General features: G+C 36.9%; 44 protein-coding genes and 1 pseudogene. 38 read left to right on the top strand and 7 right to left on the bottom strand.

The window, feature by feature from the left end; translation table 11 throughout:
- The first annotated feature begins 131 nt into the window (after positions 1–131).
- On the top strand, positions 132–3,206 hold the full coding sequence (locus MWH30_RS07380) for a 3'-5' exonuclease (RefSeq protein ID WP_248663423.1): 3,075 nt from the start codon (positions 132–134) through the stop codon (positions 3,204–3,206).
- A gap of 62 nt (positions 3,207–3,268) precedes the next feature.
- Here the strand turns inward: MWH30_RS07380 and MWH30_RS07375 are convergent, their stop codons facing one another.
- Complete coding sequence (locus MWH30_RS07375; RefSeq protein WP_248663422.1) at positions 3,269–3,640, bottom strand: helix-turn-helix domain-containing protein; 372 nt, start codon at positions 3,638–3,640, stop codon at positions 3,269–3,271.
- Between the two features lie 209 nt (positions 3,641–3,849).
- On the opposite strand from MWH30_RS07375, the gene MWH30_RS07370 reads away from it, so the two are divergent.
- The 3 genes from MWH30_RS07370 (at position 3,850) to MWH30_RS07360 (ending at position 6,666) form a co-directional block, all read left to right on the top strand.
- Positions 3,850–4,800 (top strand): hypothetical protein, encoded by a 951-nt coding sequence (locus MWH30_RS07370; RefSeq protein ID WP_248663421.1) that lies wholly within the window; start codon positions 3,850–3,852, stop codon positions 4,798–4,800.
- 182 nt (positions 4,801–4,982) lie between these two features.
- A complete protein-coding gene (locus tag MWH30_RS07365) occupies positions 4,983–6,128 on the top strand; it encodes a helix-turn-helix domain-containing protein (protein WP_248663420.1) in 1,146 nt (381 codons plus the stop codon).
- Entirely contained in the window at positions 6,109–6,666 is a 558-nt protein-coding gene (locus MWH30_RS07360; RefSeq protein WP_248663419.1) for a PIN domain-containing protein, read from the top strand. The genes MWH30_RS07365 and MWH30_RS07360 overlap by 20 nt, the downstream gene beginning before the upstream one ends.
- A 110-nt stretch (positions 6,667–6,776) precedes the next feature.
- Here MWH30_RS07360 and MWH30_RS07355 read toward each other — a convergent pair whose 3' ends face one another.
- Complete coding sequence (locus MWH30_RS07355) at positions 6,777–7,286, bottom strand: hypothetical protein (protein ID WP_248663418.1); 510 nt, start codon at positions 7,284–7,286, stop codon at positions 6,777–6,779.
- 884 nt (positions 7,287–8,170) lie between these two features.
- On the opposite strand from MWH30_RS07355, the gene MWH30_RS07350 reads away from it, so the two are divergent.
- The 5 genes from MWH30_RS07350 (at position 8,171) to MWH30_RS07330 (ending at position 13,103) form a co-directional block, all read left to right on the top strand.
- On the top strand, positions 8,171–9,880 hold the full coding sequence (locus MWH30_RS07350; protein ID WP_248663417.1) for an AAA family ATPase: 1,710 nt from the start codon (positions 8,171–8,173) through the stop codon (positions 9,878–9,880).
- A 35-nt stretch (positions 9,881–9,915) separates the two neighbouring features.
- On the top strand, positions 9,916–10,647 hold the full coding sequence (locus tag MWH30_RS07345) for a Fic family protein (protein ID WP_248663416.1): 732 nt from the start codon (positions 9,916–9,918) through the stop codon (positions 10,645–10,647).
- Positions 10,648–10,803: 156 nt separating this feature from the next.
- A complete protein-coding gene (locus MWH30_RS07340; RefSeq protein ID WP_248663415.1) occupies positions 10,804–11,094 on the top strand; it encodes a hypothetical protein in 291 nt (96 codons plus the stop codon).
- A 13-nt stretch (positions 11,095–11,107) separates the two neighbouring features.
- The gene (locus MWH30_RS07335; RefSeq protein WP_248663414.1) at positions 11,108–12,064 is read left to right on the top strand and encodes an SPFH domain-containing protein; all 957 of its coding nucleotides are present in this window, start codon (positions 11,108–11,110) and stop codon (positions 12,062–12,064) included.
- A 94-nt stretch (positions 12,065–12,158) separates the two neighbouring features.
- Entirely contained in the window at positions 12,159–13,103 is a 945-nt protein-coding gene (locus tag MWH30_RS07330; protein ID WP_248663413.1) for an aldo/keto reductase, read from the top strand.
- A 42-nt stretch (positions 13,104–13,145) separates the two neighbouring features.
- Here MWH30_RS07330 and MWH30_RS07325 read toward each other — a convergent pair whose 3' ends face one another.
- Both MWH30_RS07325 and MWH30_RS07320 read right to left on the bottom strand, forming a co-directional pair.
- Positions 13,146–13,424, bottom strand: a complete 279-nt coding sequence (locus MWH30_RS07325) for a hypothetical protein (RefSeq protein ID WP_248663412.1) — start codon at positions 13,422–13,424, stop codon at positions 13,146–13,148.
- The gene (locus MWH30_RS07320; RefSeq protein ID WP_248663411.1) at positions 13,417–13,830 is read right to left on the bottom strand and encodes a helix-turn-helix domain-containing protein; all 414 of its coding nucleotides are present in this window, start codon (positions 13,828–13,830) and stop codon (positions 13,417–13,419) included. Before MWH30_RS07320 ends, MWH30_RS07325 begins: the two co-directional genes overlap by 8 nt.
- Before the next feature lie 188 nt (positions 13,831–14,018).
- Here MWH30_RS07320 and MWH30_RS07315 point away from each other — a divergent pair, with 188 nt between their 5' ends.
- Positions 14,019–14,417, top strand: a complete 399-nt coding sequence (locus MWH30_RS07315; RefSeq protein WP_248663410.1) for a helix-turn-helix domain-containing protein — start codon at positions 14,019–14,021, stop codon at positions 14,415–14,417.
- Positions 14,418–14,606: 189 nt separating this feature from the next.
- On the opposite strand, the gene MWH30_RS07310 is transcribed toward MWH30_RS07315, so the two are convergent.
- Entirely contained in the window at positions 14,607–16,871 is a 2,265-nt protein-coding gene (locus MWH30_RS07310; RefSeq protein WP_248663409.1) for a PQQ-dependent sugar dehydrogenase, read from the bottom strand.
- Between the two features lie 237 nt (positions 16,872–17,108).
- Here MWH30_RS07310 and MWH30_RS07305 point away from each other — a divergent pair, with 237 nt between their 5' ends.
- From MWH30_RS07305 to MWH30_RS07265, 9 genes are all read left to right on the top strand, one after another.
- On the top strand, positions 17,109–17,402 hold the full coding sequence (locus MWH30_RS07305) for a type II toxin-antitoxin system Phd/YefM family antitoxin (protein WP_248663408.1): 294 nt from the start codon (positions 17,109–17,111) through the stop codon (positions 17,400–17,402).
- Between the two features lie 20 nt (positions 17,403–17,422).
- Positions 17,423–17,728, top strand: coding sequence for a type II toxin-antitoxin system RelE/ParE family toxin (locus MWH30_RS07300; protein ID WP_248663407.1), 306 nt, complete (start codon positions 17,423–17,425; stop codon positions 17,726–17,728).
- Positions 17,729–17,845: 117 nt separating this feature from the next.
- The gene (locus MWH30_RS07295) at positions 17,846–18,106 is read left to right on the top strand and encodes a stage V sporulation protein S (protein WP_248663406.1); all 261 of its coding nucleotides are present in this window, start codon (positions 17,846–17,848) and stop codon (positions 18,104–18,106) included.
- 159 nt (positions 18,107–18,265) lie between these two features.
- Positions 18,266–20,503, top strand: coding sequence for a type I DNA topoisomerase (topA, locus tag MWH30_RS07290; protein WP_248663405.1), 2,238 nt, complete (start codon positions 18,266–18,268; stop codon positions 20,501–20,503).
- Positions 20,504–20,612: 109 nt separating this feature from the next.
- Complete coding sequence (locus tag MWH30_RS07285; protein WP_248663404.1) at positions 20,613–21,071, top strand: demethoxyubiquinone hydroxylase family protein; 459 nt, start codon at positions 20,613–20,615, stop codon at positions 21,069–21,071.
- 86 nt (positions 21,072–21,157) lie between these two features.
- Positions 21,158–22,042 carry a glucodextranase DOMON-like domain-containing protein gene (locus tag MWH30_RS07280; RefSeq protein WP_248663403.1) on the top strand — a complete coding sequence of 295 codons (885 nt, stop codon included), beginning with the start codon at positions 21,158–21,160 and terminating at the stop codon, positions 22,040–22,042.
- 91 nt (positions 22,043–22,133) lie between these two features.
- The gene (locus MWH30_RS07275; protein WP_248663402.1) at positions 22,134–22,454 is read left to right on the top strand and encodes a carbohydrate-binding protein; all 321 of its coding nucleotides are present in this window, start codon (positions 22,134–22,136) and stop codon (positions 22,452–22,454) included.
- A 64-nt stretch (positions 22,455–22,518) separates the two neighbouring features.
- Entirely contained in the window at positions 22,519–22,875 is a 357-nt protein-coding gene (locus MWH30_RS07270; RefSeq protein ID WP_248663401.1) for a carbohydrate-binding protein, read from the top strand.
- Between the two features lie 127 nt (positions 22,876–23,002).
- Complete coding sequence (locus tag MWH30_RS07265; protein WP_248663400.1) at positions 23,003–24,967, top strand: amylo-alpha-1,6-glucosidase; 1,965 nt, start codon at positions 23,003–23,005, stop codon at positions 24,965–24,967.
- Between the two features lie 62 nt (positions 24,968–25,029).
- Here MWH30_RS07265 and MWH30_RS07260 read toward each other — a convergent pair whose 3' ends face one another.
- Together MWH30_RS07260 and MWH30_RS07255 are read right to left on the bottom strand one after the other, a co-directional pair.
- Entirely contained in the window at positions 25,030–25,800 is a 771-nt protein-coding gene (locus MWH30_RS07260; protein WP_248663399.1) for a DUF4912 domain-containing protein, read from the bottom strand.
- Positions 25,801–25,841: 41 nt separating this feature from the next.
- On the bottom strand, positions 25,842–27,449 hold the full coding sequence (locus MWH30_RS07255; protein ID WP_248663398.1) for a glycoside hydrolase family 57 protein: 1,608 nt from the start codon (positions 27,447–27,449) through the stop codon (positions 25,842–25,844).
- A 169-nt stretch (positions 27,450–27,618) separates the two neighbouring features.
- Here MWH30_RS07255 and MWH30_RS07250 point away from each other — a divergent pair, with 169 nt between their 5' ends.
- The 19 genes and pseudogenes from MWH30_RS07250 to MWH30_RS07160 all read left to right on the top strand — a co-directional run.
- Positions 27,619–28,818, top strand: coding sequence for a glycosyltransferase family 4 protein (locus tag MWH30_RS07250; protein WP_248663397.1), 1,200 nt, complete (start codon positions 27,619–27,621; stop codon positions 28,816–28,818).
- Positions 28,819–29,324: 506 nt separating this feature from the next.
- Positions 29,325–31,787 (top strand): sugar phosphate nucleotidyltransferase, encoded by a 2,463-nt coding sequence (locus tag MWH30_RS07245; protein WP_248663396.1) that lies wholly within the window; start codon positions 29,325–29,327, stop codon positions 31,785–31,787.
- 171 nt (positions 31,788–31,958) lie between these two features.
- Positions 31,959–32,882: a PTS sugar transporter subunit IIC gene (locus MWH30_RS07240; protein WP_248663395.1), complete on the top strand. Its 924-nt coding sequence runs from the start codon at positions 31,959–31,961 to the stop codon at positions 32,880–32,882.
- 15 nt (positions 32,883–32,897) lie between these two features.
- Positions 32,898–33,635 (top strand): phosphatase, encoded by a 738-nt coding sequence (locus MWH30_RS07235; RefSeq protein ID WP_372494148.1) that lies wholly within the window; start codon positions 32,898–32,900, stop codon positions 33,633–33,635.
- 129 nt (positions 33,636–33,764) lie between these two features.
- Entirely contained in the window at positions 33,765–34,589 is an 825-nt protein-coding gene (locus tag MWH30_RS07230) for a tetratricopeptide repeat protein (RefSeq protein ID WP_248663393.1), read from the top strand.
- 131 nt (positions 34,590–34,720) lie between these two features.
- Complete coding sequence (locus MWH30_RS07225) at positions 34,721–35,470, top strand: PHP domain-containing protein (RefSeq protein WP_248663392.1); 750 nt, start codon at positions 34,721–34,723, stop codon at positions 35,468–35,470.
- 79 nt (positions 35,471–35,549) lie between these two features.
- The gene (gene rapZ / locus MWH30_RS07220) at positions 35,550–36,419 is read left to right on the top strand and encodes an RNase adapter RapZ (protein ID WP_308221606.1); all 870 of its coding nucleotides are present in this window, start codon (positions 35,550–35,552) and stop codon (positions 36,417–36,419) included.
- An 86-nt stretch (positions 36,420–36,505) separates the two neighbouring features.
- The gene (gene mgfK / locus MWH30_RS07215; RefSeq protein WP_248663391.1) at positions 36,506–37,858 is read left to right on the top strand and encodes a gluconeogenesis morphogenetic factor MgfK; all 1,353 of its coding nucleotides are present in this window, start codon (positions 36,506–36,508) and stop codon (positions 37,856–37,858) included.
- A 2-nt stretch (positions 37,859–37,860) separates the two neighbouring features.
- Positions 37,861–38,817 carry a DNA-binding protein WhiA gene (gene whiA, locus MWH30_RS07210; protein WP_248663390.1) on the top strand — a complete coding sequence of 319 codons (957 nt, stop codon included), beginning with the start codon at positions 37,861–37,863 and terminating at the stop codon, positions 38,815–38,817.
- Positions 38,818–38,822: 5 nt separating this feature from the next.
- On the top strand, positions 38,823–40,205 hold the full coding sequence (gene rpoN, locus MWH30_RS07205) for an RNA polymerase factor sigma-54 (protein ID WP_248663389.1): 1,383 nt from the start codon (positions 38,823–38,825) through the stop codon (positions 40,203–40,205).
- A 233-nt stretch (positions 40,206–40,438) separates the two neighbouring features.
- Positions 40,439–41,467, top strand: coding sequence for a sugar-binding transcriptional regulator (locus MWH30_RS07200; protein WP_248663388.1), 1,029 nt, complete (start codon positions 40,439–40,441; stop codon positions 41,465–41,467).
- A gap of 80 nt (positions 41,468–41,547) precedes the next feature.
- Complete coding sequence (gap, locus tag MWH30_RS07195; protein ID WP_248663387.1) at positions 41,548–42,543, top strand: type I glyceraldehyde-3-phosphate dehydrogenase; 996 nt, start codon at positions 41,548–41,550, stop codon at positions 42,541–42,543.
- 80 nt (positions 42,544–42,623) lie between these two features.
- On the top strand, positions 42,624–43,811 hold the full coding sequence (locus MWH30_RS07190) for a phosphoglycerate kinase (RefSeq protein WP_248663386.1): 1,188 nt from the start codon (positions 42,624–42,626) through the stop codon (positions 43,809–43,811).
- Positions 43,812–43,840: 29 nt separating this feature from the next.
- Positions 43,841–44,590: a triose-phosphate isomerase gene (gene tpiA / locus MWH30_RS07185; protein ID WP_248663385.1), complete on the top strand. Its 750-nt coding sequence runs from the start codon at positions 43,841–43,843 to the stop codon at positions 44,588–44,590.
- A 27-nt stretch (positions 44,591–44,617) separates the two neighbouring features.
- Positions 44,618–46,147: a 2,3-bisphosphoglycerate-independent phosphoglycerate mutase gene (gene gpmI, locus MWH30_RS07180; RefSeq protein WP_248663425.1), complete on the top strand. Its 1,530-nt coding sequence runs from the start codon at positions 44,618–44,620 to the stop codon at positions 46,145–46,147.
- A 21-nt stretch (positions 46,148–46,168) separates the two neighbouring features.
- Positions 46,169–47,452 (top strand): phosphopyruvate hydratase, encoded by a 1,284-nt coding sequence (eno, locus tag MWH30_RS07175; protein ID WP_282706239.1) that lies wholly within the window; start codon positions 46,169–46,171, stop codon positions 47,450–47,452.
- A gap of 94 nt (positions 47,453–47,546) precedes the next feature.
- The gene (gene secG, locus MWH30_RS07170; RefSeq protein WP_248663384.1) at positions 47,547–47,771 is read left to right on the top strand and encodes a preprotein translocase subunit SecG; all 225 of its coding nucleotides are present in this window, start codon (positions 47,547–47,549) and stop codon (positions 47,769–47,771) included.
- An 80-nt stretch (positions 47,772–47,851) separates the two neighbouring features.
- Positions 47,852–49,834 (top strand): sodium-translocating pyrophosphatase, encoded by a 1,983-nt coding sequence (locus MWH30_RS07165; RefSeq protein ID WP_372494147.1) that lies wholly within the window; start codon positions 47,852–47,854, stop codon positions 49,832–49,834.
- A gap of 263 nt (positions 49,835–50,097) precedes the next feature.
- A pseudogene (locus tag MWH30_RS07160) lies at positions 50,098–50,295 on the top strand (IS1634 family transposase N-terminal domain-related protein); the annotation flags it as partial.
- Positions 50,296–50,373: the final 78 nt, after the last annotated feature.

Below are 50,373 nucleotides of genomic sequence, written 5' to 3'. Positions count from 1 at the left end.
ATTAGAGAAAGCCTGGTCAAATGCATTTTTATTTTTGAAATTTACATATTTTTCTTCACAACATTAGTCAGAGATCCATTAAAAGCAAGATTAATCCTCTGCTCAATAAGACTTTTAAGACTTTTTATGAAGTGCTATTAAATATTTTGCCTAGGGCTGAAGCAAAGCCTTACTATAAATTGGAGAATAAGATTACATTTCAGGAGTTTGAAGAGGAATTCTTTAATCAGAAGATCAGGAAAGAGCAGATTCAGAGTAAGATTTCACCAGAGACTGCTTGGCATGTGATTAGAAGCTATATCAAGGGACGTAGATATGATGATTACTTGACGCCTGAAGAGTATCAAGGGATCGCCAGAAAGGATAAGACTGTAGATAGTAAGATTTATCAATTGGTTTATGATCGAGTTTGGTCTGTTTATAAGGACTTTCTGAAAGAAGAAGGGAAGTGGGATCAGCAGGATTTAGTTAGAGATGTTCTCTCTTATATCAATCGAGATGGAGTTGTTCTTGATCAGGAATATCTATCAATCTTCTGCGATGAAGCTCAAGATTTCACCAAAATCGAATTGAAGTTTATTCTACAGCTATCGGCTTTTTCTAAGTATAATTTAAGAGAAGTAGAGTCCTTCATTCAGGTATTACCATTTGCCTTTGCTGGTGATCCTTTGCAGACAATTACCCCTACTGGTTTTAGGTGGGATCGCTTTAAAGAAATGTTATATAATGAATTGAAGAATAACTTTAATTTAAAGAATCCGAATAAGTTTACCCAGGATAGCAAGTTTACTCTGCATTATAATTATCGCTCTGCTCCTGAAATAGTTAACTTTTCTAATCGTGTGCAGTTTTTCAGGAAAGAGAAGTTTGGAGAGCAGGTTAAACCACAGGAAGCATGGTTTGAAGGAAAAGGGGATTTACCAAAGCTATTTTTGTTTACAGTAGGAGAAGGAATTTCTGAAGAAGAGTTTATTGAATATGCTGATAATACGGTGATCATTACGCCTTTTTCAGTAGGGGGTCTCGATAAAATAGCAGAAAAAGTGGAAGGCGATCCGTTATTAGGTCGGATAGCCAAAAAGAATGAACATACTCTAACTGATGATGGTGTAATTGGGATGTTTACTTCCTTGACAGCTAAAGGATTAGAATTTGATAAGGTGATAATTTACAAATTTGGTGATTATCTAGGAAAGGACTTATTGAATAGTGTAGAGGAGACCCAGTCTACTACAGGGATTGAGATTGAATACTTTATTAATCGTTTGTATGTAGCATTGACTAGAGCCAAAAAGCAATTGATTATTGTAGATAGTACTGTTGGTCGAGAGTACTTATGGGATTATTTTGAAAATGAAGCTCTAGAGGAGATGAATTCGGAAGAATTTGCTGAATGGTTCAGTGGAGAGGAGTTTGCTTTATTGAAGGATGAGTCTCCGGAGGTAATGGAAGAGAAGCATTTGTTAAAGGTTGCTCATCAATTAAAGAAGAAGGGAATCTTAAATGAAGATCCTATTCTATTGAGGAATGCACAGCAACTGTATGAGACTGAAGGTGAAGCCCAGGAAGCTGAGGTTTGTGCTGCCTGGTATCATAAGTTTAAGTATAACTATCTGAAGGCCGGAAAACTCTTTCAGAGGCTGTCAGGCGAGAATGAAAGGGCTCTAGAGTGTTTCTGGCAAGGAGAGCATTGGACGGAAATAAAGAAATGGTATGATAGTAATCCGGGTAGACTGGATAAGAGATATAAAAAGATTGCGGAGTTTATGTTGCTTGACCAAGAGCAAGAGTCGATTGATAAGATTGATTTAGGCAAGGAATTATTGATAGATAGCTATGACGAATTAGAAGAGGAAGTTAGAAATTCTAAGCAATTTGAACAGGTTAAGCAGGATTTCTTCCGTACTTTAGCAGATCAAAAAGAAAAATTACCTTCTGAGCAGTTGGGTAGTATTGCTGAGGTTCTGGATGAAGGAAGACATTATCTTGATTATAATGTAGAAGAGATTACTGAGTTAATATTTGAGTTATATTATACGGCTGGGGAGTATCAACAAACTGTAGATTTTGTGGCTGAGAATGATCTTGAAGCTACTGAGCAGTATTATAGAGCTAAGACGGAATTATCATTTTATCCTGATACTATAGATTATTTATATCGGCTAGAGGATTATGAGCAAGTTATTAAAGAGTATGAAGCAAATAATAAGGATTTGAAATCTAAAGAAAGGTTACAGAAAGTGGGAAATTCCTATCTTGAACTGGATAAGGTAGTTGAAGCTGCCGAAGTGTATATTGAACTTCAGGCGGTAAAGAAAGTTGAAGTAATCTATAAAAAGAATATTTCTTACTTTAAATCTCAATTTAAGGAGAATGATGGTTGGTTCTTTACTCGGTTGTTCGATTTAATGCTGCAAGAACGGCGATTAGGAGATGTATTTTATGGTATTATTCGCAAACATTTTGGAGATGACTGGAAACAGAAAGTTGAGTTGTGTAAGATTCTTTTTAAGTTGATTGCTACTAATGATTATTTCCCACAAAAGAATGTGGCTGACCTATCACAGGCAAAGGTAAGGGACTTCTTTGATGAAACTAAAAGATTGGTTTTTGATCAGAATCGATATAATATCAATATAATAGAAGCAAGCTTAAGTTATGAAAAAGTAGAGATTAAGTATAAATGGTTGCTTGGTTATTATGAGGAGTTATTAGAGATAGATCCTGGTAAGTTGAATTATAATAATGATGTGGAGTATGAGAAACAGCTAAGTTATTTATACAGCAAAAAAGTGGGGATTCATCACTTTCCTCGAACTAGGTGGTTACATGCTAAAAAGAAATTTATTGAAATAAGTGATAAAATGTCTGAAGAAAGAGCGCAGGAACATCAGACAGAAATAGAACAGAAGTTAAGAGATTGGGGTTTAACTGAAGATGATATTCCGACAGGCATTCCTAGCTTGGTTGAGGTAGAAGAGATAGAATTAGGTTTTGAGTCAGAAAAAGAAGTAATCCGACTTCAAGTAGATACAGATGATAAATTTAAAAACGATATGATCTATGGAGAGTTAAAGAAGGAAAACCATAAATTTAATGATAAAGTGATAGATACTTTGATATTAAATCTTGATAAGCTAGATGCAGAGGAGCTAGGACAAGTTATACTCGAAACCAAAGAGCTAAAGTTGGTCTTGGAATTTTAAGAAGATTATATAAATATCTTGCTTCTTGTTTGCTAAGTAGTAAGTTAAGATGCATAACATAGCTATTCTATAATTTTAGTAATTTCTATGATTCTTTGAATAGTTTCAGGCTCTAAATTTTGAGTCTCTTTAAGCATCCTTTGCAAATCTTCTCTACAATTTAATTGCTCCCAACACTCTAGCAGCTCTGGATTATTAGCCAGAGCTTTTTTTATTTTCTCAGCAGTCTTTCTTTCATCGGTAAGTCCAAGGAGATAATCTGTACTTACATTAAAAATTTCAGCTAATTTAGTTAATGTGTCATATGGTGGTTCCTTACCTTTGGTTTCATAACCTGCTATTGTAGCTCTACTTACCCCCACTTTTTTTGCTAATTTTTCTTGAGTTAAATCGAATTCTTTCCTAAGTTTTTTAATTCTTTTAGCAAGGGACATTTAATTTAACCTCCGTTAGATATTTGATGACCATAGATTAAACAAATTAACAATTGATGTATAGTATTATAATAAATTAAAATGTTCCTATTGTAAACATCTAGTTCCTTATATCCACTTTATATACCAATGCACTTGACAAAGTGCCTTAGAGGAACTATAATATAACTAATATTTGTTCCTTATCAGCACAAAAGGAGGAGAAATTAATGCCTAGCTTAGAAACAGAAAGATTGAAAAGAGCCGTCATCAAAGAAGAACTAGTAGCCTTAAGCGGAGACTTCAAAAAAGCGATCATCCTCAACCAGTTCCTATACTGGAGCGAAAGAGTAAAAGACTTCGATCAGTTCATAGCTGAAGAACAAGAGAGAGCTAGCCAAGAAGGAGCAAGTCTAAATATCCAGCCCCGTCGAGGCTGGATCTATAAATCAGCCAAAGACCTATCTCAAGAAACCATGCTTAATCTCAGTCCCAACACCATTCGCAAGCATACCGAAGCCTTAATCGAAGCAGGCTACTTAGAACGTCGCCAAAATCCTCACAACACCTGGGATAATACCTATCAGTATCGAGTTAATTTACTTAAGATTCAAGAGGACTTATTAGCTCTAGGCTACACTCTAGCAGGCTACCGCTTTAACTTAGAATTAGTTAAAGCCGAAGACTTAAAAAAAGAGCCAGAGCCACCGCAAAAAGCACAGGCGGAAGAAGTAAAAGCTGAGCCTCGAAACGCAGATACTGCGCCTCGTAGCTTAGAAAACTGCGCCGCAATACCAGAGACTATTACAGAGATTAGTAACAGAGATACTAACTTAGTTGAAAGTTCGCCTGCACAAGAATCGGGCTTTAGTCTCCATGCTGAATTTGAGGAAGCACTGACTTATATCCGTACTCAGACCGGACAGGACTCCCTAAAGCATGAATACCTGCTCAATAGTGATCTGGAATGTTATGGAGTAGCTGTGCTTAAAAAGGCTACCGAGTTAGCAGTCTTAAAACAAAGCCTGCACAAGAAGGAGCAGGATATTTATAGCTATGGCTATATTCGCTATTTCATTGCCGAAGCGCAGGAGCTACTTGAAAAGAAGGAGCTGCAAGAGGAAGCGAGGGTCTATGCTGAGCAGGAGCTGGCCCGGCTTTGTCAGCGGATTATTAAGTGATGAAAACAGAGTTAAAAGGATTTTAGTAATAAATCTTAGCAAACTGTTTATTATTTAGAGTAGATATGTTATAATTTTGTTAAGAATAATTTACACTATGAATATTATTATATTTAATTTGTAAAAAGATATTAACATAGTTGCTTGTTAATCGCATATATTAATAGGGGAGGTGGGATATAATGAACATTGCTAAAATTATTGGTGATAATTTAAAGAAGATTCAAGAGGAGTATGGTTATAGTCAAAAAGAGATGGGAGATATTATTGGTGTTACCAGACAGACTATTGCTAAATATTTGAACGGAGAGCAGGTATTAGATAGTGGTAAGTTATATCAAATGGCAAAACACTTTAATAAATCCATTGACTATTTCTTAGCTCCAGATGATGAGGAGCAGAAGTTAGCATTTATGTTTAGAGCTGATGATCCTGCAAATAATTTTACTAAAAAATTACGCAATCATATAAGTAAGCGCTTTAATTTTTATCATGAAGTAATTAATTTAAGTGATTCACAAATAAAAGATTATATTCCCGAAGAATATAACTTAAACTTAAAAGGGTCGAAATTATCCGGGGAAGAAAAAGAGGTTATTGAAGAGATTGCTGAAAAGCAAAGGAGATATATGGGGGTAGATGACGCTACTGGGATTAATGTGTTTAAGGTATTTGAAGAAAACAATATTAATATAGTAGCTGAAGATATTAATAATTCAAAATTAGAAGCTCTATCGGCTTATTCTAAAGAAAAGGGAGCCTTTATATTTATTAATGATAGTCCAAATAAGCCAGAAGAGAGAAAGGTGTTTTCGGTTGCTCATGAATTGGGCCATTTAATTATGCATCGTGATGAATATAGTAAAGAAGCTGAGGATTTAAAATATACTAATTCAAGGATTAAAGATATCAGGGAGAAAGCTGCGAATCACTTTGCTATGACTTTTTTAGTCTCTCCTAAGATATTAAAAAGACATTATAATTATCAACTAGATGGATTCATAGATTTAGAATTGATTTATGATATAAAACAGGATTTTGGAGTAAGTGCTGAATGTTTGCTTAGAGCATTAAAAGAATATAAAATAATTGAAGATGGACTTTATGGTTATTTGAGAAATTCATTACACCAAGAAGGATTTAAAACTGAAGAACCTGAGCCTAGAAAGTATATTAAGAAGAATGAAAAAATAACTGCCTTAGTAAAAAGATTAATATTCGAAGATAAAATTACTATTAATAAAGCTGCGGAAGTATTAAATTTACCATTATTAGAGATGAGGCAAAAAGCCAAGGGATGGAAAAAAGTTGAATATCTCCAAACTTAAGAGTTATTATAATAGAAAGGCGGTTATTGACAATAATATATTAACTGATTTTATAGAATTAACAGCGGTTTTAAAGGAAGATTATATGTTCATGCTAAATGAATTATTTACTAAGGTTATTATTCCTACTCCCATTTTAGATGATGAAAATATTCATGATAATTTAGGCAGTCTAGAATATGAAGCAGGGGTCTTTCAAAGTGAACTTGGATATGAAGTTTTTATGGAGTTGGGAGATTGGGCTAATAATAAAACGAGTAAGCAATTATCTGAATATGATCGATATGTAATAGCTATTGCAGCAGAGATGGGTATTTTAGTTGTTAGTAATGATGGCCCAATTCGAAAAACGTGTAAAAAATATAGTATAGAGGTTACTGGTACTTTGGGAGTTATATGTTCAGCTTATGAAAATGACTTAATATCTTTTGAAGTAATGAAAAAAGGACTTAAATTTTTGTTTTCTGATGAATCTAGTTGTTATTTAAGTTTAGGGTTAAGGGAAGAGATTTTTGATTATTACTCTATAAAAGACTAATGCCAGCTACTTCCTAATAGTGAAAGAAGGCAGTAACTGGCTATTTTGATTTAGTTGTTTAGAAAAAATTTAGTGTGATATTTAGGAAGCTAGCACTCAAAATATAGAGTTTAATATACTGTAGTAGACGGTAGCATCATAGATGGGCAAAGTTTCGCATATTCACTCTCGAAATCAAATGTAGTTATATATAAGACGTATTCTGAAGATGAAAAGTCAAATTTTTTGAAATATAGATGACCATAATTTAAAAACTTAAAGCTATAGGGTGGAATTCTTTTCTCTTGGCTTAACTCTGTAATGATAAAATTATCAAAAATTTCTTTGAAAACATTATCATCGTCTATCTTCTCGTCTAGGACTATTAAATAGTAAGAATCAGTAGGGTATTCCCATTCGAAATCGCTAATAACCTTTTTTATATCCGACTTAATTTCATCAGATAGCTCAAAATAAGAATAAAAACTTTTACGTACATCCTCATCTACTTCTCTAAGATTAAATTTAATCAAGTGATACTGATTTGCATTTGAAGTTACGTTTCCATGATTAAAATATGCTGATGAGACTCCATTAATGCCAAGTAGTGTAATCCAATTTATCAAACTTTTTAATGACATTTTTTACCTCCTGTTTAAATTTAGTATTGTCAAACAACAACTAAATAGAATATACAGCGGATGTCTTGAAAATCTTTGCCCCAGAAAATTTTTTAAGCTTTCGTTTACTACTGGAGCTTACGTTTTTTTTCTGGCATCCTAAACTTTCTAAAATGAACTTCAGCATATGCCCCACCGCTATTTTTGCGCGTCTAGTATTCAAATCAAAGTTTTTATTACTAGCAAATTCTTTCTCGAGTTTCTCTATCACCAAACTCAGAGCAGGTAGTTCTCTTTCAGCAGCGATAAGAAAGCGGGTTATCGAGTAACCAGATGTTAAAAATTGGAAAACTCTCTCCGCTTCCTGACCTTCAGCATCATTCTTCCAGTCTTCCCAAGTATTAGGGACTGAGTTAGTTGATTTAATAAAAGCTGTAAAATTAATAAGACCACCCTCTTTTTAATTTTTGAATATCTCCCTTGAGAACAATACTAGTCTTAACCCCTATAATAACAGGTTTCATCAGAAGTATATATTAATTGATTATTCCTTATACAGATTTACCCCCCTCTCTCTCGAATAGATCCTATCACATTTTATCTGAGTTGTCAAGCATTTTACCGCGAAAAGACAAAATATTTATAGATATAGCTATGGTTATATTCGCTATTTCATTGCAGAAGCGCAGGAGTTACTTGAAAATAAGGATCTTCAAGCGGAAGCGAGAGTCTATGCTGAGCAGGAGCTGGCTTGGCTTTATAAGCGGATTATTAAGTGATTGGAATAGGGCTCTTTACCTTTTTATTCTTGCAGATTTACGGTATAATAATAGTTAAGAGCATAAAGAACTTGTTATTTGAACTTCAACTATTAACTGTTAACTAAAAAAAGGAGGTGTTTGCTAGTGCCTAAAATACCCTATGGAGTTAGTAATTTTGAGAAACTAAGAAAAAAAGACTATTTATATGTTGATAAAACAAAGTATATAGAAATATTGGAAAGCTATGGGGAACCCTATATCTTCTTTTTACGGCCCAGAAGATTCGGTAAAACTCTATTTTTATCTACTTTGGAGCACTACTACGATCTAAATAAAGAGGCCGATTTTGAAGAACTATTTGGTGAATTATATATCGGCAAGAATAAAACTGAACTGGCTAATAGCTATTATATTTTGAAGTTTGACTTTTCGGGACTGGATACCAAAGATAAAGAGTTATTGCGTCAAGATTATTTGCGAAGCACACTGGAAGTGTTCAAGAATTTTGCTGACAAATATAATTTGGATTTAGACTATACTAAGAGTGGCAGTCCAGCGGCTATATTTAATTCTTTTTTGACAGCAGTTCAGTCTAAAATAGAGGGCAAAATATACGTGTTGATAGATGAATATGATCACTTTGCTAATGAGCTATTGAGCTTTCAGGTAGATACCTTTGAGGAGACAATTAGCAAGACTGGCTTTGTGCGTAAGTGGTATGAGGTCTTAAAACAGGGCACGGCCAGTGGGGTAGTGGATAGAATCTTTGCTACCGGAGTCAGTCCTATTACCTTAGATAGTCTAACTAGCGGTTTTAACATAGCTAAAAATAAGAGTCGGGATCGGAACTTAAATCAAATGATTGGCTTTACAGAAGAAGAGGTCAAATTTTTATTGAATAAAGTATTAGGAGTCCAAAATGGAGCTAATGAAGAGCTGTTTTTGAGGTTAAAGAGATATTATAATGGTTACTTATTTCATGAAAAAGCAGAGCAAAGGGTTTTTAATAGCGATATGATTTTGTACTATTTAAGTGAGTATCAAATAGCTGATAGTGAGCCGGATGATTTAATTGATACTAATATTTCCAGTGATTATTCTAAGCTGAGTGCCCTATTCTCTTTAAAAAATAAGGAAAGAAACTATCAAATACTAGAAAGTATTTTGGAAGGAGAACTACAAGAAGCAGTAATTACTAGAGAGTTTAGTCTAGCTAAGGAGTTTATTGCGGAAGATTTTTTATCTCTACTCTTTTATTTAGGCTTTTTAACTATAGACAGTTCAGTCTTGAACTTATTAAGGTTAAAAGTGCCTAATTATGTGATTAAAGAGCTATACTTTGATTTTTTTGCTAAGCTGCTCAGAGATGAGACTGATTATGAAATTGAAAGTATCGAGATTAAGAAGAGTATTATTAGCATTGCTTTGGAAGGGCAAATAGATAAATTTATTGAGTTGATAGAGAGAACCTTAAGTAAACTATCTAGCAGGGACTATATTAACTTTGATGAAAAGTACATAAAGTTGATTATGCTTAGCTATCTTTTTTTAAGTCGGGTCTATTATGTAAAGAGCGAGTATGAGGTGGAGGATGGTTATATTGATATTGCTTTGTTGGAGCGAAGTGGAGTTAAGCCTGAGTATGAAGCTATAATTGAGTTGAAGTACCTTAAGAAGAGTGAGTATCAGCACCGAGGCAAGGCAGCTGTAGCGAGTAAATTAGCGGCAGGTAAAGAGCAGATATTGAAGTATCAGCAGGCTGAGGAGTTGAGGGAAAAGGAGAACTTAGAGAAGTGGGTGTTAGTTTTTGTAGGCGAAGAATGTGTGGAAGTGCAGAGGATAAAGGATAGATGATAAAGGTTGGGCGAAGCTAGTGAGGAGGTTAAGTTATGTTTGCAGAGATTGATAAAAAGAAAAAAATCATTGCAGAGAAAAGACCATTACCTAAAAATACATTAAAGAGCATCAGAGAAAAATTATTTTTAGACTGGACATATAACTCAAATGCAATTGAGGGTAATACACTAACTCTATCAGAAACAAAAGTTGTTTTAGAAGATGGGATAACAATTGGAGGAAAAACATTAAAGGAGCATCTTGAGGTTGTAAATCACAAAGAAGCAATTATATATATGGAAGATATTATCAAAGAGAATCAAAGCCTATCTGAAAGACAAATAAAGAATATTCATTATTTAATATTGAAGGGAATAGATGATCAGAATGCAGGCAGGTATAGAAAGGAGAAGGTAGTTATAAGTGGGGCAGAACATACTCCACCCGACCCGATTATAGTTCCAGGGCGGATGGAGGAGTTAATTAATTGGTACCATGAAACTGGGCAAAAACTACATACAGTTGAGAGAGCTGCTAAATTACATACTGATTTTGTTAGGATACACCCTTTTATTGATGGGAATGGCAGAACGGCCAGGCTTTTATTAAATTTTGAGCTTATCAAAGATGGGTATCCAGTTGCTATTATTAAGAATGAAGATAGGGTTAAATATTATCAAAGCTTGGATAGGGCTCATGTAACAGAAAATTATGATGATTTTATTGAATTGGTAGCTAAGGCGCTGAATAGAAGTTTGGATTTATATTTAAAGTTGATAGATTAATCTATAGGGTTTGGGATTAACTCTGCTTAAATCTCAGACTCAATTTATTATTAAAAACTCTGAACAAGCAGCTCTTTCTATGTAGTTTTTTGCATTTTAAACAGGAGAAGTCAGGAGCTATCCAGCATTGTTTAGATATATGGGAGTAAAAAGGAGATGATAAAGCTGAAACAGATCAGAATAATGTTAGGCTTTGTAATGGTTATGTTTTTTATGATTTTTAATAGAGCAGTTAAACCTATAGTGGATAATCAAATGGCGATGCTACAGCTAGAAGATAGCCAAAGTGCTTATGTTTTTTTTCGGCTGTATAATGAACTGCAAACTTATATTCCCATTATTTTAATCGGAGCAGTGATTATTTTATTATTTCCAGAGCTGAAAAATGGTTTTACTAAGTTATATAATAAAATTAAGTCCAATCAAGATACTTATGATATTAATTAAAGGAGTTGAAAAAATGAAATTTAAGTCTAAGTCAATTGTTTTGTTGCTGTCAATTATGCTTTTTACAGTGCTTGTGGGTTGTGCTAAACCTCCTAAAGAACCGATCATTGAAGATATTGAACCACACGAAACTGCTTACTTAGTACCAATGGTTGGTGATAGTGTAGAGGTTCAAGATAAATTGGATTCTGAAAGTTACTTAGAGGAAAATAAGGTGGCTACTAGAGAAGTAGAAATACCACAAAGATGGGTTGAGACAGGTTATGGCTGGCAGTGGTGGAGAGGCTATTATAGACCTACTGCAAGGTTAATTTTGGTCGATAGAGCGCCTGTTACTAGAGAGTGGCGAGAAGAACCTGGCGAAGGTACTTCAAATAGAAATGAAGCTATTATTGCCGATTCTAAAGAATCTATCAGCTTTAGAGCTAGATTTAACGCAAATGCTCAAATCGATGAAGCTGATGCCACCACATTTTTATATAGGTATAATAATAAACCCTTGTCAGAGATAATGGATGAAGAAATTAGAGCTTTTGTAGAAACTACCTTTACAGAGATAGTATCTTCTATGACAATGGGTGAGATTTTGGCTGATAGAAGTGGAATCAATGAAGAATTAAGAGATAGGGTAGTTCCTTATTTTGCAGAAAGAGGAGTTACAATTACCACTTTAGGTTGGCGAGGAGAGGTAACTTATTTAGATCAGTCGATTCAAGAGGCAATTAATGAAGAGTTTAGTGCTGAACGTCATTATGAGGCTCAAAAAATAAGAAATCAACAAAGAATAGAAGAAGCTGAGGCCGAGGCCGAAGCAACTGAGCTCTTAATGCGGAATATAGATGAACAGTTACAACTGAGACAGTTAGAAGTTATGGAAGACTTTATTGAAAAATGGGATGGCGAACTACCGAAGGTCTCTTCCGGCGGGAATGATTTCATTTTCGATATAAGTGATTATGGTATTGAATAGAGGTTAATAATTTTGAAGGCAGTAATTAGGCAACTAATTATTGCCTTTTTTTACTTTTTTGATATACTATTAAGCAAGAAAGGGGTTGTTTAATATGGATCGACGAAACTTTATCAAGCTAAGTTTAGGTACAGTTGCCAGTGGAATGCTGCTTTCCTGTCAGGATACTTCGGCTTTGGACGATTTAGAAGCTGGGGAAATGCCTACCCGCAGCTTAGGTAGGACTGGCCATGAGGTTAGTTTATTTAGTTTGGGGGGAGAGGCTACTATAGAACAGGAGCATAGGCAAGAGGAGGCAGTGGAGATTATTAATCGGGCCCTAGATTTGGGAGTAAACTATATTGATACTGCGCCTAGTTATGGTAATGGAGGCAGCGAGAGCAATATAGGTCAGGTGATGAGAGAGCGTCGTGAGGAGGTATTTTTGGCTACTAAGACTCACGATCGTTCTTATGCAGGGACTATGGAGCTTTTTGAGCAGAGTTTGGAGCGTTTGCAGACTGATTATTTAGATCTTTATCAATTACATAATATTCGGGTGGATCGTGACTTGGATAGGGCCCTATCCAGTAACGGAGCAATTGAAGCTATGGAAGAGTTAAAGAGTCAGGGATTGATTAAGAATATCGGCATTACTGGCCATCGAGACCCTCAAGTTTTATTGAGAGGGATTGAGGAGTACGATTTTGACTGTATTCTGATGGCTTTAAATGCTGGCGATATCCATTATCGTCCTTTTCAAGAACAGCTTTTAGAGAAAGCTGTAGCTAGAGAAATGGGAATCATTGCGATGAAGGTAGTAGCCGCCGGCCGTATTATTCGCTCCGAAGGAATTACTTCTATGGAGCAAGCTTTAGGTTATAGCTTATCCTTTCCAGTAAGCACTGCTATAGTCGGTATTTCTAATCTAAGAGAATTAGAAGAAAATGTGCAGATTGCTAAAGAATTTAGTAAGTATCCTGAGCAGCAATTAGCCGAGATAGAAGAGTTAACGGCTAGTTATGAGCGAGAGGCTAACTTTTTTAAGTATTATTGGTAGTGGAATAGAGATTTACTTTCTAGGAAGCAAAATGTTAGAGAACTAAACTGCATGTAGATCTGTTGTTAGTCTTTCAATGATTTGTTCAGGACTGTCAATTTCTCCCTCAAAATAAAGTTCAATTAATCTATTATATTCGTCTTGTTTTTCTTCTTGTTTTAAATCTAGTACTTCAAGATTTATTTGAATAAGCTGTTCTATAAATGTTGTATAAGCATTTAGTTGAAACAGTTCACTTTCAAGGTCGTTAAATACTTTTTGTTTGGAAGCCATACTTAGTATGAGCATATTTAGATGTTCTGAGATAGTAGTTTTATTCATTTTCTAAATCACTTCCCTTATGTTGCTTCTTGCCATATTTTTTGATGATTTCTTTATCAAGTTGATTGCTTCTAGTTATCATATCTTTGTGTTTTTTGGTTTTTTGTTTTATATTTTGCAATTCCAATTTTAGTTTATTAGTTTTTTCTTTTCCCATTGTTATATTTTCTGTTCCCTCCTGTATTTTAGAATTTAAGTTATTAGCAATATACAGTAGAAACTTTTTTAAAGGCATGTTTAATCCCTCGGCAATTTTATTAAGTGTACTTAGGGTAGGGCTTCTTTTTCCCAACTCTAAGTGACTAATAAAAGACTGAGATAAGTTGGCATTTTGAGCAAGCTCACTTTGAGATATTTTTTTATGCTTTCTGATCATACTGATCTTTGTACCAATTTGATTTTTCATTCAATTTTTATACCACCTTTTCCCATTTACTTTAATTATAACCTATAGTGATAAAAAGTCAAGGGATATTAGCTTTTTTTGTCGTTAATTTGCTTTTTGCACTAGTATGCATTACTATAGTAATATAGAAGTTGTATATAGCTAGTAATATGAGCTATAAAAAACTTAGTGAGAGGTAAAGGTGATAAATGGATATTGCTAAAAGAATAAGAATTATAAGAGAAGCCAAAGGAATTACTCAGGAGGAACTTGCTAATCGGGCCCAAGTAAGTCAGGCATTTATTAGTTCTGTTGAGAATAAGACTAAGAATGTTTCTTTGAAAGTATTAGAAAAGATCTGTAAAAAAGGATTAGAAATTTCCTTAGCTAGCTTTTTTAATAAAAATATAGAAGAACTAGATAAAAATATAGAAGAACTAGATAAAAATAAAGAAACAACAGGAATTGATGAGATAGTTGAAAGTTTGAGAAATCAGTTACAATTATTAGTAAATAAAAAAGAAAAAGTTGATGAAGAAATTATTATCAAAAGCAAGGAGTTAGATAAAGCATTAGAAAATTACTACAACACACATTATAAAACTTAAGTACCTTCTTTAGCTAGTTGGAATTTAATTAATGTATTGCTTTATAGTACAGAGGATAGAGTATAGAGGATAGATAGAAAAAGGACATAAGAGATAAGTATTAGGTGAAAGCTTTTGATTTTTATGATTTTGAACTTAATCTATCCTCTGTCATCTATCTTCTATCATCTGTATTATTAATGTCTTATACTATCTTTCATTATTTTGATCTGTGTTTTCATTTTCGAGAAAATCTTCCCTTTCTTCTACATCTGGTATTTCATTAATTGCATCTTCAGGGATATCCTCGGGATCTTCTTCTGGAATATCTTCGGGAACATCCTCGGGAATATCTTCAGGCTCTCCTTCCGGAACTTCCTCTGGAGTATCTTCGGGGACATCTTCTGGCTCTTCCGCGGGAGTTTCTTCAGGCTCTTCATCTGGAACCTCTTCTGGCTCTTCCGCAGGAACTTCTTCAGGAGCCTCTTCGGGCTCATCTTCAGGGGTCTCTTCAGGAACATCTTCTGGTTCTTCTTCAGGAGCATCTTCAGTTTCTTCTGCTGGATCTTCTTCGGGAACTACTCCCGGAGCTTCTTCAGGCACTTCCGCTGGCTCTTCCTCCTCTACTGGAGGGGTTGGAGTATCAGCATCAGGTGCTGGAGTTTCTTCGGCTACTTCTTCAGCGCTAATCTTCCACAGAACTCCACTCTCTGGAATAGCATTGGGGGATAGATCGGTAAACTCCATTACTCCGAAATCTAAAATATATAGTTCTTTTCCTTCAGCGCAGAAAGTTACATCGATTACCCTTTTAAAACCTTCTTCAAAACGACCAGCTCGAGGATTATCTGTATTTTTAGCAAACCAATCATAGTCTTCTTCCTCTAAATCTACTAACAGAACTCCGCTAGGGATAGTTTCTTCTATGTCTTCGGTTAGCGGGTCTGCATCACCGAAAATAGCCACTAAAAGTCCTTCTAGTGGAAACTCTTCTGGTGCAAATTCCAGCTTCATCGGTGAGTAGTGGGGAGGTAAGTCTAAAGCTGGCTCTGCTACTTCCGGTGGATTGGAAATTAACGGCTTGCGGTTAATTCCTCGCTCGGAAGCAAACTGTTCATCGCTTAAGGGTACAGTTCCGGCGTAATCGGGCCAGCCGTACCAAGCTCCTTCTTCAACCTCCACAATCCAGTCAGGAGAGTTGGAAACCGCTCTAGCACCTCGATCATCATAACCAAGATTGCTGGCGTAGAGGGAGTTTTCGGGCCCTATAGCTAATCCATAAGGATTGCGTAAACCATCTGCATACATTGATAACTCTTCTGTTTCCAGATCATAACGAAGTATTGTTCCATTAGCAGGTACTTCTGCTTCTATCTTTTCACCTTCTTCTCTTTGTTGGCCGAAGGGAGCAAAAGCACCTGTCGGTTCAACATCGGCAGGATCTACTGTTCCCAGATCCAGAGCTTCATAGTTTTCTCCGGTTAGTGTGAAGTCTCGGGAAGGAATATCGTGCACATCGGGATAACGGTCGGCCCAACCATAAAGAAAGTTATCAGAACCAACCACTCCTGCGTTAGTAACTGTTCCTTGCCCGAAGTAAAGAGCTCCATCTTCAGCAAAAAGAAGCTCATTATTGTGATGATCTCCTTCGGAAGGCAGACCTGTGATTAGATCTTGACGTTCTCCATTATCTAAATTCACTTCTGTTATCTTACCGCGGTGAGAAACGTAAAGGTGATCATTTTTTATAGCTAATCCATTAACTGGGCCTCTGAAGTTTCCATACCTTTCTTTAAGCTGGCCCTGCTTATCTATTACAATTACTCGTCCTTCCGTAGTTTTAGGGCCGTAAGCATAGCCAGATTCAGCTACATAGCGATTCCCATCCTCATCCAGAATTACCGTAGTGGGATATGTAAATCCTTTAGCTACTACTTCAGCTTCAAAACCATCAGGCAAAGATAGATCAGAAGGGTCGGTAGTAAAGGCCGTTCTCAACATTAAAGGAGTTAATCCCGCAGCTAAAGCTAAGATAATTAAGGCGGTACCCATTGCTCTTCGCGAGTGGCTTAATCTCCAGCGGTTATAAATTAAGGCTACGATCAGTCCGTGTAAAATAAGAGCCACTAATGGTGTCCAGTGGTCTAAAGGACTGGTGATTGCTGGGTCTAGACCTAATAGTAAGGGAATAGCAATTAAAACTCCTCCGACCCACAGCGCTACTCCCAAAGCTACTCCTGATAAAAGCGAGGTGGATAGAGTTAGTTCTCGACTACCGATAATCAGGGCGTAGATTACCCCACCTAAAACTCCCAGAATTAACATAGAGGCTAGCCCATTTATTAAATCAACCCGAGTTAAGATTAATCCTAAACCCGGCAACAACCAGGAACCCCACAGCACAAAGGCAGCAGCTAGTCCACCTACTGCTCCAGTTAACATTCCCCAGAAAATATTTTCTTTTATATTTGACATAGTTTCCCTCCTCATTATTTGCTAAGTTTATTTTCTCAATAGAGATACAACTTTATTCGTAGTCTGACTTTTTTATAATTTTTAATGAACAGTTATGTATTTGAGTTAGTCGGAGTTGCTCATAAAATATGATTGATTTTATGTAAAATTTAATGTATAATATCATTAATGAAAACACAAATTATAAAACAAAAAAATCTTTGAGAAGATAAATGATAACAATTGGAGGTGAAAGAGATGACAATTTTACGTATAGATCGAGATCATATGGTTTCTTCTTCAGAGCTTGTACGCAATTTTAGTCAGATGTTAGATAAATCTAAGGAAGGCCCGTTATTTATTATGAGAAACAATGATGTTGAAGGAATAATGATGGATATAGAAGAATATGAAATGTTATTAGAAAAAATAGAGTATTTAGAAAATCAATTAGAAGACTCTTATATTGAGAATGCAGTTAAAGATAGGAAGGAAAATTTTAGTTTAGATGAGACAATAACAGAGGAGGAGATTATGGATATGTTAGATTGATTTATTGGGAGGATTAAGATATGGAAATGATTTTTCATCCGCAAGTAAAAGATGATATAAAAGAATTAGATGGAAGTGTAAAAAAGAGATTGAAAAAGGTATTAAAGAAAATAAAACGTGCTCCAGAATTAGGAAAGCCATTAGGTAGCAGAGGAGATATTGATTTATCAAGTTGTTTAAAAGTTTATTTTTATAGGAATAAATATAGAGTTGTATATGAAATATTAGCTAAAGAGCAGATTATAATTTGGTCTATTGGTAAACGAGAAGCTGAAGTTGTGTATATAAATGCTTATAAAAGAATATTAGAGGAGGAAGGGGAATAATAGTTCCCCTTTTTTTATTGTTAGCTAATGATTTGGAAATATTTTAATTTAATAAAGGTATTTGTAAAATATTAGTCAACTTATTTAAATAGAGTAGTTAAATAAGGGGGTTCTAATATGGGATTATTAAAAGTAGCAACTAAATCAAATCCAAATAAAGTAGCAGGTGCAATTGCTGGTGTCTTAAGAGAGCAGGGTTATGCTGAGATGCAGGCTATTGGGGCTGGAGCTGTAAACCAGACTGTAAAAGCCATTGCAATTGCTAGGGGATTTGTAGCTCCTAGTGGGCTTAATCTTATTTGTATACCAGCATTTATAGATGTTGAAATTGCTGGGGAAAAAAGGACGGCTATTAAATTTACTGTAAAACCTAAATGATCTAATATCAATCTGCTTATCAATAATTAAAAAAATTGCTGAGCAGATTAATGTTAGGTAGAGTTTTAACGGGGATATTTGATTAATAGTTGTTATTTGCTATAATGAAATAGATTGATAGTAGAATTGTAAGCAAGGTTAAAGAAAGGAGCTAACAAAATGGGATATGATTTAGTTGTAGTAGAGAGCCCAGCTAAAGCTAAGACAATTAGTAAGTATTTAGGGAAAGGTTATAAAGTACAGTCTAGTCTCGGCCATTTTAGAGACTTACCCAAGAGTGAATTAGCAGTGGATGTAGAAAATAATTTTACTCCTACCTATGTAATTACTAATCAAAAGGCTCTAGCTAATTTAAAAAAGTATAATCAAGAGGCTGATACTGTCTACCTAGCCAGTGATCCTGATAGAGAAGGAGAAGCTATTGGCTGGCATGTTAAGCAGGCTCTTGATTTAAGTGAAGATGATTATCAAAGGATTGTCTTTAATGAGATAACTAAAAGTGGGATTCAAAGAGGAATTAATAATCCCCGCCAAATAGATTTGAATCGAGTTAATTCGCAGCAGACAAGGCGGATTTTAGATAGATTGGTAGGTTATAAGCTATCGCCGTTATTATGGAAATTTATCAGGAGAGGTCTGTCGGCGGGTCGGGTGCAGAGTGTAGCCTTGAAGATGGTAGTGGATTTAGAGAGAAAGATTGAAGCTTTTAATCCGCAGGACTATTGGTTGATTAAGGGGGATTTTGCTAATGATTTAGAGGGTTTTAAATTAAATCAAGTGGCTAATAAAAAGGTGAAAAAATCTCGATTATATAAAGAGAAGCAGGTAAAGAAATTAAAAGAAGATTTAGCTAAAGGAGATCGCTTTGCAATAACTAGTTTAAGCAAAGAAGATAAAAAGAAGTATCCTTATCCGCCTTTTACAACCTCGACTTTGCAGCAGACAGCTTATAAGAGCTTGCGCTTTCCATCCAAAAAGACGATGTATTTGGCTCAGAAATTATATGAAGGAGTAGAGGTTAATGGTGAAACTGTAGGTTTAATTACTTATATGAGAACTGATAGTATTCGTGTTAGCAAGGAAGCTAAAGGACAAGCTCAAAAATTTATTAAAGATAATTTTGGTAGTGACTATACCTATAATTATTCTCGAAATGTTTCTAAAAATGCTCAAGATGGTCATGAAGCTATTAGACCTACTTCTATTTATAGAACTCCTAATCAAGTACGTAATAGTTTGAGTCAAGACCAGTATAAATTATATCGTTTAATCTGGAATAGTTTCTTAAATTCACAGTTAGCACCTATGGAATATCAGCAGTTAGAGATTTTAACTGAAAAAGATGATTATCAATTTAGAGGGTTGGTTAATAAGATTACTTTTGATGGATTTTTTGCTAATCTTAAGCCTGATAACTCTAATTATAAAAGTGAACTGCCTGATTTAAATGCCGGAGAAGTATTAGAACTGTCTAAGCTTGATGTTAAACAGAAAGAAACTAAACCACCCCAAAGATATTCAGAAAGCAAAATGGTTAAGAGCTTGGAAAAAAAGAATATTGGTCGACCCTCTACTTTTAGTAGTATTATTTCTACTTTAAAGAAAAGAAACTACATTAAAGTAAAGAAAGGTAAATTTCATCCCACGACTTTAGGGATTACTGTTAATGATTTTTTAGTCGAACATTTTCCTGATTTAATTAATATTGATTTTACAGCAGAGATGGAAGAGGGATTAGATGGGATTAGTAGGGGAGACTTGCAGTGGCAAGAATATCTGCAGGAGTTTTGGACTACCTTTGAAGCTGAGCTAAAGGAGTTAGCTAATAAGGATGTCGATAAAAAAGCTCATCAGATTAAGACTGATGTTGTTTGTTCTAAGTGTGATAGTGATATGCTATTAAAAGAGGGTAAGACTGGTAAGTTTTTAGGCTGTGGAAATTATCCTGATTGTAAAAATACCGTTAATATTCCCCGGGGGATTAGAATTGATAGTAGACAGATTAAGGATAATTATTTAGAGGTTAAAGAGCGAATTGAAAAGAAGCAAAAGGAACAGCAAAAGAAGAAATCTAATTTAGTTAAGACTGATTATTCTTGTTCTAATGGGAATCTGATGGTATTAAGAGATAGTAGACGGGGTAAGTTTTTAGGTTGTAGCAAGTTTCCTAAATGTGACTGTAAGGAAACAATCAGTATTCCCGATGGCTTTGAACTACCAGCCGGAAAAGAGATCAAAATAAAGGATAAGCTTGAGAAATTTAAAGAAGCTGGTGGAAAGTATGGTCACTGTCCAGAGTGTGAGAGTGGTATATTGAGAAAGCGAAAGGGTAGTCGCGGGCCCTTTCTTGGTTGTAGTAATTATCCCAAGTGTAAACATACTGCACAGTTTGAATAATTAAAAAACTTATTCTATTGTATATAATTAAAATCAGATTCAAATACTAGAGGATAGTTTCAATTTATTTTTAATTGATAATCTAAAGTATTGTCAGAGGGGTAATTATATGCAGAGAAAGAAACTTATCAATAAGCTAAATTTGTTTTATAGTTTAGAGCTTAATCAAGTAGACTTATATACGGCTCAGAGTCAAAAAGTTAAGGACAGTTATACTAGTCAGGCTTTTGAGAGAATTGCTTATATCGAGCAGCAGCATGTAGACAATATTGCTGAAAAAATTAAAGAACTTGGTGCTAGGCCGAGCAAATTAGGTGATGTAATTTCTCCAATAGTTGGAAAATTAGCCGGAAAAGTTCTTTCTTTATCTGGTTTGGAGAACATACTTAAGGTTAATATTTTGCTAGAACAAAAAGCAATGGAGGACTATCAAAAATTGATTGAATCGCTCAATAAGGATAATCAACAGCAGGAAGAGTTATTAAAAATTCTCAAATTTAATCATATCGATGAAGACTTACATACTGCTTGGTTTTTAAAGAGATTAGCCCAACTTAGAAGCAACTAAAAAAATAGAATTTACCAATCATAATGCTTATTTTTCTGTCATAGATATTAATCAGGTTTAGCTAATGTAATCTAGGAGGTAAAGATATGGACAGGAAAATAGGTTTTTTTTTAGTTAAGTTAATGATAATATTGTTGATAATCAGTCCTGGCTTAAGAGCTGAAGACTATCTGTTTCAAATGCGCGATGCTCAAGGTGATGATTACGGCCCGGGAACTTATGTATATCCTACTAGTGAGCAGTTTGCTCCTTTTGAAGGCTTATTTGATCTATTGGAGTTTAGAGTTAAAGAAGCGGGAAGTAATTATTTATTTAAAATAGAGTTTGCTAAGATAACTAATCCTTGGCAGGCTAAGTATGGTTTTAGCCATCAGCTAGTACAGATTTATATAGATAATGATAGTGGAGGTTCAACTCAGGTCTTTAAACCGGGAGCAAATGTGGAGTTTGATCCTGATGCTCCTTGGAATAAATTAGTGAAGATTAATGGCTGGCAAGTAGAGGTTTTTGATTATCAAGATGATCCTCAGGCTGAGTTTGAAGATAATACAGCTACTACAGCTCGGGTTTTAGATGATCAAAGAACTATTGAAGTTAAAGTGCCTCAAGAGCTGATTGGTGATTTAAAGTCGGCTCAATACTATGTTTTAGTAGGAGCTTTAGATGGTTTTAGCCATGATAATTTTCGGCCAGTAGTTGAAGAGGTGGAAGAATGGAAGTTCGGCGGCGGTACTGATACAGACTATAATCCCAATGTAATAGATATCTTAGTACCTGAAGGCAAAGAACAGCGGGAGATATTGGGAGCTTACAATGTTGAAAATGAAGAGTTGGCAACCTTATACCCGGTTGGAGATACTCATTTTAAAATAAGTAGAATTTTTGCACTATTGCTTATATTAGCTATTGTTTTAGGAGTTAAATATAGAAAAGAGCTATTGGAATTTAAAGATAAGTTTCTGAAAAACTGAAATTACTAATAATTACCTCCTATAAAATAGTTGCTGATGCAGATAATATAATTAAAGCCTAATATTTAACTATTTAAGGAGGGAAGACTAAATGCATCACTTAGATGGGGTGAACGTAAATCCAACGCCGATTGTTGCTGGTGAGAATGTGACTATTGAATACGATGGTCTGCTCACTGATTCAGGAGCTGAAGAGGTTTATTTACATGCTGGAGTAGGAGAAGGAGAAACTTGGGAGGACGTAAAGACAATTAGAATGAACCGTACTCCTCAAGGAACTTGGAAGACTACAGTTCGACTGAATACTACTGATAAATTTAACTTCTGCTTTAAGGATTCAGCAGAAAACTGGGATAATAATGAAGGTTATAATTGGAGCTACGATATTCATGAAACTGAACACTATAACTAACCACTTTTAAACAATAAACTATTAATCACTTTAACACTAAAATCAAGGAGGAAATTTAAATATAATGGAAATGATAGATGAAAGAATTACTGAAAATAGAGATGGAGTTGTAGTTGCACCTGCTATAGTTAATAGAGATGATAGAGCAATGGAAGATGTAACTATTGAATATGATGGAGAGTTAAAGAATCACGGTGCCGGAGAGATTTATTTACATGCTGGAGTAGGTAATGAGCATACTCCTTGGGAAGAAACTAAGACTATTAAGATGGAGCAGACTGCTTATGGTACTTGGAGAACTAAGGTGCGATTGAATAATGCAGAGAGCTTTAATTTCTGCTTTAAAGATTCAGCAGAGAACTGGGATAATAATAACGGTGAAAACTGGGAGTATAGAACTCTAAGTAGCCGCTATTTCTAACAAAATAAGCTTTTGATTTTAAACCTTTAATCATGGTTTTCTAATCCATGATTAAAGGTTTTTTCTATTTAAGCTGGAATGATGCAATATAACGATAATTTCATATTAATAAAGGAGGGTTCAAAGAATGCATTATAGCTATAGCCGAGAAGAATTAAGCGACTTAGAATCTAGTTTACAGAAAGAATGGCTACTCACTAACGGCTTAGGAGGTTTTGCAGCAGCTACTATTAATGGAGCCTTGACTAGAAGGTATCACGGGCTATTAATAGCAGCTTTAGAGCCGCCGGTGGAGCGTTATCTACTCTTAAGCAAGGTTGAAGCAGAAGTGAGCTGTCAGGGGAATGATTATCAGCTGAGCACTAATCAGTATCGAGATACAGTCCATCCTCAAGGTTATAAGTACTTACAACAGTTTGAGCTGGCTCCTTTACCTACCTATACCTATAATTTAGCTGGGAACTTACTGGAGAAAAAGATCTTCATGGTAGAAGGTGAAAATACTACGGTAATTAGATATCGTAACTTAAGTCAACAAAGAATGAAGCTACGCTTGCGACCGTTGCTTAACTGTAGGGACTATCATAGTATAAGCAAAGGAGAAAGTTGGTCTTTTAATTGGGAACGACTCGACAATGAGTTAGTATTTAGGGCTTATTCTGAAGCGCCAAAGCTTTATTTGCACTTAGGTAAAGCCGACTATACTGCTGAAGGTGACTGGCATTTGGACTTCAAGTATCCTGTAGAGGAAAGAAGAGGGCTTGATTATCTGGAGGATCACTTTAATCCGGGGGTGATTGAGCTTGAATTGGCTGCTGCGGAGAGTTATTACTTAGTAGCTAGTACAGCAAGGATAGGTAGCTTTGCTGGTGCTGAAGAGCTAAAAAAGGCTGTGCTTCGCAAAGAGTCTTTGGCAAGTGAAGTTGATAGCCAGAGTGATTTTGTGAACAGTTTAGCTGTAGCAGCCGATGACTTTATAGTTCACAGAGAGTCTACCGGAACTAAGACTGTAATTGCTGGCTACCCTTGGTTTACCGATTGGGGTCGAGATACGATGATTGCGCTGCCGGGCCTGTGTTTGGTTACTGGCAAGCAGGATACGGCCCGGGAGATTTTAAGTACCTTCGCTCATTATGTAGAAGCAGGACTACTGCCTAATAGATTTCCGGACTATCAACAGGAGCCGGTCTATAATACTGTAGATGCTCCGCTGTGGTTTTTTTATGCTGTTGATAAGTATTTGGAGTATACTGCTGATTATGATTCAGTAAAAGAGGGTATTTATTCAGTTTTAAAGCAGATAATCTATAGTTATCAAGAAGGTACTAAGTATAATATCTATTTAGATCAGGATTACTTAATTTCTGCTGGCTGTGCAGGGGTGCAGTTAACTTGGATGGATGCTAAGGTGGATGACTGGGTGGTTACTCCGCGACACGGTAAGGCAGTGGAGATCAATGCTTTGTGGTATAATGCTTTGCGGGTGACTGCTAAACTAGCTGCAAAGTACGGGGAGTTATCAGTTGAAAAGGAGATGTTGAGTTTAGCTGAGCAAACTGCGGAAAGTTTTAAACTTCGCTTTTGGAATGAAGAGCTAGGGGCCCTATATGACTTGATTGGCACTGGTGGTGAACCAGAAGCTAAACTGCGTCCTAATCAGATCTTTGCTGTTAGCTTACCTTATACTATGCTGGAGGATGAGCAGGCTCGACAGGTAGTTTCTGTAGTGAAGAGTAAGCTATATACTACCTATGGATTACGCAGTTTAGCAGCTACTGATTCGGAGTATATCGGTCAGTATAGTGGTGATCAGTATAGTCGAGATGCTGCTTATCATCAAGGAACTGCTTGGAGCTGGCTAATCGGTCACTTTATTACTGCTTACTTGAAGGTTAATGACTATAGTGCTGCTAGTCAAGAGACGGCTGCTAAGATGGTAGCTCCTTTTAGGGCCCACTTACACAGAGCAGGAATAAATAGTATCTCTGAAGTCTTTACTGGTGATTACCCTCATTCTCCTAGAGGCTGTTTTGCTCAAGCTTGGAGTGTAGCTGAGCTTTTGCGGGTTTTAGTTGAGGACTTAGGCTATTAATTAGTTTTTCAAAATAATAGAGGATCGACAGTTTGTCGATCCTTTATTAAAGCTATTACTTTTTACTCATCTCTAATAAGCTCTGGAGAGCTGATATGTTGAGCAAATTCTTCTTCTTTACCTACTGGGCTGGCCCCTTCTTGATCCTCTTGGCGATACTTATAACCACGCTTAAATACTTCATCTAAGGTCATCCACTCAGGATCTATCTTATCTGAAGGCTTGTCTCTAGGAGTAGTAAAGTAGTTAGAACGAGCTAGAAGAGTAAACCCTTCATTGTCCACTATACCTAACTCCACAGTATAAGTTCTATTAGCAGCAGGAAGCTGGATATACCAGTTATCTGCTGATAGCTCTATATCTACTGTAAAGTGGCTATGGGCTGACTCTACCGGATAGTTTCTATCTGTTATATCTAATACCTTGAGTATAGCTGAACCTGAAACTCCGAATGTAGTTTCTACTTCCCAATAAAGATAAGCCCAGTAAGGATCTCTAACTAAGGCTGTGATTCGATTTTGATAGAACTTAGTTTCAAGTTCATAGTCAGCTAGTTCTGGATATTCTGCAACTTCAAAAAACTCTATTGTCGGCTTGATAACTTCTATACTACTTACCTTTTCTTCTCTTAGATTAACACTCAATTCTTTAGCAACCTCCCAATCCATAATTAATTCTTTAGTCTTGATTAATTTATCCTTAATATTTGTATTACTTTCATTATCTAACATCTCTTCTTGTTTATTTTCTTGTTCATGCTTATCTTTCCAGAGAAACTGGTAGATGAGCAGCCCTAAAATAGTGAATAGTATAGCATACAGAACAAAACCCATAATTTTCACCTCTGCTAGGTTTTTACATCATTGAACTATATTTAATTATAGACGGGAGTTACGTTTTCAGAACTGTAAATTCGATAGTCTAACTCCGGGAAAATATTATCATAATGCTCAATCTTATCTAGTACACTTGGCTGTATTTGATCTTCCTGTACCTCTCTATAAAGGCTCTTAAATCTAGTTAGATGTGTTTTAACTCGCTTGACGGCGTATTCAACCATAGTTCCACTCTTCATAATAAAGGGCCAGTCGCTGCTTTGGGCCAAGAGCAGCTCTCTAGCTAGCTGATTAAGAGCCTGATACTTTAAACCGTCTGCTGCCGGGTTTTCATTAGCTAGTTCTACCATTTTCTCTGTTGCCCAATGGAGATGGCGGTAAATCCAGTCATTGCTGCCTTCTAACCAAAACTCTCCGTAACCTTTATATCCCCAACTGGAATAAGAAGGAGTAGTAACCTGATTAGTCTTGTATTCATTTAAATACTGACTAGGAGTAGTTAAAGCAAGGCTATCTTGGTCATAGGCTATCTTGCGGATTAAAAAGTCCAACCACTGTACTCCTTCGTACCACCAATGTCCAAATAGCTCAGCATCATAAGGAGCTACTACAATTGGTTTTCGATCCATATGCTCTGCTAGATACTCTATTTGAGCTTGACGATTAAAGATGAAGTCATCAGCATGGGCTGCAGCTTTGTGAGTAGCCCATTCAGGCTTATATACTTCTTTGTGATCGCTTTCGCCGGTGATTCGATAGTATTTGATTCCAGTGTGTTTACGGAGACCATTTTGATGGATATGAGGTTCAATATACTCATAGTCCAAATCATAACCTATATCTCGATAGAACTCTCGGTAATCATAGTCACCAGGATAACCCTCATTAGAACTCCAGACCTGTTTAGAAGACTCCAGATCTCGTCCAAAGGCTGCTACACCATTTTCAGTATAGATAGGAGCAAAAACTCCATACTTCGGTCTAGTATCCGCATGCAAGACTCCGTGAGCATCAGTGAAGAAATAATTAATTCCTTCTTCAGCTAAAAATCTATCTTGACCAGGTTGATAGCCACACTCAGGTAGCCACATTCCTGGGGGATCTTGGTGGAAGTGTTGACGATAGAGATCGGCAGCTAATCTTACTTGAGCCTTCGTAGACTCGGGATAAATATCGAAAAAAGGCAAAAAGGCATGAGTAGCGCTAGAAGTAATTATCTCTAAACAGCCTCGTTCTTGAAACTCTTTAAAGGCATTAAGTAAGTTGCGATCGTATTTTTCAGTAAATACATGTCTAGCTTCCTTAAAGAGATAGTTATATCGTTGAGCTACTTTATGAAAGTCTGGTTGATCTTGAGTTCGAGCTAGCTCTTTTTCCGATAATTCAATTAAATTATTTAGATGTCGCAAATATCTATCTTGCAATAAGGGGTCGGTTAACATTGTCATTAGCGGTGGAGAGATAGAAAGAGTTAATTTGAAGTCTATCCCTTCGGCTAATAAGTTATTAAAGGTATTAATTAAAGGAATATAGGTTTCAGTAATTGCTTCGTAAAGCCATTCTTCTTCTAATATATCATCTTGTTCAGGATGCCTTACGTAGGGTAAGTGAGCGTGCAGTACTAAAGATAGGTATCCTTTTTCCAAAATTATAACCTCCTAGTTATTTTTGAATTTTATTTCAAGAATCTTAGCTACTCTTATTAATATAATGATTTTGCTTTCCAGTTATACATCGCTGAGGCGAATAAAAAAAAGTTGCTCTGGAAATATTAATTTTTAAGCCACTAATTAAACTAATTTTGGAGGGAACTAGATGAAAATATTGATGCTGTCGTGGGAATATCCTCCAGTTAGCATCGGAGGATTAGCCAGCCATGTTAAAAATCTATCTACCAATTTAATTCAAGAAGAGGTTGAAGTTCACTTAATTACTCAAGGGGCTGAGACGGTACAGAAGTTCGCTAAAGAAGAAGGAGTTAATGTTTATCGTATTGAAAAGCCAGAGATTTCTACTCCAGACTTTTTAACCTGGGTAATGCTAGTGAACTTTAGTTTCTTAGAAGTAGCTAATGATCTAGTAAAGAATATTGATTTTGACCTAATTCACATTCACGATTGGTTAGCCGGTTTTGCCGGTAAGTGTCTTAAAAGAAGCTATCAACTGCCTTTATTAACTACTATTCACGCTACAGAATCGGGACGTAACCACGGTATCTATAACTCTGGGCAACAGTATATTAATGATGTAGAGTGGTTAATTAACTATGAAGCTTGGAAGGTGATCTGCTGTAGTCATTATATGGAGGATGAGCTACACCACCTATTTCAGACTCCCAGAGATAAAATCAGGGTAATCAAGAATGGAGTAGATTTAGATACTTTCGATGTTGAAGTACCAGCCGGGTTCAAAGAAAAGTATACTAGTGGCAAGCTAATTTTCTTTATTGGCAGAATAGTGCGCGAAAAAGGAATCCATGTTTTATTAGAATCAGCAGGAGAGGTATTAGCTGCTGTTCCTGATGCTCAATTAGTAATAGCTGGGCAGGGCCCTATGTTAGCTGAACTTAAAGAGCAAGCTCACGGAATGGGAATTGCTCATAATGTAACCTTTACCGGTTATATCTCCGATCAGGAGAGAGAGTATCTTTATCAAGTAGCCGATGTAGCAGTCTTTCCTAGTCTTTATGAGCCTTTTGGAATTGTTGCTCTAGAAGCCATGGCCAGCAAAACCCCGGTAGTAGTTTCAGGAGTCGGCGGTTTTGAAGAGATAGTTGATGACGGTCGGGATGGTTTAAAGGCTCTGCCTGGTAATGCTAACTCTTTGGCAGAAAAGATTATTAAGATATTAACCGATGATCAATATGCAGAAGGCTTGCGAAGAAGAGGTTATCGTAAAGCAGTAGAGGAGTACAGTTGGGCCGGCATAGCTCGTCAAACTAAAGAGGTTTATGAAGAGGTGCTAGCAGAATATCAGCAATCAGCCTGGCGTGATTTACAGGTGTTATCTAATTAAGCTTTAGTAATCAGTGTTAGCATTGTTTTTGGAGCTAGCACTGATTATGTTTTATTACTTAGCTGGTAAAACAATATTGTTTTATTCAAATGATAAAGGATAGAGGATAGGTAAAGTTCAAAAGATTAAAACCTTTTTGACACAGCACCCCGTAGCGACGCCATTATTTTGGCTAGTCATTACTCTGGGAAGTGCCCTTGGGGTGACTAAGTTCTGACAAAAATCTGACAAGACCTTGAAGACTTTAAAATTTATCGAAAACATTAACGAACATAAATTAACACTAATGGAAACTATTAAATAATTTTTTTAGATTTATGTTTTAATATATAGTCAGAACTTAGTCAGATTTTAGTCTGTGTCAAATAGATCTTGAACTTTATTTCTTGATCTTAATTTATCCTTTATCCTCTATCGTCTGTCCTCTGAACTAAATGATAGCCCGAAATTGTCTCATTGATAACACCAAATTTGGATATAAATAATACAAAGGGGGAATTAATTAAATGAAAGCAGTGATTATGGCCGGTGGAAAAGGAACTAGACTTAGACCGTTGACCTGTGACTGTCCTAAGCCAATGGTGCCGATTATGAATAAGCCGGTGATGGAACATATTATTAATCTTTTGAAACGGCATGGAATTACTGAAATAGCTGTAACTACCTTTTATTTACCCGAAGTGATAGAGGATTACTTTGGGGATGGTTCAGAATTTGGAGTTAATCTGCATTATTATGTAGAGGAGAGTCCTTTAGGAACCGCAGGTAGTGTTAAAAATGCTGAAGAATTTTTGGATGAGCCTTTTATTGTAATTAGTGGAGATGCAATGACCGATATTGACCTAACGGCTGCTTATGAATACCATCAAGAACAGGGTTCAGCAGCTACTTTAGTACTTACTCAGGAAGATATCCCCTTAGAGTACGGAGTGGTAATGACTAATGAGCAGGGGGAGATTACTCAGTTTTTAGAAAAGCCTAACTGGGGTGAGGTCTTTAGCGATACTGTTAATACTGGTATTTATATTTTAGACCCTTACGTATTTAATTACTATGATTCAGGAGTTAAGTTTGACTTTAGCCAAGACCTCTTTCCGCAGATGCTAGCTAATGATGAACCGATGTACGGTTATGTGAGTGATGCTTACTGGTGTGATGTAGGCAATTTGCAGCAGTATCGACAGACTCATTATGATATTATAGCTCAGCGAGTGGAAGTAGAGATTCCCGGTCAGCAGATTGAAGAACAGGTCTGGGTAGGTGAAGGAACTGAGATTGAAGAGGGAGTGGAGCTGTCGGGCCCGCTTTATATTGGTCAAAACTGTACTATTAAGAGTGGCAGTAGATTAGCCGAGTCTATAATTGGTGATAATAATCTGATTAAGGGCGATACTTCTATTAAGCGTAGTATTCTCTGGAATAACATCTTTCTTGATTATAAATCGGAGCTACGAGGAACTGTAATCTGCAATGGAGTTAATATTAAGGATCATACCTCTATCTTTGAAGGCAGTGCTATTGGCCAAGGAACTAAAGTAGGTAGTAAGGTTAAGGTTAAGCCGCGAGTAAAGGTCTGGCCCTATAAGGAGCTAGACGATACTACTATTTTAAATAAAAGCTTAGTTTGGGAGACTCACTGGTCGAGAACCCTCTTTGGCAATCAGGGAGTAGTAGGAATCAGTAATATTGAGGTGACTCCTGAGTTTGCGGCTAAGTTAGCTACTGCTTATGGAGCTACTTTAGATGCGGAGACGGTGATTGCAGTTAGTGCTGATAGTTATGCTATGTCTAAGATGATCAAGCAGGCTTTGCAGGCTGGTTTGCTTTCTGCTGGAATTGAGGTTATGGATATAGGTGAACTATTTAGTCCAGTAGCTAGATACGGAGTTGGAAACTTAGAAGTTGCTGGAGGATTGCACGTTAGAGCTTGTCAAATAGAACCCCAAAATACAGTAATTGAGTTTCTCGATCAGTCAGGTATTAATATCTCTCGTCAGCAGGAAAAAGGAATTGAAAAGATTTTCTTTAGAGAGGACTTCCAGCGAGCCGATGTCGATGCTATTAGTAGTGTGGAGTCGGGCCCGCAGATTTTAGATGCTTATTTAGAGGAGCTATTTACTACGGTAGATGTGGAAAGTATAAGTCAAGCTAACTATAGGCTGGTAGCTGATTATGAAGAGGCTACTTTAGCTGAAATTTTTTCTCGTTTAGCTAGTGAATTAAACTGTGAGTTGTTGGAAATCGACTATCAGAATCAAGGTGCTAGACCTTTAAGTTTGCAACAGAGATTAGCCAGAGAAGATCAGTTGTTGGATCTTTCTAGCCAGGAAGATGTAGATTTAGGAGTTGTGCTAGGTCATAATTTAGAAGAACTTACCTTAATTACTGATCAGGGTGAGATAGTTGCTCAAGAGATAAACCAAATTTTAAGAGCAATTATTAATTTAGAAAGAGGGGCTCAGCAGTTATTTTTGCCTGTTACAGCACCCCGAGTTATCGAAAATATAGCTCAAGAATACGGGGCAGATATAGAGTGGACTAAGGTAGAGCAAAAGTCTCAATTAAAAAATATTTTAACTGCTGAAGAAGCTGAAGCGGTTACGGATGATTTACCTGTGGTAGGTGATGCTCTAGTTTTCTTAGTTAAGCTGTTGGAGTTTTTAGCCCAAGAGGAGCTTAAGCTTTCTCAATTATTAGCCTCTATTCCTGAATTTTATAGAGTTGAGGAGGAGGTTGAGTGTGCTTGGGAGGTCAAAGGAAAGGTAATGAGAAATTTAATTGAACAGACTCCCGAGGAAAAGATAGAGTTAATAGATGGGATTAAGGTTAATCAGGAGGAGAGTTGGGCTTTGGTTTTGCCTGATTCAGAAAGACCGGTCTTTAGTGTTTATGCTGAGGCTGATAGTTTTGAAGCAGCCAGTGATTTAAGTGCAGAGTATGCCGAATTAATTAGAGATTTACAGACTTGATTAGAAACTTACAGTTAGCATAGCTTAGTCTTTAGAGCTTTCTCCATTGGTGAGAGAGCTCTAACTATTTTGTTTTCAATAAGAAGCAGGACTTTAGACTTCAGTTGAGAAATAATCTAAATACGATATAATGAGGAGAAGTAGGATGATAATTAAACTTAAGATTGGGGAGTGGAGACAATTATTAAAGCTATTCTAGTTACTATCTTAGTTAGTTTTATCAGTCTGGGAGAACGTAAGTTACTCACTACTAAGTATCGTTATCTGCTCAGGCCTATTTGGATAGCTCCTTTAGGGGGATTTTTATTGGGGAATCCTGCTTTAGGATTAAACATAGGACTGTTGGTGGAGTTAATATGGGGGAGTAGACATTTTTATTTAGATTTTGGTTTAAAATATATTAATTTAGCTACTATTTTAGCAGTGGTTTTAATATTATTTACTGATAATATTAGTTTTGTAGTCGGTTTAACTCTGGCTTTATTGCTTACTTATATTTTGCAAGTGTTGATAGAAGAAGCAGGTGAAGTTATTGGAAGCTGGTTTTTAGAGATAGGTCTTGCTGCTTTTTTCTTGACTCTCTTTCTTTTTACTCCGGTACTTCAAGCTGTATTAGGGCGAATACCGGCGCAATTTTTAGAAAGTTTGACTATTGCTCGGGGATTATTACCGGCTTTGGGTTTGGCTGTTATTTTAGCCCAACTCCTTTTATTTAAGCGGAGTTTGAGGGCGCAGCAGTTAGCTTACTGTTTGGCCTTGGTGGTTGCTTTATTATCTTCTTTAGTTGATCCTTGGTTGAGTCTGCCTATTTTCTTTGTATTTTGGGCCGGCAGCTATCGCTTAATCCAGTTAGAGTTATTTTCTCAGTCTCAATTAAGATTTTTAGTCGTGGTTATGGTGGTCTTTAGTGCTCCTTTTTTAGTAGACTTAGCCGGACCGTTAATAACTTCTCAGTTGCGGCTTGTACTTTGGGCTCAGGCCTTACTTTCTGTGCCGGCTTTATTGTTATTGAAGTTTAAGGTTACTCAGTTTGAACTGTACTTTCTATTTTTAGTAGGGGGTATTATTTTTTCTAAATGGGGATTATTAATATAACAGGTGGTGATGTTCTTGGAAATTGTGGCAGACTTACATACTCATACTATAGCTTGTGGTCATGCTTATAGTACTCTAGAAGAAATGGTGGCTGGGGCTAAGCAGAACGGAATTGAAATTATGGCTACTACCGATCACGGGCCCTGCATGCCTGGAGCTAATCATCCTTATTACTTTGGTAATTTGCATGTTTTACCAGCTGTTATCGAAGGGGTTAGGGTTTTAAAGGGAGTGGAGTGCAATATTACTGATATTCACGGTTCTTTAGATCTTCCTTCAAAGCTTTTGCAAAGAATGGAAATTGTTTTAGCGGGTTTTCATCCTTTAACTGGTTATCAAGGTAGTAGTAAAAAAGAACATACTCAGGCTATGCTGAATGCAATTCGGAATCCTTTAGTCGATGTGATCGTTCACCCTGGTAATCCTCAGTTTGAGATAGAGATTGAGCAAGTGGTGAATGCTGCTTTAGAAAATGAGGTATTATTGGAGATCAATAATAGCTCTTTTTTGTTAAGTCGAGATGGAAGCAGAGAATACTGTTTGGAGATAGCGCTGCAAGCTAAAAAGGTTGGTCTGCAGCTTTTGCTAAATAGCGATGCCCATTTTTCTGCTGATGTAGGGAGGATAGAAAAGGCTAGGCAATTAGTTAAGGAAGTAGGTTTGACAGCCGAGGATGTACTTAATACTTCTTTAGTAGCAGTAAAAGAGTTTATTGCTGAAAAAATGGCTCTTAAACAGGGGTTGGACATATAGCACTTCCAGTTAAAATTTCACAGGACTATTTTTGATGAGTTTAATAAAATTTAACTACTTTGCAGGAATTGACTCTAATATGTAGAAACTTATAAATAATAAGTTTAGAAAAAAGGAGGGTAGCTATTCATGAAGAAAAGATCGTTGCAAATGTTAGTGATATGTATTTTGGTATTATCGTTAACCTCAATAGCTTTGGCAGGAAGCAGTTATATTCGCAGAGGATTATCTCATTATGAACGCGGTGAGTTAGAAAAGGCCGAAGATAGCTTTAAACGGGCTTTAGATGCTAATGAAGATAAGGCTCAAGCTTATAGTAATTTAGGTTTAATTGCTAGACAGCAAGGGAATAATGAAGAAGCTATTGAGTATTTTCACCAAAGTTTGACTTATAATGCAGATATAGTTTCTAACTATATCAACTTAGGTGATCTTTATCTACAAAAGTCCGAGTATGATGAAGCTATTGATAACTATTCGGCAGCTGGAAACTTAAGTTCTCATTTCATTATTCAGTTTAAATTAGGCTATGCTCATTATAATTATGGAGATTTCGAAACTGCAACTGACTATTTTTACCAAGTTGTTGAAGACCAGGAGTATGTTTATCCTAGTTACTATTACTTAGGTGCTAGTTATCGCGGAATGGGTGAAGATGAGCAGGCGATAGAGTATTATGAGAAGTCTATCTCTTATAATCCGGAGTATGTTAGAGCGTATTTAGGTTTAGGTGATCTGTACTTATCTTTAGAAGAAACGGAAAAAGCTAAGGAGATGTATGCTGAGGCCATTGAAGCTAATCCAAACTACTACTTAAGTAACTTTAAGCAGGCTCATGCTTACGTGGAACTAGATAATATTGAAGCAGCAAAAGATAGTCTACGTAGAACCTTGCATTTGAATCCTGATTTTGAGGAAGCTAGAGAAATTCTTGATGAGTTAGAAGAGTTATAAATATAATAAGTAAGTATATATTAAAGCCACAGCCTTTGACGGTTGTGGCTTTTTTCAATATTCAAGGAAGTATATTAAATCAAGTTCAGGATAAGTTAATTAGTGTTAAGAGCTATTAAGGAGGATTGCGGATGGAGTTAATCGGTGATTATCACGTTCATACTAAGTATGGCCACGGACAGGGGGAGGTTAAAGATATTATTGCTACAGCTGAACGGAGGGGTTTGCAGGAGTTAGCAATTACTGAACATGGTCCTAGCAGTTGGACTTTGATTAAGCTAGGAGTTAAGAGTTTAAAAGAATTATTGGAGATTAAAGAGCAGATTCAAAGGTATAGTCAAGAGTATAGCGATTTAAAGGTTTTAAGTGGGGTGGAGGCTAATATAATTAGTAGTGATGGTGAGTTAGATGTTCCGGAAAGCTTAATAGCAGAATTAGATTTATTGTTAGTAGGACTCCATCTTTGGATTAAGCCTCCGCACTGGCGAGCTGCTAAAGATTTGATCTTTGATAATACTATCGGCTATAGATTAGGTTTAAAGTCAAAAGATGAAATTAGATATAATAATACCCGGGCCCTATTAGCAGCTATTGAAAGGTATGAAGTGGATATTATTACCCATCCTGGTTTTCAACTGGATATAGATACTGTTGAGTTAGCTAAAAAATGCAAAGAGGAGAATGTCTTGCTAGAGATAAATAATAAACATGATCAATTGAATACTGATTTTATAAATACCGCTGCTCAAACTGGGGTTAAGTTTGTGGTTAACAGTGATGCTCATCGGCCGGAAGGAGTGGGGAGAGTAGATTCAGCTTTTCAATTAATTAGAGAAGCAGAGCTTGATTTAGGACAGGTTGCTAATGTAGTTTTAAAGTAAGGCTTGCTTTTATAGGCAGGAGAATTAAGCTAGGGCCCAGAAATATAAAGATAGAAATTGAGTGAGGTGTTAAGTGTAGATGAAAGATATGAAGTTTGTGATCGTTACGGGAATGTCTGGTGCTGGCAAGAGTGAAGCAGCTAGAATCTTTGAGGATCTTGGTTTTTTCTGTATTGATAATCTTCCTCCAGCTTTAATTACTAAATTTACTGAGTTATGTTTGCAATCTCGAGGTAAGGTTGACAGAGTAGCCTTAGTGATGGATATTCGCGGTGGTGACTTTTTTGATGATCTAAGTGAAGAGTTAGCTGCTTTAGAGAAAAAGAAGATTAAGTGTGAAATTTTATTTTTAGAAGCAGACACTAACTCCTTAATTCAAAGATATAAGGAGACTAGACGTCGTCATCCTTTAGCAAAGGAAGGTAGAGTTTTGGATGCTATTGAAGCAGAAAGAGAGAGGTTAAAGAACTTAAGAGGTCAAGCCGATAAAATTATTAATACTTCTCATTTATCTATTAAAGACCTTAAAGAAGAATTGGAGCTTAGCTTTGCTCAGGATAAGCAGGTTAATAAAATAAATATTTCCTTAGTTTCCTTTGGTTTTAAATACGGCATTCCTATTGATTCCGATTTAGTATTCGATGTACGCTTTTTACCTAATCCTCATTATGTGAATGACTTACGTCCTTTAACCGGTAATGACCCTCAAGTACAGGACTATGTATTGAAGTGGCCAGTAGCTAAGAAGTTTAAACAAAAGTTTTTTGATATGATAGAGTTTTTAATTCCAGAATATATTAAAGAGGGCAAAAACCATTTATCAATTGCCATTGGCTGCACTGGGGGTAAGCATAGATCTGTTACTTTGGTTAATAAATTATTTGATTTTTTAGCTCAGAATGATTATCATATAGTTAAAGAGAATCGTGATATTGATAAAGATACTTAGTACTAATTTTGTAGTTTAGTATAGATTAGTATAGATATATTTTGAATATGCTGGAGATAGTTGAGGATATTTAGGAGCTGAAAGAGATGAAGATTTTTAAGTGGTTATATCCTGGTTTGGAGATTAAGCGCTGGTTGGTGCTGGTGGTTTTAGGTATTTTTTTAATCACCTTTGGGATTATCTTAATAATTGGCTTTGAATTTTTGAGTTTGTTAGAACAAGAGTTAACAGGTTTGATTCAGAGTTTGATAGGTGATATGAGCTATTTATTGAACCTAATAACAGCTGTAGTGATTATTTTAATCGGTATTAGCTTTTTATTTTATGGAGTTACTAAGATGATTAATTCAATTATTGAAGCCTTATTACCCAATAACGAGGAGGAACTAATAGAGCTATTATATCAGGAGCGCTCTTTAAAGCGGGGGCCTAAAATAGTAGTTATTGGGGGAGGAACTGGACTGCCGACGATGTTGAGAGGAATTAAGAAGTTTAGCAGTAATATTACGGCGGTAGTTACAGTAGCCGATGATGGAGGTAGTTCTGGCGTTTTGCGCGATGAGTTGGATATTTTACCGCCGGGGGATATTCGGAACTGTTTAGTTGCTTTAGCCGATACCGAGGTTTTGATGGAAAAGCTATTTCAGTATAGATTTAGTGAAGGACAGGAGTTGGATGGACACAGTTTTGGTAATCTGTTTATAGCTACTATGTCTAAGGTTTTAGGAGACTTTGAAGCAGCAGTCAAGGAGTCCAGTAAGGTTTTAGCTATTAAAGGTCGGGTTTTACCTTCGACCTTGGCTGATGTGGTCTTACATGCAGAAACTGAAAGTGGTAGAATAGTGAAAGGGGAGTCCAAAATACCTGAGGCTGGAGAGGCTATTCAGCGAGTTTTTCTTAAGCCGGAGGACTGTGAGTCCTTAACTGAGGTGACTGAGGCTATTAGTGAGGCTGATGCAGTAATTTTAGGGCCCGGCAGCCTCTATACCAGTGTAATCCCTAATCTATTAGTGACAGAGTTGGCAACGGCTGTAAAAGAGACTTCAGCTTTAAAGATATATAGTTGTAATATAATGACTCAACCTGGTGAAACTGTAGGTTATAGCGTAGCCGATCATGTCCAGGCTTTATATGACCATGCAGGCTCAGAAATAGTGGACTATGTGCTGGTTAATAATGAGGAAATTCCAACAGAGCTCTTAGCTAAATATGAAGAAGAAGGAGCTGCTCCAGTAGAAGTTGATTCTCAACGTTTAAAGGATTTAAAGATAAATGTGGTTCAAGCTCCTTTGCTTAATAAAGACGATTTAGTTAGACATAATCCTCAAAAGCTAGCTAAGGTAATTATGGAGTTGATTTCTAGACTGAAGAAACATGATGAGCAAAGTCCTTTACTGGATCTCTATTTGCGCAGTAAAGCTAAAAAAGATAGGTGGTAAAGATGGGATTTAGCGAGCAAGTGAAGAATGAATTGGCTAGGATTGAAGTAAAAAAAAGGTGTTGTGGTTGGGCTGAACTATCAGCTTTGTTAAAAGCAAACGGTTCTTTAGAGATTATTAAGCAGGAGCTAGCCTTAAAGGTAGTTTCACAACAGGCAGCGGCTGCTCGCAAAATATATAGACTGTTAAAAGAAAGATTTGATTTTTTAACAGAAATAGTAGTTAGTAAGGCGATGTATCTCAATTACGATAAGTACTATATAATTAAATTACCGCCACAGGACAGGATCAAAGAGTTGTTAATTAATTGTGGATTAATTAAGGATAACTACGAATTGAGCTATCAGATTAATGGCGATTTAGTGAAAAATAAGTGCTGTCGAAAAGCATATTTGCGAGGGGTATTTTTAGGAGCAGGCTCTATTAATAATCCAGAAGGAGGTTATCATCTGGAGATTAGAGTTTCCAATCAGGGCTATGCTGAAAGTTTGCTTGAATTTGCTAAGCAGAAGCTTGATTTATACTTCAAACTCAGGCAGCGCCAAGATGATTACTTACTTTATTTGAAAAGTTCTGCAGAGATCGTTAAGCTTTTGAATATTACCGGAGCTCATTCAGCTCTTTTAGACTATGAAAATACTAGAGTTTTAAAAGAGGTTAAAAATCAGGTTAATCGATTAGTTAACTGTGAGACGGCTAACTTGACTAAGACTGTTCAGGCAGCTCGAGAGCAGATTGAGAATATTAAGTTGATTGAGGAATTTAAGGGCTTAGCTTCTTTGTCACCTAGTTTACAGGAAATGGCTGAACTTAGATTAGAAAATCCCTATGCTACTTATAAGGAATTGGGAGAGCTAATGGAGCCTAAGCTAAGCAAATCCGGAGTAAATCATAGGTTGCGCAGGATTAACAAGATAGCCGAAGAAATTAAAGAGAATAACTCTTTGTTGAGGGGGTGAAGAGAGTGAAGCTAACTCCCACAGTTTCATTAACACAGAAACAGGAGCTGGTAATGACTCCTAAGCTACAGCAGGCAATTAAACTGCTGCAGCTATCCAGAATGGAATTAGTAGACTACTTAGAAGATAAATTGTTAGAGAATCCTATTTTGGAATTAGAGGAAGAAGTGGCCGGCGAGGAGGACTTAGCAGAGGAAGAGGAGGACTTTGAAGACTTAGACTGGGAGGAGTACTTTGCTGATTCCAGCAGCGATTATAACGTTAATTATCAACAGGAAGATTACAACTATGAAAACTTTGTTGCTGCTTCTTTAACTAGGGATGAGTATTTAAATAATCAATTACAGTTGCTGGACTTAACAGCTCAACAGAAAGAAATAGGAAAGTATATAATTGGCTCCTTAGATGAAGATGGTTTTTTAGAGAGAGAGGTAGCAGAATTAGCAGCTGAATTAGGGGTTAGCGAAGAGAAGTTTTTAGAGGTTTTGAAAGAAATTCAGCAGTTTGAACCGGTGGGTATAGCAGCTCAAAGTTTACAGGAGTCCTTATTGATTCAGTTAGCCGAATGGGAAGCAGGTCGAAAAAAAGAGTTGGCTCTAAAGATGGTAGAAGAGCACTTTGATTTATTAATCGAAAATAAAGTAAAGAAATTAGCTAAAAAATTAGGGATTAAGCCCACAGAAAGTCAACGAATAGTGGATTTAATTAAAACTCTTAATCCTAGTCCAGCAAGTATTTTTCAGGAAAGTGGAGGCACTAAGTATTTGGAGCCGGATCTGATAATTGAAAAGATAAATCAGCAGTATGTGGTTTTTATGAATCAGACTCCAGTACCTAAGCTGAGGATTAACTCTTACTATCAAAAGTTATTGAAAAATTTTGACTCCAGCAGTAAAGCCAAGGAGTATTTAGAAGAAAAAATGAGTTCAGCAATGTGGTTAATTAAGAGTATTGAGCAGCGGCGACTAACTATTTATAAAATAGCTAAGGCAATTGTTGAACTACAGAAGGAGTTTTTCGAAAAAGGTTTAAAGCATTTAAAGCCTTTGACTATGGAAGAAGTAGCTCAAGAGATTGACATGCACGAATCCACTGTTAGCAGGGCTACTACTAAGAAATATGCTCAAACTCCACATGGTCTTTTTGAGTTAAAGTTTTTCTTTACTTCGGGAGTAAAGACTAAAAACGGAGGTAATATTTCAGCAGTTAGCATTAAGAAAATGATAGAAGATATTATAAAAGAAGAAGATGTAACGAAGCCTTTAAGTGACCAGAAGATAGCAGATCAATTGAGTGATTTAGGAGCACCAGTTTCCAGAAGAACTGTAGCTAAGTATCGTAATCAGTTAGGAATTGCTTCTTCGGTGCAAAGGAGAAGATATGAATGAAAATAAAGATAATTTTTACTTATTAAAGAAATTTTGCAGGACTTTAGTTAGTAGTCCCGAATAACATACACTAGAAAGAGAATATTATGAAGCTGCAACCATTATTTTACACAAAAGTCCTGCATAGAGAATATTAATAGGGAGACAATATAGAAAAGTAGTTTATTTTTTCAACATAGTGGGACAAATATAGAGCTGCGGGTACAAGAATATCCCAGAGGACAGGTGAATATATGGAGGATTTGATTAAACTTCAGCACTTGATTGCTCCGGAATTAATAAAATTAATAGATACTAGATATACTATACTTCAAACTGTACTTTATCTGCAACCTATAGGTAGAAGGTCTCTAGCTAAAAAACTGGAATTAAGCGAGCGGGAAGTAAGAAAGCAGTTAAAGTTCTTACAGGAAAGACGTTTTGTTAATTCTACTCGGGCCGGAGCAGAAATTACGGCCCGAGGAGAGGAGATTTTTTCTAAATTAGCTGATTATATTAAAAGCTCACGTGGTTTACATAGCTTGGAATTAGAGTTAGCTAAGAGTTTAGAGTTAAAGGCAGCTTATGTCGTTCCTAGTACTTTAGATGCTCAGCAGACTAAAGAGGAGTTAGGTAGGTTTGCAGCTAAATTTTTGCAAAATAATATAGATAATGGAGATAAGTTAGCTGTAACGGGAGGTACTACTTTGGCTGCTGTAGCTGAAGCGCTGCTTAATAATGGTGATTTGGCAGAGATAATGGTGCTTCCCGGTCGAGGTGGTTTAGGTGAAGGAGTAGAGATTCAAGCTAATACTATAGCTGCTAAGATAGCTAAAAAATTAGGAGGTAAATATCGCCTTCTACATGTGCCTGATAATTTAGATCAAAGCTTGCATGATACTATTGTTTCTGAGCCACAGATTAAAGAAGTTTTGAGTCTAGCTAAAGAGGCCGATGTTTTAATGCATGGCATTGGAACTGTAGAAATTATGACTGAGAGGAGAGATCTCAATCAGGATCAGCTTTTGCAGCTGCAAAGTAAAGGAGCTATTGGTGAAGCCTTTGGTTACTACTTTGACGATTCTGGAGAGATCGTATATTCAACTCCTAGTGTGGGTTTACAGTTAGAGGATTTAAAGGAGATAGAAACTGTAATTGCTGTAGCTGGAGGTAAAGAAAAGGCGGCAGCTATAATTTCTGTAATTATTAATGGTGAACAGGATATATTAATTACCGAAGAAGAGGCAGCTCAGCAGATTTTAGATATTTTAGATCAGCATTGAGGAGGTGAATAGCTAGGTTTTAGCTAGCACAAAGTGTTAATTAAGGAGTAATAATTAATAATCTAAGGAGGAATAATATAATGACAAAGAAAATTGCAATTAATGGTTTTGGCAGAATTGGGAGAAATGTATTTAGGTGTATTCAGGAGAGGGATTTAGATTTTGAGGTAGTTGCTATTAATGATTTAGCTGATGCTGACAACTTGGCTTATTTATTGAAGTATGATTCTGTACATGGTCAATTTGAAGGTGAAGTTGAAGTAGCTGGAGATACTCTTAAGGTAAATGGTCAGGAAATTGATGTTTACTCCATTAAAGATCCAGCTGATCTACCTTGGGCGGAAAAGGAAATAGATATAGTTATTGAATCTACTGGTGTATTTAGAAAGAGAGATCTAGTAGCTAAGCATCTTGAAGCAGGAGCTGAAAAGGTTATTTTGACAGTACCAGCTAAGGATGAGTTAGATGCTACTATTGTATTAGGAGTTAATGATGAAGAATTATCGGCTGATGATCAGATAGTTTCTAATGCTTCTTGTACTACTAACTGTTTGGCTCCTATGGCTAAGGTACTGCATGAGAACTTTGGAATTGAAAAAGGACTAATTACTACTGTGCATGCTTATACAGCGGCTCAAGCTATTTTGGATGCACCTTCAGGTAAGACTAGACGAGGTCGAGCGGCTGCTGCTAATATAATTCCTACTACCACTGGAGCAGCAATTGCTACTACTAAGGTACTGCCAGAGCTAGAGGGTAAGATTGATGGAATGGCTATGCGAGTGCCGGTACCAAATGGTTCTGTAGTTGATGGTGTCTTTGATTTAGAAACTGAGGTAACAGTAGAAGAGGTTAATGCTGCTTTACAGGAGGCAGCTGAAGGTGAACTGGAAGGTATCCTTGGTTATACAGAGGATGAGCTAGTATCTCAGGATATTGTGGGTTCTCCTTATTCCTCTTTGATTGATGCTCAATCTACTATGGTGATTGATGGTACTCAGGTTAAGGTTATTTCCTGGTACGATAATGAATGGGGCTATTCTAATCGAGTAGTAGATCTGGCAACTAAGCTGTAAGTTGATTAGTAGCAGAGATAGTTAAACTTCTATCTCTGCTTTTAATTTCTTTTAAATGTAAGTCTTAAGGAGGTTTGATAATGGATAAAAAGATATTAAAAGATATAGATGTAGCTGGGAAAAAGGTTTTAGTTAGAGTGGACTTCAATGTACCTATGGAAGCTGGCGAGGTGGCTGATGATACTAGGCTTAGAGCTGCTTTACCTACCATTGAGTACTTGATTGAGGAAGGAGCTAAGGTGATTTTGATGAGTCACCTAGGTCGACCAGGTGGTAAGGTGGATTCTGAACTGCGCTTAGATCCTGTAGCTAAAAGATTAGCTAACCTACTCAATCAAGCGGTGACTAAGACTGATGAGACAGTAGGAGAAGAACCGCAGACAGCCATTGAGAGGATGGAAACTGGTGAGGTATTACTATTGGAGAATACTCGTTTTAATCCTGGGGAAAAGGCTAATGATCCGGACTTTGCTCGCCAGTTAGGAGAGTTAGCTGATGTATATGTGAACGATGCTTTTGGAGCTACTCATCGGGCCCATGCCTCTACAGCAGGAGTAGTGGAATATGTGCAAGAAGCAGCTATGGGCTTTTTGGTACAGAATGAATTAAAGATGATTTCTCAGGCTATAGATAACCCTGACACTCCTTTAGTAGCTATTATTGGGGGAGCAAAGGTTTCCGATAAGATTGGAGTTATTGAATCACTTTTGAATAAAGCAGATGCGTTGTTAATTGGGGGAGGTATGGCCAATACCTTTATTGCTGCGCAAGGCTATAATATCGGTGATTCTTTAGTAGAAGCGGATAAGCTTGATTTAGCTAAACGGTTAATGGAAGAGGCTAAAAATAAAGGAGTAAATTTAGTTTTACCTAGTGATGTAGTAGTTGCTGATGATTTCAGTAATCAGGCTGAAACTAAGGTAGTTAAGGTAGAAGATATTGAAGACGGTTGGCAGGCCTTAGATATTGGCCCGGAAAGTATAAATAGCTTTACTCAGGTGCTTAAAGATGCTAAGACGGTAGTTTGGAACGGCCCTTTAGGTGTTTTTGAGATGTCTAATTTTGCTAAAGGAACAATGGAAATAGTTCAGGTATTAGCAGATTTAGAAGCAACAACTATTATTGGGGGAGGAGATTCGGCAGCTGCTGTAGAAAAGGCAGGCTTAGCTGCGGAAATGACCCATATTTCTACTGGTGGCGGAGCTTCTTTGCAGCTTTTAGAGGGAAAAACTTTGCCGGGAGTAGAGGCCTTAGACGATAGAGAGTAAGAAGAAGTAAAGGAGAGGAGAGTTAAAAGATGCGGAGACCATTTATTGCTGGAAACTGGAAGATGCATAAGACAAATCAGGAAGCTGTGGAAATGGCAGAGGAGTTAGTAGAATTAGTAAAAGGAGTAAGTGAAGTAGATATAGCTATCTGTACTCCGGCTACAGCTTTAGCACCGCTAGCAGAGGTATTAGCGGATACTAATGTAGCTTTAGGAGCAGAAAATATGCACTGGGAAGCTGAAGGTGCTTATACGGGAGAGATTTCTCCGGTGATGCTGAAAGATATAGGCTGTGAATATGTGATTATAGGCCATTCTGAAAGAAGAGAGTACTTTAATGAAAGCAATGAAGATGTGAATAAGAAAGTAAAGTCTGCTTTAAACTATGAGTTAAAGCCTATTATCTGTGTAGGTGAGTCTTTGACTCAACGTGAAGCTGATAGAACTAAAGAGGTAGTCCAAGAACAAGTAATGGCTGCTTTGGAAGGAGTAGCAGTTGACGACTTAACAGCAGTAACTATAGCTTATGAGCCGCTGTGGGCTATCGGTACTGGACAATCAGCTACAGCTGAAGAAGCAAATCAGGTAATTAAGTATATCCGCGAGCTATTAACAGAGAAGTTTGGAGAGGTAGCTGAGCAACTACAGATTCAGTATGGGGGTAGTGTAAAGCCGCATAATATAAGCGAATTTATGGCTACTTCCGATATTGATGGAGCCTTAGTAGGAAGTGCTAGTTTAGAAGCAGAATCTTTTGCAGAAATAGTTAAGTTCGAGTAGTTAAAGGAGGTAATTAATGTGACAGCAATACCTAAGCCTGTAGCTTTGGTGATACTTGATGGCTGGGGCTGCAATGAAAGAGAAGAAGGGAACTCAGTTAAACAGGCTCAGACCCCTAATTTTGATAGGCTATGGGCTGAATATCCCCATACTACTCTGGCAGCTTCCGGAGAAAAGGTAGGTTTACCGGCTGGACAGATGGGTAATTCTGAGGTAGGCCATCTCAACTTAGGTGCTGGTCGGGTAGTATATCAGCAGCTAACTAAAATTAGCAAGGGGATTGAAGATGGTTCTTTCTTTAAAAACCAGGTACTTTTAGATGGTATTAAAAACTGTAAACTCAATGATTCACCGCTTCACTTATTGGGACTGCTTTCCGATGGTGGAGTTCACAGTGATATTCAACATCTTTTTGGGCTACTGGAGCTGGCTAAAAAGCATGAGCGGGAAGTCTATGTTCATGCCTTCTTAGATGGACGTGATGTTCCCCCTGATAGTGCTAAAAAATATATTAAAGAGTTAGAAGCTAAGTTTGCAGAGTTGGAAATAGGAAAGATTGCTACAGTTAGTGGTAGATACTATGCTATGGATCGTGATGAGCGTTGGGATAGAACTCAAAAAGCCTATCAAGCTCTAGTCTTAGGTGAAGGAAAGCAGGCTGATAGTGCTTTGGAAGCGGTAGAGAACTCTTATCAAGAGGAAGTTTACGATGAGTTTGTAGTACCTACGGTGATCAGGGAAGATGGTGAGCCGGTAGCTACCATAAATGATGATCATTCAGTTATTTTCTTTAACTTTAGACCGGATCGGGCCCGACAGCTTTCCCGTGCCTTTGTAGACCATGACTTTCATGGTTTTGAACGGCAAGAACATCCTCAAGTTTGCTTTGCTACTATGACTCAGTACGATGAGACATTAGCTGCTCCAGTAGCTTATCCGCCGGAGGTAGTGGATAATACTCTAGGGGAAGTATTGGCTGAGGAAGGATTAAAACAGTTGCGGATAGCTGAAACTGAAAAGTATGCTCACGTAACCTTCTTTTTCAACGGAGGAGTAGAGGAGCCTAATCTTAATGAAGACCGCAAGTTGATTCCTTCTCCTAAGATAGCAACTTATGATGAACAGCCGGAGATGAGTGCCTATGAGGTTAAAGATGAACTGTTGGAAATACTAGATAGTAAAGATTACGATGTGATAGTATTGAACTTTGCTAATCCGGATATGGTAGGTCATAGTGGAGATTTAGAGGCCTGTAAAGAGGCGGTAGAGGCAGTGGACGATGTGTTAGGCCAAGTGGTAGAAAAAGTATTAGCCGTAGGAGGAGAGCTGTTGGTTACTGCAGACCATGGAAATGCAGAACAGATGTTGGACTATGAGACTGGTAACTTCCATACGGCCCATACTAGTAATCCAACTCCGCTGATCTATGTTGGAGATAGAGAAGTAAAAGCAGAATTTGCAACTGAACAAGCCTTGGCCGATGTAGCACCTACTATTTTAAAGTTATTGGATATTGAACAGCCAGCAGAAATGACTGGAGAAGCATTAGTTAAATAAATTTAGGAGGTTGATATAAAGATGATTAGTGTAATAGAAGATATTTATGCGCGAGAAGTTTTAGATTCTAGAGGAAATCCTACTGTAGAAGTGGAGGTAGCCTTAAGAGATGGTAGCTTAGGTAGAGCAGCTGTACCTTCGGGGGCTTCCACTGGAGCTTACGAAGCAGTGGAGTTAAGGGATGGAGATGAAGATAGATACTTAGGTAAAGGAGTACAACAGGCAGTTAATAATGTTAATCAGACTATTGCTCCGGAATTAATCGGTTACGATGCTACCTTTCAGACTGAAATCGATGAGTTAATGATTGAGTTAGATGGCACAGAAAATAAAGGTAATCTAGGTGCTAATGCTATTTTAGGAGTTTCTTTAGCTGTAGCTAAAGCAGCTGCTTATTCTCTAGAAATACCTTTGTATAAGTACCTAGGTGGAACTAATGCTAAAGAGTTGCCGGTACCGATGCTGAATATTCTTAATGGCGGAGAGCATGCCGATAATAATGTGGATATTCAGGAGTTTATGATAATGCCTGTCGGTGCTCATACCTTTCAGCGGGCCCTGAGAATGGGAGCTGAGGTCTTTCATAATCTAAAAAAGGTACTGCAAGAGAAAGGTTTAAATACTGCTGTAGGAGATGAAGGTGGTTTTGCTCCTGACTTGGATTCAAACGAAGCAGCTTTAGCAATAATTATAGAAGCAGTAGAGAAGGCCGGTTATAGTCCCGGGAGTGATATTAAGTTAGCTTTAGATGTAGCAGCTACTGAAATTTATGAGGATGGTAAGTATGTTTTAGCCGGTGAAGGAGTAGAAAAGACAGCCGCTGAAATGATAGACTTTTACGCTGAACTAGTGGATAAGTACCCAATTATCTCTATTGAAGATGGACTTTCAGAGGACGATTGGGAAGGTTGGCAAGAGATGACTTCCCGCTTAGGAGATAGAATTCAAATCGTCGGCGATGATCTCTATGTAACTAATACCGAAAAGTTAGCTAAAGGGATTGAGATGGGAGCCAGCAACTCTATTTTGATTAAGGTAAACCAGATTGGAACTATTACTGAAACTTTAGAAGCTATTGAAATGGCCAAGCGAGCCGGTTATACCGCTGTAGTCTCTCATCGTTCAGGAGAAACTGAAGATGTAACTATTGCTGATTTGGTAGTTGCTACTAATGCAGGTCAGATCAAAACCGGTGCTCCTTCCAGAAGTGATCGAGTAGCTAAGTATAATCAGCTATTGAGAATCGAAGAAGAACTGGATGCTATCGGAATTTATAAAGGGCCAGAAGTTTTTTATAATTTATAAAAAAGCTGAGGTACAGTTCAAAAAATTAGTGGTTGTATTTTCAAAGCAGTTATGTTAAAATTAATAGTGGTAAAATTAAGGGAGGTGGATGAGATTGCTTAGAGTATTGCAGGTGATCCATATTTTAGTTGCAATTGGTGTAATTGTAGGAGTGCTTTTGCAATCAGGTAAAAGTGCAGGTCTTTCTGGAGCTATCGACGGTGGTGCCTCTTCAATTTTAGGTGGAGATCAACGCAATATTGATAAAAAATTGGGTAAAGCCACTACTGTAGTAGCTGTTATATTTATGTTCACTTCCCTGTTATTAGGTATTTTTTAAGCTACTATATAGTATTAAGCCTCGTTAGTAAAAGATAGCGGGGCTAATTTAAGTTTTATCTTGTAAAAGATAAATTAAATATTGAAAAGGAGGAATGGGTTTTGGAAATTTTTGTACCGATTGCTGGAGTAATAGCTCTTATATTTGCTTTTATGTTACGTACTAAGGTTAAGAAGGCAGATATGGGAACAGAGAGAATGAAAGAGCTAACTAAGGCTATCAACGAAGGGGCTATGGCCTTTTTAGGTACTGAATACAGAAACTTAACAGTATTTGTAGTCGTGGTAGCTATTGTAATGGCTATCTTTCTCAATGTTCAGACAGCTATTGCCTTTATTGTGGGAGCTATTTTTTCAGCTTTAGCAGGTTATTTTGGAATGCAGATTGCTACTATTGCTAACTCTAGAACTACTAATGCTGCTCGGAGCGGCATAGATAAGGCATTAGAGATTGCTTTTTCTGGAGGAGCAGTAATGGGAATGTCTGTAGTAGGATTGGGATTGTTAGGCTTAGGAGTGTTGTACATATTTATTGGGGTAGAGAATATTCAAGGATTTGCTTTTGGAGCTAGTTCTATTGCGCTCTTTGCTCGTGTAGGGGGCGGAATCTATACTAAGGCTGCTGATGTGGGAGCTGACTTAGTAGGAAAGGTAGAGGCTGGCATTCCTGAAGATGATCCCCGAAATCCAGGTGTAATTGCTGATAATGTAGGTGATAATGTAGGTGATGTAGCTGGAATGGGAGCCGACCTTTTTGAGTCTTATGTAGGTTCTATTATAGCTGCTATGGCTTTAGGAGCTGGTTTGGCTCAAAGGAATCCTGAAATCGGAGTTAATTATGTACTTTTACCGATGTTGATTGCAGCGGCGGGAATCATTGCTGCTATTATTGGGACTAGATTTGTAAGAGTTAAAAAAGGTGCTAATTTAAATGCAGTTTTGGAACGAGGTACTTTGGTTAGTGCTTTGTTGTCTTTAATTGCTACTTATCTATTAGTTAATAATTTAGTAGGTGACTTAGGCTTTTTCTGGGCTACTTTAGCCGGATTAATAGCTGGAATTTTGATTGGTCGAATTACCGAATACTATACCTCTGACCATAAACCACCGGTACAGCATATTGCTGATCAGTCTCAGACTGGAGTGGCTACTAATATTATTAGTGGATTGGCAGTAGGAATGCGTAGTACTGCTTTTCCGATTATTGTAATTGTAATTGCTATCTTTATAGCCTTTAGTTTAGGCGGACTGTATGGAATTGCTCTAGCAGCCGTGGGGATGTTATCGACTACTGGAATTACTCTAGCTGTCGATGCTTACGGTCCAATTGCTGATAATGCAGGTGGAATTGCTGAGATGGCAGAACTGGAACCTGAAGTAAGAGAGATTACTGATAAGTTGGATGCGGTAGGAAATACTACTGCTGCTATTGGTAAGGGTTTTGCTATTGGTTCAGCAGCTTTGACCTCTTTGGCTCTGTTTTCGGCCTTTACTGAAGCTGTGGAGTTGAGTACTATTTCTTTAACTAATCCAAATGTAATTATTGGTCTCTTTATTGGAGCAATGTTACCTTTCTTATTCTCAGCTATTACTATGGAGGCTGTAGGTAAAGCGGCCTTTAAGATGATCGATGAGATCAGGCGTCAGTTTAGAGAAATTCCGGGAATTATGGAAGGTAAAGCTAAGCCGGAATATGCTAAGTGTGTAGATATCAGTACTGCTGCTGCGTTAAAGGAAATGATTTTACCAGGAGCTTTAGCAGTAGTTACTCCGGTGCTTGTTGGTCTTTGGAGCGCTGAAGCCTTAGGTGGATTATTAGCAGGTGCTTTATCAGCAGGAGTATTAATGGCAATTATGATGTCCAATGCTGGTGGAGCCTGGGATAACGCTAAGAAGTATGTAGAAGCTGGTAATTTCGGCGGTAAAGGTTCCGATACTCATAATGCTACAGTAGTTGGCGATACCGTAGGTGATCCTTTTAAGGATACATCGGGCCCGTCTTTGAATATACTAATTAAGTTAATGACTATTGTTGCTTTAGTCTTTGCTCCTTTATTTGGCTAAGCAGTAACTGAATAGATCAGATTATAAATTAAAGCTTCGGACTGTTGATACGGTTCGAAGCTTTTCTATTTTCTATCTTTGTAAATTAAAAACTAAGTATTTAAACCCGAGTTCGACAGTTCATAGGTATAAAATAACTATTTAGAGGTCAGAAACCTTGATATAGCAGGGTTTGTGATTTTAAAATGGTTAAATTACATAGGTACACGATTTATCTATTTATCCTTGACATAACAACGTTTTACTGCTATGATATAGGTATTATGTATATTAGAAGAACATCCCGAAAAAACAAAGATGGAACAAAAATTACATATTTGCAGTTAGCTCATAATGAATGGGACTCTGAAAAAGGTTATTCCAAAACCAATATTATCTACTCTTTTGGAAGGGAGGATCAATTAGATAGAGAAGCACTAGAACGTTTAGTAGATAGCATTGAAAGATATCTTAATCCTGATCCAGGGCAATCGCAAGAAAGAACTCTAAAATAGATTTAATTTCTTCCCTTTAAGATGCTATAATTAAAAGCAAAAAGG

Source organism: Fuchsiella alkaliacetigena (genome assembly GCF_023227765.1).
Classification (GTDB): domain Bacteria; phylum Bacillota; class Halanaerobiia; order Halobacteroidales; family Acetohalobiaceae; genus Fuchsiella; species Fuchsiella alkaliacetigena.
The sequence above is the reverse complement of the archived record's forward strand: the minus strand, read 5'-3'. Positions and strand labels throughout refer to the sequence as shown.

Coding starts and splice junctions, on each gene's coding strand:
- MWH30_RS07375 (WP_248663422.1), bottom strand. CDS start 3,640: ATGTCCCTTGCTAAAAGAATTAAAAAACTTAGGAAAGAATTCGATTTA.
- MWH30_RS07305 (WP_248663408.1), top strand. CDS start 17,109: ATGACAATTTTACGTATAGATCGAGATCATATGGTTTCTTCTTCAGAG.
- gap (WP_248663387.1), top strand. CDS start 41,548: ATGACAAAGAAAATTGCAATTAATGGTTTTGGCAGAATTGGGAGAAAT.
- MWH30_RS07260 (WP_248663399.1), bottom strand. CDS start 25,800: ATGGGTTTTGTTCTGTATGCTATACTATTCACTATTTTAGGGCTGCTC.
- MWH30_RS07340 (WP_248663415.1), top strand. CDS start 10,804: ATGATAAAGCTGAAACAGATCAGAATAATGTTAGGCTTTGTAATGGTT.
- MWH30_RS07225 (WP_248663392.1), top strand. CDS start 34,721: ATGGAGTTAATCGGTGATTATCACGTTCATACTAAGTATGGCCACGGA.
- MWH30_RS07190 (WP_248663386.1), top strand. CDS start 42,624: ATGGATAAAAAGATATTAAAAGATATAGATGTAGCTGGGAAAAAGGTT.
- MWH30_RS07300 (WP_248663407.1), top strand. CDS start 17,423: ATGGAAATGATTTTTCATCCGCAAGTAAAAGATGATATAAAAGAATTA.
- MWH30_RS07320 (WP_248663411.1), bottom strand. CDS start 13,830: ATGAAAAATCAAATTGGTACAAAGATCAGTATGATCAGAAAGCATAAA.
- MWH30_RS07370 (WP_248663421.1), top strand. CDS start 3,850: ATGCCTAGCTTAGAAACAGAAAGATTGAAAAGAGCCGTCATCAAAGAA.
- MWH30_RS07200 (WP_248663388.1), top strand. CDS start 40,439: ATGGAGGATTTGATTAAACTTCAGCACTTGATTGCTCCGGAATTAATA.
- MWH30_RS07325 (WP_248663412.1), bottom strand. CDS start 13,424: ATGAATAAAACTACTATCTCAGAACATCTAAATATGCTCATACTAAGT.
- MWH30_RS07345 (WP_248663416.1), top strand. CDS start 9,916: ATGTTTGCAGAGATTGATAAAAAGAAAAAAATCATTGCAGAGAAAAGA.
- mgfK (WP_248663391.1), top strand. CDS start 36,506: ATGAAGATTTTTAAGTGGTTATATCCTGGTTTGGAGATTAAGCGCTGG.
- rapZ (WP_308221606.1), top strand. CDS start 35,550: ATGAAAGATATGAAGTTTGTGATCGTTACGGGAATGTCTGGTGCTGGC.
- tpiA (WP_248663385.1), top strand. CDS start 43,841: ATGCGGAGACCATTTATTGCTGGAAACTGGAAGATGCATAAGACAAAT.
- topA (WP_248663405.1), top strand. CDS start 18,266: ATGGGATATGATTTAGTTGTAGTAGAGAGCCCAGCTAAAGCTAAGACA.
- MWH30_RS07285 (WP_248663404.1), top strand. CDS start 20,613: ATGCAGAGAAAGAAACTTATCAATAAGCTAAATTTGTTTTATAGTTTA.
- MWH30_RS07230 (WP_248663393.1), top strand. CDS start 33,765: ATGAAGAAAAGATCGTTGCAAATGTTAGTGATATGTATTTTGGTATTA.
- eno (WP_282706239.1), top strand. CDS start 46,169: ATGATTAGTGTAATAGAAGATATTTATGCGCGAGAAGTTTTAGATTCT.
- whiA (WP_248663390.1), top strand. CDS start 37,861: ATGGGATTTAGCGAGCAAGTGAAGAATGAATTGGCTAGGATTGAAGTA.
- MWH30_RS07335 (WP_248663414.1), top strand. CDS start 11,108: ATGAAATTTAAGTCTAAGTCAATTGTTTTGTTGCTGTCAATTATGCTT.
- MWH30_RS07280 (WP_248663403.1), top strand. CDS start 21,158: ATGGACAGGAAAATAGGTTTTTTTTTAGTTAAGTTAATGATAATATTG.
- MWH30_RS07245 (WP_248663396.1), top strand. CDS start 29,325: ATGAAAGCAGTGATTATGGCCGGTGGAAAAGGAACTAGACTTAGACCG.
- MWH30_RS07365 (WP_248663420.1), top strand. CDS start 4,983: ATGAACATTGCTAAAATTATTGGTGATAATTTAAAGAAGATTCAAGAG.
- MWH30_RS07250 (WP_248663397.1), top strand. CDS start 27,619: ATGAAAATATTGATGCTGTCGTGGGAATATCCTCCAGTTAGCATCGGA.
- MWH30_RS07270 (WP_248663401.1), top strand. CDS start 22,519: ATGGAAATGATAGATGAAAGAATTACTGAAAATAGAGATGGAGTTGTA.
- MWH30_RS07310 (WP_248663409.1), bottom strand. CDS start 16,871: ATGTCAAATATAAAAGAAAATATTTTCTGGGGAATGTTAACTGGAGCA.
- MWH30_RS07330 (WP_248663413.1), top strand. CDS start 12,159: ATGGATCGACGAAACTTTATCAAGCTAAGTTTAGGTACAGTTGCCAGT.
- MWH30_RS07275 (WP_248663402.1), top strand. CDS start 22,134: ATGCATCACTTAGATGGGGTGAACGTAAATCCAACGCCGATTGTTGCT.
- MWH30_RS07265 (WP_248663400.1), top strand. CDS start 23,003: ATGCATTATAGCTATAGCCGAGAAGAATTAAGCGACTTAGAATCTAGT.
- MWH30_RS07355 (WP_248663418.1), bottom strand. CDS start 7,286: ATGTCATTAAAAAGTTTGATAAATTGGATTACACTACTTGGCATTAAT.
- MWH30_RS07315 (WP_248663410.1), top strand. CDS start 14,019: ATGGATATTGCTAAAAGAATAAGAATTATAAGAGAAGCCAAAGGAATT.
- MWH30_RS07295 (WP_248663406.1), top strand. CDS start 17,846: ATGGGATTATTAAAAGTAGCAACTAAATCAAATCCAAATAAAGTAGCA.